Origin of the sequence: Komagataeibacter medellinensis NBRC 3288 (assembly GCF_000182745.2) — a bacterium.
In the GTDB taxonomy this organism is placed as follows: domain Bacteria; phylum Pseudomonadota; class Alphaproteobacteria; order Acetobacterales; family Acetobacteraceae; genus Komagataeibacter; species Komagataeibacter medellinensis.
In genome coordinates this window covers 980,600-1,038,270 of the sequence record NC_016027.1, presented here as the reverse complement: position 1 = coordinate 1,038,270, position 57,671 = coordinate 980,600, and the positions used below count along the sequence as shown (strand labels likewise).

At 61.0% G+C, this 57,671-nt stretch carries 49 protein-coding genes and 4 tRNA genes (2 of these 53 running past the window's edge); 41 read left to right on the top strand and 12 right to left on the bottom strand.

Annotated elements, in window-relative coordinates:
- The 5 genes in view from sufD to GLX_RS04670 are tightly spaced (at most 20 nt apart) and all read left to right on the top strand, a layout consistent with a single transcriptional unit that may run on beyond the window.
- Positions 1 to 117: the final stretch of a Fe-S cluster assembly protein SufD gene (sufD, locus tag GLX_RS04690; protein ID WP_014104867.1), read on the top strand. The gene continues 1,155 nt to the left of window position 1, outside the view; 117 of the gene's 1,272 nt are visible here — the last part of the coding sequence; the start codon falls outside the window, past its left edge; it ends in the stop codon at positions 115 to 117.
- Positions 114 to 1,367, top strand: coding sequence for an aminotransferase class V-fold PLP-dependent enzyme (locus GLX_RS04685; protein ID WP_014104866.1), 1,254 nt, complete (start codon positions 114 to 116; stop codon positions 1,365 to 1,367). The genes sufD and GLX_RS04685 overlap by 4 nt, the downstream gene beginning before the upstream one ends.
- Before the next feature lie 7 nt (positions 1,368 to 1,374).
- Positions 1,375 to 1,803 (top strand): Fe-S cluster assembly sulfur transfer protein SufU, encoded by a 429-nt coding sequence (gene sufU / locus GLX_RS04680; RefSeq protein WP_014104865.1) that lies wholly within the window; start codon positions 1,375 to 1,377, stop codon positions 1,801 to 1,803.
- A gap of 7 nt (positions 1,804 to 1,810) precedes the next feature.
- Positions 1,811 to 2,272 (top strand): SUF system Fe-S cluster assembly protein, encoded by a 462-nt coding sequence (locus GLX_RS04675; protein WP_014104864.1) that lies wholly within the window; start codon positions 1,811 to 1,813, stop codon positions 2,270 to 2,272.
- 20 nt (positions 2,273 to 2,292) lie between these two features.
- Complete coding sequence (locus tag GLX_RS04670; protein WP_014104863.1) at positions 2,293 to 2,673, top strand: HesB/IscA family protein; 381 nt, start codon at positions 2,293 to 2,295, stop codon at positions 2,671 to 2,673.
- A gap of 119 nt (positions 2,674 to 2,792) precedes the next feature.
- On the opposite strand, the gene GLX_RS04665 is transcribed toward GLX_RS04670, so the two are convergent.
- The 3 genes from GLX_RS04665 to GLX_RS04655 form a co-directional block, all read right to left on the bottom strand.
- Positions 2,793 to 4,061: a class I SAM-dependent RNA methyltransferase gene (locus GLX_RS04665; RefSeq protein WP_041247184.1), complete on the bottom strand. Its 1,269-nt coding sequence runs from the start codon at positions 4,059 to 4,061 to the stop codon at positions 2,793 to 2,795.
- Positions 4,062 to 4,251: 190 nt separating this feature from the next.
- Positions 4,252 to 5,811, bottom strand: coding sequence for a DEAD/DEAH box helicase (locus GLX_RS04660; protein ID WP_041247183.1), 1,560 nt, complete (start codon positions 5,809 to 5,811; stop codon positions 4,252 to 4,254).
- A gap of 210 nt (positions 5,812 to 6,021) precedes the next feature.
- Complete coding sequence (locus GLX_RS04655; RefSeq protein WP_014104860.1) at positions 6,022 to 6,474, bottom strand: CopD family protein; 453 nt, start codon at positions 6,472 to 6,474, stop codon at positions 6,022 to 6,024.
- Positions 6,475 to 6,610: 136 nt separating this feature from the next.
- On the opposite strand from GLX_RS04655, the gene GLX_RS04650 reads away from it, so the two are divergent.
- The 33 genes from GLX_RS04650 (at position 6,611) to pglX (ending at position 50,834) form a co-directional block, all read left to right on the top strand.
- On the top strand, positions 6,611 to 8,071 hold the full coding sequence (locus tag GLX_RS04650; RefSeq protein ID WP_014104859.1) for a bifunctional ADP-dependent NAD(P)H-hydrate dehydratase/NAD(P)H-hydrate epimerase: 1,461 nt from the start codon (positions 6,611 to 6,613) through the stop codon (positions 8,069 to 8,071).
- Positions 8,072 to 8,148: 77 nt separating this feature from the next.
- Positions 8,149 to 8,233: transfer RNA gene (locus GLX_RS04645), tRNA-Leu, on the top strand.
- A 95-nt stretch (positions 8,234 to 8,328) separates the two neighbouring features.
- Positions 8,329 to 9,666 carry a trigger factor gene (gene tig, locus GLX_RS04640; protein WP_014104858.1) on the top strand — a complete coding sequence of 446 codons (1,338 nt, stop codon included), beginning with the start codon at positions 8,329 to 8,331 and terminating at the stop codon, positions 9,664 to 9,666.
- A 267-nt stretch (positions 9,667 to 9,933) separates the two neighbouring features.
- A complete protein-coding gene (gene clpP / locus GLX_RS04635; RefSeq protein ID WP_034932932.1) occupies positions 9,934 to 10,569 on the top strand; it encodes an ATP-dependent Clp endopeptidase proteolytic subunit ClpP in 636 nt (211 codons plus the stop codon).
- A gap of 131 nt (positions 10,570 to 10,700) precedes the next feature.
- Positions 10,701 to 11,960: an ATP-dependent Clp protease ATP-binding subunit ClpX gene (gene clpX / locus GLX_RS04630; protein ID WP_041247182.1), complete on the top strand. Its 1,260-nt coding sequence runs from the start codon at positions 10,701 to 10,703 to the stop codon at positions 11,958 to 11,960.
- A 158-nt stretch (positions 11,961 to 12,118) separates the two neighbouring features.
- Complete coding sequence (lon, locus tag GLX_RS04625; RefSeq protein ID WP_014104856.1) at positions 12,119 to 14,605, top strand: endopeptidase La; 2,487 nt, start codon at positions 12,119 to 12,121, stop codon at positions 14,603 to 14,605.
- A gap of 182 nt (positions 14,606 to 14,787) precedes the next feature.
- Entirely contained in the window at positions 14,788 to 15,075 is a 288-nt protein-coding gene (locus tag GLX_RS04620; protein ID WP_007399823.1) for an HU family DNA-binding protein, read from the top strand.
- Between the two features lie 82 nt (positions 15,076 to 15,157).
- Positions 15,158 to 15,232: transfer RNA gene (locus GLX_RS04615), tRNA-Val, on the top strand.
- A 41-nt stretch (positions 15,233 to 15,273) separates the two neighbouring features.
- Positions 15,274 to 15,350: transfer RNA gene (locus GLX_RS04610), tRNA-Asp, on the top strand.
- Between the two features lie 285 nt (positions 15,351 to 15,635).
- Positions 15,636 to 16,001 carry an NADH-quinone oxidoreductase subunit A gene (locus GLX_RS04605; RefSeq protein WP_007399825.1) on the top strand — a complete coding sequence of 122 codons (366 nt, stop codon included), beginning with the start codon at positions 15,636 to 15,638 and terminating at the stop codon, positions 15,999 to 16,001.
- 24 nt (positions 16,002 to 16,025) lie between these two features.
- Entirely contained in the window at positions 16,026 to 16,604 is a 579-nt protein-coding gene (locus tag GLX_RS04600) for a NuoB/complex I 20 kDa subunit family protein (protein ID WP_014104855.1), read from the top strand.
- 64 nt (positions 16,605 to 16,668) lie between these two features.
- Positions 16,669 to 17,271: an NADH-quinone oxidoreductase subunit C gene (locus GLX_RS04595; protein ID WP_407927263.1), complete on the top strand. Its 603-nt coding sequence runs from the start codon at positions 16,669 to 16,671 to the stop codon at positions 17,269 to 17,271.
- Between the two features lie 7 nt (positions 17,272 to 17,278).
- On the top strand, positions 17,279 to 18,535 hold the full coding sequence (locus GLX_RS04590) for an NADH-quinone oxidoreductase subunit D (RefSeq protein WP_014104853.1): 1,257 nt from the start codon (positions 17,279 to 17,281) through the stop codon (positions 18,533 to 18,535).
- Between the two features lie 5 nt (positions 18,536 to 18,540).
- On the top strand, positions 18,541 to 19,191 hold the full coding sequence (locus GLX_RS04585) for a complex I 24 kDa subunit family protein (RefSeq protein ID WP_014104852.1): 651 nt from the start codon (positions 18,541 to 18,543) through the stop codon (positions 19,189 to 19,191).
- A gap of 5 nt (positions 19,192 to 19,196) precedes the next feature.
- The gene (gene nuoF, locus GLX_RS04580) at positions 19,197 to 20,522 is read left to right on the top strand and encodes an NADH-quinone oxidoreductase subunit NuoF (protein WP_014104851.1); all 1,326 of its coding nucleotides are present in this window, start codon (positions 19,197 to 19,199) and stop codon (positions 20,520 to 20,522) included.
- A 5-nt stretch (positions 20,523 to 20,527) separates the two neighbouring features.
- Positions 20,528 to 22,594: an NADH-quinone oxidoreductase subunit NuoG gene (gene nuoG / locus GLX_RS04575; protein WP_014104850.1), complete on the top strand. Its 2,067-nt coding sequence runs from the start codon at positions 20,528 to 20,530 to the stop codon at positions 22,592 to 22,594.
- 4 nt (positions 22,595 to 22,598) lie between these two features.
- Positions 22,599 to 23,621, top strand: coding sequence for an NADH-quinone oxidoreductase subunit NuoH (gene nuoH / locus GLX_RS04570; protein WP_014104849.1), 1,023 nt, complete (start codon positions 22,599 to 22,601; stop codon positions 23,619 to 23,621).
- Positions 23,621 to 24,109 (top strand): NADH-quinone oxidoreductase subunit NuoI, encoded by a 489-nt coding sequence (nuoI, locus tag GLX_RS04565; RefSeq protein ID WP_014104848.1) that lies wholly within the window; start codon positions 23,621 to 23,623, stop codon positions 24,107 to 24,109. The genes nuoH and nuoI overlap by 1 nt, the downstream gene beginning before the upstream one ends.
- A gap of 78 nt (positions 24,110 to 24,187) precedes the next feature.
- The gene (locus GLX_RS04560; RefSeq protein WP_041247180.1) at positions 24,188 to 24,961 is read left to right on the top strand and encodes an NADH-quinone oxidoreductase subunit J; all 774 of its coding nucleotides are present in this window, start codon (positions 24,188 to 24,190) and stop codon (positions 24,959 to 24,961) included.
- A complete protein-coding gene (gene nuoK / locus GLX_RS04555; protein WP_007399835.1) occupies positions 24,954 to 25,277 on the top strand; it encodes an NADH-quinone oxidoreductase subunit NuoK in 324 nt (107 codons plus the stop codon). The genes GLX_RS04560 and nuoK overlap by 8 nt, the downstream gene beginning before the upstream one ends.
- Positions 25,278 to 25,282: 5 nt before the next feature.
- Entirely contained in the window at positions 25,283 to 27,220 is a 1,938-nt protein-coding gene (gene nuoL / locus GLX_RS04550) for an NADH-quinone oxidoreductase subunit L (RefSeq protein ID WP_014104846.1), read from the top strand.
- A 25-nt stretch (positions 27,221 to 27,245) separates the two neighbouring features.
- Positions 27,246 to 28,670 (top strand): NADH-quinone oxidoreductase subunit NuoN, encoded by a 1,425-nt coding sequence (nuoN, locus tag GLX_RS04545; protein WP_014104845.1) that lies wholly within the window; start codon positions 27,246 to 27,248, stop codon positions 28,668 to 28,670.
- 3 nt (positions 28,671 to 28,673) lie between these two features.
- On the top strand, positions 28,674 to 29,465 hold the full coding sequence (locus tag GLX_RS04540; RefSeq protein WP_014104844.1) for a biotin--[acetyl-CoA-carboxylase] ligase: 792 nt from the start codon (positions 28,674 to 28,676) through the stop codon (positions 29,463 to 29,465).
- A gap of 325 nt (positions 29,466 to 29,790) precedes the next feature.
- On the top strand, positions 29,791 to 31,434 hold the full coding sequence (locus GLX_RS04535) for a ribonuclease J (RefSeq protein ID WP_041247179.1): 1,644 nt from the start codon (positions 29,791 to 29,793) through the stop codon (positions 31,432 to 31,434).
- A 385-nt stretch (positions 31,435 to 31,819) separates the two neighbouring features.
- Positions 31,820 to 33,142: a proline--tRNA ligase gene (gene proS, locus GLX_RS04530; RefSeq protein ID WP_014104842.1), complete on the top strand. Its 1,323-nt coding sequence runs from the start codon at positions 31,820 to 31,822 to the stop codon at positions 33,140 to 33,142.
- Complete coding sequence (locus GLX_RS04525; protein WP_014104841.1) at positions 33,142 to 34,386, top strand: lipoprotein-releasing ABC transporter permease subunit; 1,245 nt, start codon at positions 33,142 to 33,144, stop codon at positions 34,384 to 34,386. The genes proS and GLX_RS04525 overlap by 1 nt, the downstream gene beginning before the upstream one ends.
- Complete coding sequence (locus tag GLX_RS04520; RefSeq protein WP_014104840.1) at positions 34,379 to 35,083, top strand: ABC transporter ATP-binding protein; 705 nt, start codon at positions 34,379 to 34,381, stop codon at positions 35,081 to 35,083. The genes GLX_RS04525 and GLX_RS04520 overlap by 8 nt, the downstream gene beginning before the upstream one ends.
- 163 nt (positions 35,084 to 35,246) lie before the next feature.
- Positions 35,247 to 38,681 (top strand): DNA polymerase III subunit alpha, encoded by a 3,435-nt coding sequence (dnaE, locus tag GLX_RS04515; RefSeq protein ID WP_014104839.1) that lies wholly within the window; start codon positions 35,247 to 35,249, stop codon positions 38,679 to 38,681.
- Between the two features lie 108 nt (positions 38,682 to 38,789).
- The gene (metX, locus tag GLX_RS04510; RefSeq protein ID WP_014104838.1) at positions 38,790 to 39,959 is read left to right on the top strand and encodes a homoserine O-acetyltransferase MetX; all 1,170 of its coding nucleotides are present in this window, start codon (positions 38,790 to 38,792) and stop codon (positions 39,957 to 39,959) included.
- Positions 39,960 to 39,961: 2 nt separating this feature from the next.
- Positions 39,962 to 40,567, top strand: a complete 606-nt coding sequence (gene metW / locus GLX_RS04505; RefSeq protein WP_014104837.1) for a methionine biosynthesis protein MetW — start codon at positions 39,962 to 39,964, stop codon at positions 40,565 to 40,567.
- Positions 40,568 to 40,867: 300 nt separating this feature from the next.
- Positions 40,868 to 42,205 (top strand): DEAD/DEAH box helicase, encoded by a 1,338-nt coding sequence (locus GLX_RS04500; protein WP_014104836.1) that lies wholly within the window; start codon positions 40,868 to 40,870, stop codon positions 42,203 to 42,205.
- A 460-nt stretch (positions 42,206 to 42,665) separates the two neighbouring features.
- Positions 42,666 to 47,237 (top strand): UDP-forming cellulose synthase catalytic subunit, encoded by a 4,572-nt coding sequence (gene bcsA, locus GLX_RS04495; protein WP_014104835.1) that lies wholly within the window; start codon positions 42,666 to 42,668, stop codon positions 47,235 to 47,237.
- Positions 47,238 to 47,270: 33 nt separating this feature from the next.
- The gene (gene pglX / locus GLX_RS04490) at positions 47,271 to 50,834 is read left to right on the top strand and encodes a BREX-1 system adenine-specific DNA-methyltransferase PglX (RefSeq protein ID WP_014104834.1); all 3,564 of its coding nucleotides are present in this window, start codon (positions 47,271 to 47,273) and stop codon (positions 50,832 to 50,834) included.
- Positions 50,835 to 51,084: 250 nt separating this feature from the next.
- Here pglX and GLX_RS04485 read toward each other — a convergent pair.
- From GLX_RS04485 to GLX_RS04475, 3 genes are all read right to left on the bottom strand, one after another.
- Positions 51,085 to 51,174 (bottom strand) — tRNA-Ser (locus tag GLX_RS04485).
- Positions 51,175 to 51,241: 67 nt separating this feature from the next.
- Positions 51,242 to 51,430: a site-specific integrase gene (locus GLX_RS18915; RefSeq protein WP_231850405.1), complete on the bottom strand. Its 189-nt coding sequence runs from the start codon at positions 51,428 to 51,430 to the stop codon at positions 51,242 to 51,244.
- Positions 51,431 to 51,904: 474 nt separating this feature from the next.
- Complete coding sequence (locus GLX_RS04475) at positions 51,905 to 52,126, bottom strand: hypothetical protein (RefSeq protein ID WP_041247178.1); 222 nt, start codon at positions 52,124 to 52,126, stop codon at positions 51,905 to 51,907.
- 45 nt (positions 52,127 to 52,171) lie between these two features.
- Between GLX_RS04475 and GLX_RS18405 the strand changes: the two genes are divergently transcribed.
- A complete protein-coding gene (locus GLX_RS18405) occupies positions 52,172 to 52,348 on the top strand; it encodes a hypothetical protein (RefSeq protein WP_158309221.1) in 177 nt (58 codons plus the stop codon).
- A 3-nt stretch (positions 52,349 to 52,351) separates the two neighbouring features.
- Positions 52,352 to 52,576, top strand: a complete 225-nt coding sequence (locus GLX_RS04470; protein WP_014104832.1) for a hypothetical protein — start codon at positions 52,352 to 52,354, stop codon at positions 52,574 to 52,576.
- Between the two features lie 386 nt (positions 52,577 to 52,962).
- On the opposite strand, the gene GLX_RS18400 is transcribed toward GLX_RS04470, so the two are convergent.
- From GLX_RS18400 to GLX_RS04450, 6 genes are all read right to left on the bottom strand, one after another.
- Positions 52,963 to 53,124 carry a hypothetical protein gene (locus tag GLX_RS18400; RefSeq protein ID WP_158309220.1) on the bottom strand — a complete coding sequence of 54 codons (162 nt, stop codon included), beginning with the start codon at positions 53,122 to 53,124 and terminating at the stop codon, positions 52,963 to 52,965.
- 691 nt (positions 53,125 to 53,815) lie between these two features.
- Positions 53,816 to 53,998, bottom strand: a complete 183-nt coding sequence (locus tag GLX_RS17005; RefSeq protein WP_081477872.1) for a hypothetical protein — start codon at positions 53,996 to 53,998, stop codon at positions 53,816 to 53,818.
- Between the two features lie 71 nt (positions 53,999 to 54,069).
- Complete coding sequence (locus GLX_RS19200) at positions 54,070 to 54,204, bottom strand: hypothetical protein (RefSeq protein WP_269448794.1); 135 nt, start codon at positions 54,202 to 54,204, stop codon at positions 54,070 to 54,072.
- 40 nt (positions 54,205 to 54,244) lie between these two features.
- Positions 54,245 to 54,376, bottom strand: coding sequence for a hypothetical protein (locus GLX_RS19195; RefSeq protein WP_269448791.1), 132 nt, complete (start codon positions 54,374 to 54,376; stop codon positions 54,245 to 54,247).
- A 189-nt stretch (positions 54,377 to 54,565) separates the two neighbouring features.
- A complete protein-coding gene (locus tag GLX_RS18010; RefSeq protein ID WP_148268539.1) occupies positions 54,566 to 54,718 on the bottom strand; it encodes a fungal specific transcription factor domain-containing protein in 153 nt (50 codons plus the stop codon).
- A gap of 331 nt (positions 54,719 to 55,049) precedes the next feature.
- Positions 55,050 to 56,204, bottom strand: coding sequence for a transglycosylase SLT domain-containing protein (locus GLX_RS04450; protein WP_014104830.1), 1,155 nt, complete (start codon positions 56,202 to 56,204; stop codon positions 55,050 to 55,052).
- Between the two features lie 247 nt (positions 56,205 to 56,451).
- Here GLX_RS04450 and GLX_RS04445 point away from each other — a divergent pair, with 247 nt between their 5' ends.
- Positions 56,452 to 57,671 carry the 5' portion of an O-antigen ligase family protein gene (locus GLX_RS04445; RefSeq protein WP_014104829.1) on the top strand. The gene runs 49 nt beyond the window's last position, so the window shows 1,220 of its 1,269 coding nt (coding positions 1–1,220); the start codon lies at positions 56,452 to 56,454; its stop codon lies beyond the right edge, outside the window.

Below are 57,671 nucleotides of genomic sequence, written 5' to 3'. Positions count from 1 at the left end.
CGTTCCATCCTGATCCGCGCCTTTCTGCATGATGTGGTGGACCAGATTACAGACCAGCGCCTGAAGGACAGCCTCAACCTGACGGTCGAGTCCTGGTGGAAGCGGGGGCACGCATGATGGGCCAGACAGTAATCCGGCCCGGTAGGGTAGCGGACAGCCTGCGCCATGTGCGTGACGACTTTCCCATCCTGTCGGAAAAGGTGCATGGCAAGGATCTCGTGTTCCTTGATAGCGCCGCTTCCGCCCAGAAGCCCCGGCAGGTGATCGACAGCATGGCCGAGACCATGCGCACCCAGTATGCCAACATCCATCGTGGCCTGTACTGGATGAGTGAACGTACGACGGAAGCCTATGAGCGCGTGCGCGATCAGGTGGCGGCATTTCTGGGTGCGGGGGCGCGGGAGGAAATCGTTTTCACCCGTAACAGCACCGAGGCCATCAACCTTGTTGCCCATTCCTACGGCTCCCTGCTTAAACCGGGGCAGGCAGTCGTGGTGTCGGAAATGGAGCATCATGCCAACCTCGTGCCATGGCAGATGCTGCGCGACCGCACCGGTATCGAACTGCGCGTGACACCCATCACCGATGATGGCGCGCTGGATATGGAAGCACTGGCGCGCACCCTGTCCGATGGCAGGGTGGGACTGGTGGCCATTACCCATATGTCCAACGTTCTGGGCACCATTACCGATGCCAGGGCCATTGCCGACATGGCGCATGCGGCTGGGGCCAAGGTGCTGTTTGATGGCAGCCAGCTTGCCGTGCACCGCCGGGTGGACGTGCGCGCACTTGATGCCGATTTCTATGTCGTGACCGGGCATAAGCTGTACGGGCCGACCGGCATTGGCGTGCTATGGGCGCGGCGCGAGATACTGGAAGCCATGCCGCCTTTCCTTGGCGGGGGAGACATGATCTCTACCGTATCGTTCGAGCGCTCCACCTGGGCGCATGTGCCGCATAAATTCGAGGCAGGCACCCCGGCCATCATCGAGACCATCGGACTGGGTGCTGCGCTCGCCTATATCGAATCCATAGGGTTCGATGCAATCGGAGCGCATGAGGATGCCCTGACCGCCCACGCCCTGAAAGCGCTGGGCAGTGTGCCCGGCCTGAAGGTGATCGGCACAGCCCCGCAGCGTGGCGGCGTCATTTCGTTCACCATGGCCGATGTCCACCCGCATGATATTGCGACCCTGCTGGATCGCAATGGCATTGCGGTGCGCGCGGGCCACCACTGTGCCGAGCCACTGATGCGCCGGATGGGGGTTACCGCTACCGCGCGGGCCAGTTTTGGCATCTACACCACGCCGGAGGAAATCGACATCCTCGCCACCACGCTGGAACAGATACGCGGCTTTTTTGTCTGATGGTGTGATGGCACAGGATGATCTGTACCGCTCCGTGGTGCTGGAGCGGGCGAAAAGCCCCCGCCATGCGGGTGATTTGCCAGATGCGGCCCTGCATGGTCAGGGCAGTAACCCGTTATGCGGGGACCGGGTAAAATTACATGCCATGGTTGATGCGCAGGGACGAATCGCTACATTGCGGCATGAGACACGTGGGTGCGCGATCTGTACTGCTTCCGCGGACCTTATGGCCGAGCGGGTCATGGGGCTTGGGTGCATGCAGGTCAGTCGGTTGCAGGCGGACCTGACAGCAGCGGTCGAAACGGGAGTGGCCCCGGCGGGGCTGGGTGAACTATCGGTTTTTGCGCCACTTCACCAGCATCGGTCGCGTATTCGCTGCGCGATGCTGCCGTGGTCGGCACTGACCGAGATGCTTAATGATGAAAAAGACAGGTGAAAGTCTCATGGATGAGAAAAATCAGGTAGCGCCTGCCAGCGGCATGGCGAAGGGGGCCGGGCATTTCTCCCTTGAGGCTGAAGGCGACCCGGTTGGGAAGTCTCCGCCCGTATCTGCCTGGACCCCTGATGGCGAGACACAGGCAGAGGAGGTGGAAACGCCTACCACCTCCGATGAAGAAATGATCATCGCGGCCATCGCCACTGTGTATGACCCGGAAATTCCCGTCAATATCTACGAACTCGGCCTGATTTACGCCATTGATCTGCATGATGATGGCACGGTCAAGGTTGAGATGACCCTGACAGCCCCCAATTGCCCCAGTGCGCAGGAACTGCCTGCGCAGGTGAAGGAAGCGGTGGAAAAGCTCGATACGGTCACCTCCGCCACGGTCGAGATCGTGTGGGAACCACCATGGGACATGTCGCGCATGAGCGAGGACGCCCGCCTTTCCCTGAACATGTTCTGAACCCGATAGGGGAACGTACCATGACTGCACACAACACGCCTGCCACCACCACAGCCGCACCGCGCCGCGCGTTGCCGCCGCTCCTGACCATGACCGACCGGGCGGCGCAGCGGCTGGAAAAGCTGTACCAGACCAACCACGCGGGCCATCTGCTGCGCATTGCCATCTCCACCAAAGGCTGCTCGGGCCATGCCTATGACATGAGCTTTGTCGAGCAGGCCGGTCCGACAGATGAAGTCGTGGTGGATAAGGGGGTTACCCTGCTGGTCGATCGCAAGGCCACACTGTTCCTAATCGGCTCGGTGATGGATTATGAGGTCAAGCAGCTTGAATCGGGCTTTACCTTCAGCAACCCTAACGAGAAGGGACGCTGTGGCTGCGGAGAGAGCTTCCACGTCTGACAGAAAAATAGAGGAAGTTTTTTTTGGAAGGTTTTTTCAAAATTCTTCCACGACTGCCGCCTTTTTTAAAAAAGATGACACCCCCAAATTCCTATCAATAAGTTATGGTGACTCAGCCTTTAACGACGGGGCCGGGTAGTAGGAAGTGTTAGCACGCACACAGCTTCAACTTCGGCTGACCATAAAAACTGGTCGATGACCGTCAGGTTGTCCAGCCGGTATCCGGCCTGCGCTAGCGGTGTCAGGTCGCGCTGGAGCGCTACGGGGTTACAGCTTACATAAATGACGCAACGCGGCTTGCCTGTAATAATCTGCGCCATCTGTGCACCGGCCCCAGCATGGGGCGGGTCCAGCACCACGGCAGCGCTCTTTGCCAGTTCATTGGCCATGACCGGTTGACGGTTCAGGTCACGCAGGGCGGGCAGCACACGGGTGCCGCCGCTGGCCTGCTTCAGGCATGCAAGCGCCGCCCGATCCCCTTCATAGGCATGGACCTTCGCATGTGTTGCCAGCGCGAAGGATAGCGTGCCGCAACCTGCATACAGTTCAATAATCCCGGCCTTTAGCCCCTTGCGCGGCAGACCGGCCACGACGGCATTCCTGATGGCCTCTTCCCCTTCCCGCGCGGGCTGGAGGAAAGCGCCGGGGGGCGGTACGATCCGCACACCGTCAAAATGATGGAAAACCGGCCCGGCCTGGGCCAGCGTTTCGGGTGGCCTCGCATGCAGTGATATCCGTGCAATGCCGTGTGTCTTGCTGAATTCGGCCAGGATACGCCGGTCGTTGGTATCCGGTGTGCCGTCCATGGCAATCAGCAGGTCCGGCCCGCTATCGAGCAGGTTGATCTGTATGTCCCCTCCCGCATGCACGGCAGGCAGGGAGTGCAGCATGGCGCGTAGGGGCGCAAGCAGGGCCAGCAGGGCGGGGTCCAGCAGTGTGCATTCCGTCATGTCCACCACTGCGCCCCGGCGGCGATGCAGGCCCAGCACGATTTCTTTTCCCGCCCGGCGGAAGGCCAGATCGACCCGGCGCCTGCCATGGGGGCTGACCTGTCGGGTCACGGGGGTGGGAACGGTGTCAAACCCGGCATGGCGCAGTGTTTCGACCACCCGCCCGGCTTTCCATTCCAGTATGGCGGGGCGTGCCATGTGTTGCAGGCGACATCCACCACAGGTGCCGAACAGGGAGCATGGCGGCGTGACGCGGGTGGAGCCGGGGGAGACAACCCGTTCCAGCGTGCCGTGTGTATCCGTCTGGCTGGCCAGCAGGATCTCGTCACCTGGCACGGTGCCGGGTACGAACACCCTTCCTGCCGTGGTCTGGGCCAGACCATCCCCATCATTGCCGAGCGCCACCACGGGGATGGGGTCGACTGCTGCATTTTCCATGACTGTAATTGCCTGAAAGACCAAGAGAGGCGTTTGAAAACAACTCATTGGTAAAAAATAAAAGCCTTCAGATGCCACCTTTTCCAAAAAGGTGACATGACCGTCAGGCTTTCTGGAAAAAAGCCACCCAAAAATGTCCGCATGACTGCACGACGTGTTCCGGGCTGGCTTTCCTGGCGGCTTTCAGGATTTATTCGTCTGCCGCGATAACGGGCTTCTCTCGCCGGGGCAGGCGCATGAAGGCAGGAATTTCGTCCCCGAATCCGGTAATCGCATGGTCGGGGGCCGCGGGCAGCAGGCCAGAATCGCGCTCACGCCGTGTGGGCGCGCCAGTGCCCGGAGCCGATGTTGCTGCCGCCTGCCTGCGGGGCTTGCGGGGCGGTTCCTCTGCTATCGGGGCAGGAGTGGGGGCAGCAGGTGCCGCTTCCACATTACCCTTGCGCGATTTGCGGCGGCCATTCGCGGCACGCGGCTCATTCGACCATTCCAGATTATCCACGCCTTTGACCTCGATTCTCGGGATGGGCTTACCCGTCAGTTTCTCGATCGCCTGGGCCAGCGCTTCCTCATCGGGGGTAGCAAGGCTGTAGGCATGGCCGGTGCGGCCTGCACGGCCAGTCCGGCCAATCCGGTGGACATAGTCCTCGGCATGGAACGGCAGGTCGAAATTGAACACATGCGACAGGCCGCCAATATCGATTCCACGGGCTGCGATGTCCGAACAGACCAGGATTTTCAGTTCCCCGCTCTTGAAAGCCTCAAGGGTGGAGAAGCGGACCGACTGCGCCAGGTCACCATGCAGCGCACCTACGGAAAAACCATGCTTGAGCAGGGATTTGCACAGCACATCCACATCGCGCTTGCGGTTACAGAACACGATGGCATTCTGCATGTCCGACTCGCGCAGGAGCTTGCGCAGGGCACGGCGCTTGTCCTTGCCATCGACAATAGCCAGGCCGGTCTCGATGGTGGAGGCAACGGAGGAGGGACGGCTGACCGTGATCTCCTTGGGGTTGCGCAGGAACGCATCGGCCAGGCGGCGGATCTCGGGTGCCATGGTGGCAGAGAAGAACAGCGTCTGGCGCAATGGCGAGAGCATGCTCACAATCTTCTCGATATCGGGGATGAATCCCATGTCGAGCATGCGGTCGGCTTCGTCGATTACCAACAGTTTGGTCTGGGTCAGTAGCAGGCCGCCGCGTTCAAACAGGTCGATCAGGCGGCCCGGGGTTGCGATCAGCACGTCCACGCCCCGGTTGAGCACCTCTTTCTGTTCGGCCATGCTCTCGCCACCGATCAGCAGCGCGTGGGTCAGTTTGAGGTGCTTGCCATAATTGACGAAGTTCTCGGCCACCTGCAATGCCAGTTCGCGCGTCGGCTCAAGGATCAGCGAACGCGGCATGCGCGCACGGGCACGCGAACCCTGCAGGATTTCAAGCATCGGCAGGGTGAAGGAGGCGGTCTTGCCGGTGCCCGTCTGGGCAACCCCCAACACGTCACGCCCCATCAGAACGTAAGGAATGGCCTGTGCCTGAATGGGGGTGGGATGACGGTATCCCATCTCATCAATGGCACGCTGGATGGGTTCGGACAGGCCGAGTTCAGAAAACAGGGGCTGGGGCTGTTCAGGTTCCGCCGCCGGGGCCGGCGCGTCAGGGGGCAGTACCCCGTCCGTGCTGGGGGCGGTAGGAGTTGCCACCGCCTTTTTTGCGGGACGGGCCGGGGCGGAGGAAGTTTTTTTGGCGCTCAAATTACTCTCGAACGTATCAGCAGATGAATATGGCCCCGTCCGATTGCTACCGTGTCGCGCTGTATCAGGCTGCCGTCCCTGATGTACCTGCAGCAATGCAGGGAAGGGGAGTGTGACACGCGGGGACAGGCCCCTCAAGCGCCACATTCCCTGTGCCTATCCATCTTTGCAATGGAAATCAAGGGGGCGTGAGGCATCACGCCCGCAATTTCAGAATGGATGCGCCAGGCAGGCGGTCACGATGGTCAATACGCCCAGTCCGCTGTTGAGCAGCACCAGCGAGCGGATCGAGTCGAACACGCCCTGCTTGGGGCGTAGCGCGCGGCGGGCCGCCTGATAGGGGCCGAAATAGATGCGCGCGAATACACCAGCCATGATCAGGCCGAAAAGCTGCATGAGGTTGATCGGCCAGGGCACGACGGCAAACCCGCCATCGTGGTATATCAGTAGCCACCCGGTCACCAGCACCATGGGCATGGTATGCCATACAATGCGAAAGAAGCGGTTCAGCGTCTGAAGATGGACCGAAGCGCGCTGGGTCGGGTCCAGCAGCCCCAGGCTGGGCTTGAGCACGAAGGCTGCATAGATCATGCCGCCTACCCAGGCTGCCATGGCGGTAATGTGAAGGGCGAGCACAAGGCTCCAGACTATGGATGAGGACATGAAGCCTCCTTGCGGGGATGAGTGATAAGGAAAAGGGTCATAGTGTTACAGGCAAGATACGGGGTGCTTGTTTCCCCATTCTTGTATCACGTGCAAGGGCACCCACGCAGCCAAAGTTGCCACAAGGGGGGCGGATATGCCTGACAATCAACACCATTGCGCCACTGCGCGCCATCTGCTTTTGCCCACGCCTGCCGAGATGGCACGGATAGACCGGGCCGCCAGTGCGCATGTGCCGGTGACCACATTGATGGAAAATGCAGGCCGTGCCGTGGCCCGCGCCATACGCCAGCATACTGGTGCGTGTCGGGTGCTGGTGCTGTGTGGTCCGGGCAACAATGGCGGGGATGGCTATGTTGCCGCGCGCAGGTTGGCCGAGCAGGGCTGGCCGGTTGCCATTGCCATGCTGGCATCGCCCCATCCCGGCGGGGATGCGGCCGCTGCCGCGGCACTGTGGCATGGCCCTGTGGTACCCTTTGCGCCCGCCAGCGCCGCGCGCTTCGACCTTGTGGTCGATGCCGTGTTCGGTGCGGGACTGAGTCGGGATGTGGGGGCGGACGTGGCCGACGTGCTTGCGGCAGCCCCCCGACTGGTCGCCATCGACATGCCAACCGGTGTGGACGGGGCGACGGGTGAGGTCCGGGGGCATGCGACAGGTGCGGAACTGACGGTCACGTTCTGTCGCCTCAAGCCCGGCCACCTGCTGCTGCCCGGACGTACGCTGTGTGGCCGGGTGATGCTGGCGGATATTGGCATACCGGAGGCGGCGGTGGAGTCCGTGCCGATTCGGGCCTGGCGCAACGAGCCCGGCCTGTGGCGTACGCCAGCATGCGGGGTAAGCAGCTATAAATACAGTCGTGGGGTCGTGAGCATCTGCGGCGGGGCGGAAATGCCCGGTGCCGCCCGCCTTTCCGCAGCGGGTGCACGGGCCGCCGGGGCCGGGCTTGTACGGCTGGCGGTGGGGGAGAGTGCCGGGATCTACCGCATGACCGCGCCGGCCGGGCTGATTGTGGATTCCGACCCGCTGGCCACGTTGCTGGCGGATTCGCGCCGCCATGTATGGGTGTGTGGTCCCGGCCTGTCGGTGGCGGAGGTCGCGGCCACCTTTCCCGCACTGGTCGGGGCGGGGCGGGATGTGATTGCCGATGCCGGGGCTTTCAGCATGGCGGCCGGTGCGCCGGAGCGGCTGGCGGGCGCTGCCATCATTACGCCCCATATAGGCGAATTTTCGCGCGTGTTCGGCAGGCCGGGGCCGGACCGGGTGGCCGCGGCCCGCGCGGCCGCCACACGTACCGGGGCGGTGACCGTGCTGAAGGGACCGGATACCATCATCGCCAGCCCCGATGGCCGTGTTGCCATAAACGACCATGCCACCCCCATGCTGGGCACGGCGGGCTCGGGCGATACGCTGACGGGTATAATCGCCGCCCTGCTGGCCGCTGGCATGCCACGGTGGGAGGCAGCTTGCGCAGGCGTATGGCTGCATGGTGACGCGGCGCTGCATGCCGGGGCGTGGCCGGTCGCCGAGGACTTTGACCGCCACGTGGGCGCGGCCCGTGTGCGGGCAGAGACCATGGCGCAAAAAGTTACGGGCTAAAGCCGCCTTTCCGGTCTGGGGGCTTGCCGCATGGCAAATGGTGCGCTAAAGCCGCGCGCTTACAGCCTGGGCACTGTGCGGGCGTGGTGGAATTGGCAGACACGCCAGATTTAGGTTCTGGTGACGCAAGTCGTGGGGGTTCAAGTCCCTCCGCCCGTACCAAGATCCCGGCAAGTCGCGTAATGCGAACAGACGTGGTGGCCCAAGCGGCCTCTTGCGTTCTTTGATACGTTCTGACCGAGAGGATGGCCTGGCAGATGCAGGTTACTGAAACGCTTTCCGATGGCCTGAAGCGCGGGTTCACCGTTACGGTGCCTGCCACAGAAATCGAGAGCAAGCGCACTGCGCGCCTGAAAGAAGTTGGACAGTCCATGAAGCTGCCGGGCTTCCGCCCCGGCAAGGTGCCGATGAGCATCCTGCAGCAGCGTTTTGGCGAATCTGTCCAGGGCGAAGTCCTGGAGCAGGTGGTGAGCGATGCAACCCGCGACCTGCTCAGCGAGCGTGGCCTGCGTCCTGCCATGCAGCCCCAGGTGGACCTGGTATCGGGCAGCGAGCCAGGCAGTAAGGAAGATCTGGTCTTCAAGGTTGAGTTCGAGCTCCTGCCCGAAATCACCATTCCCGACCTGTCCACCCTGTCGCTCGTGCGCCTCAAGTCCGAGGTGAATGCCGAGACGGTGGATAAGGCTCTGCAGGAAATCGCAGGCCGCCAGCGTGAGTTCGAGAAGATTGAGGAAGACCGCCCCGCCGCCAATGGCGACGTAGCCGTGGTGGACTTCGTGGGCAAGATCGATGGTACCGCGTTCGAAGGCGGTTCTGCCGATGACGTGAGCGTCGAACTGGGTGGCGCGGGCTTCATCCCCGGTTTTGCCGAGCAGATCGAGGGCATGAAGGTCGGTGACGAAAAGATGATCACCGTGACCTTCCCCGCCGATTACGGCGCGGAGCACCTGGCAGGCAAGGAAGCCAACTTCGACATCAAGCTCAAGGAGCTCAAGAGCCCGGTTGAGGCCAAGATTGATGACGAACTGGCCAAGAAGCTCGGCTTTGACGGGCTGGAGCAGGTGCGTGAGCTGATCAGCAAGCAGGTTGGCCAGGAATACGAACAGCTTTCCCGCCTGCGCCTGAAGCGCGAACTGCTGGACAAGCTGGCGGAAAAGACCGACTTTGAGGCCCCTCCGGGCATGGTCGATGCCGAGTTCAGTCAGATATGGAACCGCATTGAGGAAGACCGTAAGGCCGGTCGCCTGGATGACGAGGACAAGGACAAGGACGAGGACACCCTGCGCGCCGACTATCGCAAGATTGCCGAGCGCCGCGTGAAGCTGGGCCTGCTGCTGGCCGAGATCGGACGGGTGAACAACATCACCGTAACGCAGGATGAGATCGTGCACGCCGTGCGCGCCGAAGCCTCGCGCTATCCCGGTCAGGAACAGGCCGTGTTCGAGTACTTCTCCAAGAACCCGCAGGCGGTTGACGGCCTGCGCGGCCCGATCTTCGAAAACAAGGTCATCGACTACATCGTCGAGCTGGCCAAGGTCGAGGACAAGGACGTGACGCCGGAAGAGCTGGCCGAAATGCCGGAAGCTGACGTCTGATCCGCTTTTCGGACATAGGTAGCGCATGCGGCGCGCGGGAGGCTCCCCTTCCGTGCGCCGTATGTGTTTGCGGGCAGGCGTGCAGGCATGGTTTGTCACCCCGTTCATGGCAAAATGACAGGGGTGGGGTGGTATCTGGCGAGTTTGTCTCTATTTTGTCATAAGTAACCGGGAAGGGCCCGGCTGCGTTGTGGCTGTCCGTGCCTCCTGCACCGGGCTGGCCGGGCGTGGTATGTGCCCTTGCCTTTCAGGATCGGGAATATGGCTATGAGGGATCGGGATCCCGTGGAGATCTTCAATAACGCTCTGGTGCCCATGGTGGTTGAACAGACCTCCCGCGGGGAACGGGCATTCGACATCTATTCCCGCCTTCTGCAGGAACGGATCATTTTTCTGACTGGGCCGGTCTATGATCAGGTTGCAGCAGTGGTGTCGGCACAGCTGCTCTATCTGGAAAGCGTGAACCCGACGAAGGAAATCTCGTTCTACATCAACAGCCCCGGTGGGGTGGTGTCAGCCGGGCTCGCGATTTACGATACCATGCAGTACATCCGCTCCCCCGTCAGCACGGTGTGCATCGGGCAGGCGGCTTCCATGGGGTCGTTGCTGCTGGCCGGTGGGGAAAAAGGGCGGCGCTTCGCCCTGCCCAATTCGCGCGTGATGGTGCATCAGCCTTCGGGTGGGGCGCAGGGTCAGGCCAGTGACATCGAGATCCAGGCCCAGGAAATCCTGACCATCCGCAAGCGTCTGAACGAAATCTACAACGAGCACACCGGCCGTACGCTTGAGGAAATCGAGCGGAAGCTGGAGCGCGACAGCTACATGTCGGCGGAAGAAGCGCAGGCATTTGGTATTGTGGATGAAGTGGTCCGTCGTAACGTTGCGTCAAAGCCTGCTGAATAATCTGCACAGGGGGCGCGTGCGCAGGTGCGCCCCCACACCCCTGCGGGTGGTGGTCATCTGCGGCGTGCCGGGGTCTGGCTATCCGGTCGCAAGGTATGGAGAAGTTCCCCCTGGTGGGAATAGGAGCGGTTATGAATAACAAATCCGGCGATTCCAAAAATACGCTTTACTGCTCGTTCTGCGGCAAGTCGCAGCATGAGGTCCGCAAACTGATCGCCGGTCCCACCGTGTTCATTTGCGATGAATGCGTCGAGTTGTGCATGGATATCATCCGTGAGGAACACAAGACGCATCTGGTCAAATCCCGCGATGGCGTGCCTACCCCGCGTGAGATCTGCAAGATCCTGGATGATTATGTGATCGGCCAGGCGCATGCGAAGAAGGTGCTGTCGGTTGCCGTGCACAACCACTACAAGCGCCTGGCGCACGCCCAGAAGAACAATGATGTCGAGATTGCAAAATCCAACATCATGCTGCTTGGTCCTACGGGGTCAGGCAAGACGCTTCTGGCCCAGACCCTTGCCCGCATCCTTGACGTGCCCTTCACCATGGCTGATGCCACCACGCTGACCGAAGCCGGCTACGTGGGCGAGGACGTGGAGAACATCATCCTCAAGCTGCTGCAGGCTGCCGATTACAATGTGGAGAAGGCCCAGCGTGGCATTGTCTACATTGATGAGATCGACAAGATTTCCCGCAAGTCGGACAACCCCTCCATCACCCGTGACGTAAGCGGTGAGGGCGTGCAGCAGGCGCTGCTGAAGATCATGGAAGGTACCGTGGCCTCCGTGCCGCCGCAGGGTGGGCGCAAACACCCGCAGCAGGAATTCCTGCAGGTCGATACCACCAATATGCTGTTCATCTGCGGTGGTGCGTTTGCTGGGTTGGACAAGATCATCAGCGCGCGTGGCAAGGGGTCGGGTATCGGTTTTGGTGCGGATGTACAGTCGCCTGACGAGCGGCGCATGGGTGCCGTGCTGCGCGATGTCGAGCCTGAAGACCTGCTGAAATTCGGTCTGATCCCCGAGTTCATCGGGCGTCTGCCCGTTGTCGCGACGCTTGAGGACCTGGACGAGGCTGCCCTGATCGAGATCCTGACCAAGCCCAAGAATGCGCTGGTCAAGCAGTATGCCCGCCTGTTCCAGATGGAGGAGGTGCAGCTTACCTTTACCGAGGACGCGCTGCGCCAGATCGCCCAGCGGGCGATTGCCCGTCGTACCGGCGCGCGTGGCCTGCGCGCCATCCTGGAGAGCATCCTGCTTACGACCATGTTCGACCTGCCGGGTCTGAAGAATGTCGAGGAAGTGGTGGTCAACAAGGAAGTGGCGGAAGGCAGGGCCCAGCCCGTCTATGTTTACGGCAAGAATGAACCGGCCGAGCAGTCTGCCTGAGTAACGGGCCGGGTTCACGCCGAATTATTACCACCGGACTTGTGATGGTGGGGCGTCGTGACAACATGAAGTGAAGTTGTCGCATATGCGGCGCAACGGATGGGCAGGCCACATGTGGGTGCCCGTCCGGGATCGTCCATCAGGAGGTCAAAAACAACATGTCAAAAACTGACAGACTGAATCCCGTGCCGGAAGGCAGCGACATGGATAACACCAAGGCGGCAGCCCCGGTCGCGGCCACGCACGGGACGGAGGAAACCGGCAGCGGACAGGATACCATTGCTGTTCTGCCGCTGCGCGACATCGTGGTTTTCCCGCATATGATCGTGCCGCTGTTCGTGGGGCGCGAAAAATCCGTCCGCGCACTGGAAGCTGTAACCCGCAGTGACAAGCAGATCCTGCTGGTGGCACAGAAGAACGCGGCGCAGGATGACCCAGCACCCGGCGATATTTACCGTTATGGTACGGTTTCCACCATCCTGCAGTTGCTCAAGCTGCCCGACGGTACGGTCAAGGTGCTGGTTGAAGGGGGGCGTCGTGCCCACATCACCGCGCTGCATGAGGTTGACGGCCATTTCGAGGCCGAGATCGAGGATGTGCCGGAGCAGGAAACCGACGGGAAGGAAGCCGAGGCCATTGGCCGCACGCTGATTGGCCAGTTCGAGCAATACATCAAGCTGAACAAGAAGATCGCGCCCGAGGTGCTGGTCTCGCTCAACCAGATTGATGACCTGTCGAAGCTTGCGGACACCATCGCCAGCCATCTGAACCTGAAAATTCCCGAAAAGCAGGAAATCCTTGAAATCCAGGACGTGAATGCGCGTCTGGAGCGGGTTTTTGCTCATATGGAAGCCGAGATCGGCGTGCTGCAGGTGGAAAAGCGCATCCGTAACCGCGTGAAGCGGCAGATGGAAAAGACGCAGCGCGAGTACTACCTCAACGAACAGCTCAAGGCGATCCAGAAGGAACTGGGCGAAGGCGAAGACGGCAAGGACGAGACCGCGGAGCTTGAAGAAAAGATTGCCAAGACCAAACTGAGCAAGGAAGCGCGCGACAAGGCGGTGACCGAGCTGAAAAAGCTGCGGACCATGAGCCCGATGTCGGCCGAGTCGACGGTGGTGCGCAACTACCTTGACTGGATTCTGGGCATTCCGTGGAAAAAGCGCTCCAAGGTGCGCCATGATCTGACCGAGGCCCAGAAGGTGCTCGATACCGACCATTATGGTCTGGAGAAGGTCAAGGAACGCATCATCGAATATCTGGCGGTACAGAGTCGCGCGCAGAAGCTGAAGGGGCCGATCCTGTGCTTGGTGGGACCGCCGGGTGTGGGCAAGACCTCGCTGGCCAAGTCCATCGCCAAGGCGACGGGGCGGCAGTATGTCCGCATGTCGCTTGGTGGCATGCGTGACGAGGCCGAGATCCGTGGCCATCGCCGCACCTATATCGGCTCCATGCCCGGCAAGATCATTCAGGGGATGAAGAAGGCCAAGACCTCAAATCCGCTGTTCCTGCTTGATGAGATCGACAAGCTGGGCGCTGACTGGCGGGGCGATCCGTCCTCCGCGCTGCTTGAGGTGCTGGATCCCGAACAGAATTCGACCTTTGGCGATCATTATCTGGAAGTCGATTACGACCTGTCGGATGTGATGTTCATCACCACGGCAAACAGCCTGAACATGCCCCAGCCGCTGCTGGACCGTATGGAGATCATCCGCCTGTCCGGCTACACCGAAGACGAGAAGGTCGAGATTGCCAAGCGCCACCTGCTGACCAAGCAGACGGAAGCCAACAACCTCAAGCCGGGTGAGTGGTCGGTATCGGATGATGCGCTGCGCGAACTGATCCGCAGCTACACGCGTGAAGCGGGCGTGCGTAACCTGGAGCGTGAAATCGCGACACTGGCCCGCAAGGCTGTGACCGAGATCGTGACAGGCAAGGCAAAGAGCGTGGCGATCACGGCTGAAAACCTTGAAAAATATGCAGGCGTGAAGCGCTTCCGCCATGGCGAGACCGAGTCGGAAGATATGGTCGGAGTCGTGACCGGGCTGGCATGGACCGAGGTGGGTGGAGAAATCCTGACCATCGAAAGCGTGATGGTGCCTGGCAAGGGCAACATCAAGCTGACCGGCAAGCTGGGGGATGTGATGAAGGAAAGTGTCGCTGCCGCCCTGTCCTATGTCCGCAGTCGTGCCGTGACGTTTGGCATCAGTCCCGACCTGTTTGAAAAGCGTGACCTGCATGTGCATGTGCCTGAAGGGGCCACGCCCAAGGATGGGCCATCTGCCGGCATTGCCATGGCGACTTCCATCGTGAGCGTGATGACGGGCATTCCGGTGCGCCGTGAAGTGGGCATGACGGGCGAAATCACGCTGCGTGGCCGCGTGCTGCCGATTGGTGGGTTGAAGGAAAAGCTTCTGGCGGCGCATCGTGCGGGACTCACCACCATCTTTATTCCCAAGGACAACGAGAAAGACCTGGTGGATATTCCCGATGTAGTGACATCGGCACTGACCATCCTGCCTGTTGCCCATGTGGATGAGGTGATCGGGCAGGCGCTGGTGCACAAGCCCGAGCCGATTGAATGGACGGAGTCCGTTGCACCGGCCACACCAGAAGGCAAGGCGGCACCCGTACTGACCCATTGACCGCCCTGCGGGGCAGGTGCTGGGTCGCAAAATTGTCATGATGAAGGGGAATGACGGATTTTCTCGGTCATTCCCCGAATTCTGTCGGTTGACGTGAGAAAAAACAGCGGCATAGTGCGTGCAGAAATGCGGCGCGACTTTTGAACGATTGCGTAGGCGCACAGTATAAAGAAAGGCGTAAAATGGAGAAGCCACTTAACAAGCAGGAACTCGTCGCTGCTGTAGCCGAGGAAGCCGATCTGGCCAAGGCGAAGGCTGGCGAAGTGGTTGATGCGGTTTTCGGTGCGATTGAAAAGGCGCTGGCCAGCAAGCAGGAAGTCCGTCTGGTTGGTTTCGGCACGTTCGTGACTGCAACCCGCAAGGCAGCCAAGGGGCGTAATCCCCGCACGGGTGAACCGCTGGATATTCCGGCATCCACGTCCGTGCGTTTCAAGCCGGGCAAGAACCTGAAGGAAGCGGTCAGTAAGTAAGACCATTTCCTGTCAGGAAAAAAAGAGGGGGCAATCCATTTTTTGGGTTGCCCCCTTTTTTACAATCGCTTACTACGGGCGCGGGCGATTAGCTTAGCGGTAGAGCATCTCGTTTACACCGAGAGGGTCGGCGGTTCGATCCCGTCATCGCCCACCATATTATCCTGATGCTGTCATAGTAGCAGGAACATGCACCACGCGGGTGTAGCTCAGTTGGTTAGAGCGCCGGCCTGTCACGCCGGAGGTCGCGGGTTCGAGCCCCGTCACTCGCGCCATATGGCATAGATCTATGCCAAAGTCGGTAACGCCAGATGCATCAGCACTGGCGTTTTTTTGTGCCTGGTTCACACGAAAAAATGAGAACAACAAACTGTGGCGTGTAAGTAATGGTCACGTAATATTGACGAATTTGGTCCTGTACGGCCTCCTCACAGTAATGTTCCTGCAGGAACGCCGTTAAGTAACTGTTCCCTGCCCAATGTTGGGGCTAGCATCCTGAAAGCCACGGACAAGTCGATAACGACGGCGGATGGCTGATTAACAGGTTGGGAACACGGAAGATGCATTCCGTTATCGCTGATTATTTGCCCGTTCTCATATTCGGGTGCATTGCTGTGGTGATCGCGGGGGCCATGCTGGGCAGTTCGTTGCTGTTTGGTCACCAGAAACCCTATGCGGAGAAAACGTCCGCCTATGAATGTGGTTTCGAGGCGTTTGATGATGCGCGTCATCGCTTTGACGTGCGCTTTTATCTGGTTGCGATCCTGTTCATCATTTTCGACCTGGAGGTCGCCTTCCTGTTTCCGTGGGCATTGAGCCTGTCACGGATCGGGTGGTTCGGCTTTGCGTCCATGATGGGTTTCCTCGGCGTTCTGGTCGTCGGCTTCATTTACGAATGGAGCAAGGGCGCGCTGGACTGGGATTGAGCATGACAAGGGAAGGGCGCAGCAATGGCCAATGACACACCCGGCACGGGGCGGCCGGCGGACAGTATCGCCTGGAACCGGGAAATGCTGCCCCCGGGCGCAGAGCAGGATGCCGTGATCAAGGGCGTGACCGGCGAGATTACCGAAAAGGGCTTTGTCGTCGCGAACCTGGACAAGCTGGTCAACTGGGGCCGCACGGGTAGCCTGTGGCCCATGTCCTTCGGGCTGGCGTGCTGCGCGGTCGAGATGATCCACGCCTACATGCCGCGCTATGATCTGGACCGCATGGGCATCATCCCGCGCGGTTCGCCGCGGCAGTCGGATGTGATGATCGTGGCGGGCACGCTGACCAACAAGATGGCACCCGCCCTGCGCCGGGTTTACGACCAGATGGCTGAGCCGCGCTGGGTCATTTCCATGGGGTCATGTGCCAATGGCGGCGGGTATTACCACTATTCCTATTCTGTCGTGCGCGGGTGTGATCGCATTGTGCCAGTGGATGTATATGTGCCCGGCTGCCCCCCCACGGCGGAGGCGTTGATATACGGCATTCTGCAACTGCAGAAGAAAATCCGCAGGACAGGGACCATCCGTCGTGGCTGAGTCAGCAAACACACCCCCGGGTGCCGGGGAACTTTCGCGCGCGGTGCCGGGCGGCCTGGGGGTCATTGCCTTCCGTCTTTCCGCTTCCGTGCCCGGTGTCATTTCCGCCAGTATCGAGAAGGGGGAACTGGTAGTGCGGACTACGCGCGACCGGCTCCTGCCGCTCATGTCCATGTTGCGCGATGACCCGCGTTATGCCTGCCAGCAGGTGATGGACATATGCGGCGTGGATTTCCCCGAACGCGCTGAGCGGTTTGATGTGGTCTACAACCTGTTATCCGTTACCCATAACCACCGCATTCGTGTGATCGTGACCACGGACGAGACGGCGCCTGTCCCGTCGGTGCACCAGCTCTGGCCCGCAGCCACATGGTGGGAGCGTGAAGCCTACGATCTGTTCGGTATTCTGTTTACCGACCAGCCGGACCTGCGTCGTATCCTGACCGACTACGGGTTCGAGGGCCACCCGCTGCGCAAGGACTTCCCACTGACCGGCTATGTCGAACTGCGATACGACGAGGAACGGCGGCAGGTTGTCTATGGCCCGGTCAACCTGGTGCAGGATTTCCGCAATTTCGATTTTGAATCCCCATGGGAAGGCATCCTGACCCTGCCGGGCGATGAAAAGGCACATGCCGCCCGCCAGGACATGAAACGACAGGGATAGGCGACAGATGAGCGACGTAACCCTTCGTAGCGATACGGACATACCTGACAGCCTGCTGCCCGAGGAGACGGATGGCGAGGTCAAGCGCCATGTGGTGGAAATTGACTCCCACGCGCTGAACTTCGGTCCCCAGCATCCTTCCGCCCACGGGGTGCTGCGCTTGGTGTTGGAAATGGAGGGCGAGGTCGTCGCCCGTGCCATTCCCCATGTCGGCCTGCTGCATCGCGGCACGGAAAAACTGATCGAGTACAAGACGTATCCCAAGGCGCTACCGTATTTTGACCGCCTCGATTACGTCTCGCCCATGTGCGAGGAGCAGGCATTCGCGCTGGCGGTGGAAAAGCTGCTGGGCATTGAGGCCCCGGAACGCGCGAAGTGGATCCGGGTCATGTTTGCCGAGATCACGCGCATCTTGAACCATATCCTCAACCTGACATCATTCGGGCTGGACTGCGGGGCGCTGACACCCGCGCTATGGGGGTATGAGGAACGCGAAAAGCTGATCGAGTTCTACGAGGCCGCATCCGGCGCGCGCTTCCATGCCAATTACGTCCGCCCCGGCGGGGTGGCGCGGGACCTGCCCGCCGGGTTGGAGGAACGCATTGCTGACTGGGCACACACCTTCCCCAAATGGATTGATGACCTTGAATCCCTGCTGACCAATAACCGCATCTGGAAACAGCGTACGGTGGGCATTGGTGTTTTCACGACTGAACAGGCGCTGGCCTGGGGCTTCAGCGGTCCGTGCCTGCGGGCATCGGGCGTGCCATGGGACCTGCGGCGCAGCCAGCCCTATGACAATTACCACAAGGTGGAATTCAACGTGCCAGTGGGTCGTCAGGGTGACTGTTATGACCGCTACCTGATCCGCGTTGCCGAGATGCGCGAGAGCGTAAAGATCGTCAACCAGTGCCTTGAACAGATCCGCCCTGGCCCGGTGAAGGTGCAGGATCACAAGATCACGCCGCCGCCGCGCCGGGAAATGAAGCGCTCGATGGAAGCGCTGATCCATCACTTCAAGCTGTTTACCGAAGGCTATCACGTGCCGCCGGGCGCAACTTACACCGTGACCGAAACGCCCAAGGGGGAGTTCGGTGTGTACCTGGTGGCCGATGGCAGCAACCGGCCGTATCGCTGCAAGATCCGGCCTACGGGTTTTTCCCATCTCCAGGCAATCGACGAGATGTCGCGCCGGCACATGCTGGCGGATGCCGTGGCCATTATCGGGTCGCTCGATCTGGTATTTGGCGAGATTGACAGGTGACCGACATGTCCGTCCAACCCAACGCGCCTGATGGCGTGGAACCCACCCATTTCGCATTCGATGACGAGAGCGAGCAGCAGATCGCGACCATCCTTGCCAAATATCCGCCCGAGCGTAAGGCCAGTGGCGTGCTGCCCCTGCTTTATGTGGTGCAGAAGCAGATGGGCCGCCAGACCGGCAGCGCCTGGATCCCCCGCGTGGCCATGGATGTAGTGGCGGCACGTCTGGAAATGGCCCCGATCCGGGTATACGAAGTCGCGACCTTTTACCTGATGTTCAACACCAAGCCGATTGGCCGCTACCACCTGCAGGTCTGCACCACCACATCGTGCTGGCTGCGCGGTTCGGATGATGTGACGGCGGCATGCAAAGCGGCGACGGGTATCAGGGCATTTGGCGAGACCAGTGCAGATGGCCTGTTCACCCTGACGGAGGTCGAATGCCTTGGCGCCTGTGCCAATGCCCCGATCCTGCAGGTGGATGATGATTACTACGAGGATCTGGACGGCCCGCGTACGGAGGCGTTGATCGCGGCCCTTAAACGCGGCGAACGCCCCGCGCCCGGTCCCACCATCGACCGCCTGAACTCTGCCCCCGCAGGCGGGCGCAAGGTGCTGGTGGAAGACGCGACACAGAAGCCGCAGGGACAGGGGTAGGGAACATGTTGCAGGACAAGGACCGCATCTTCACCAACCTGTATGGCCAGAATGACTGGATGCTGGCCGGTGCCCGCGCCCGTGGCGACTGGGACGGTACGGCGGACATACTGGCGCGCGGGCGCGATGCCATCATTAATGAGATGAAGGCATCCGGCCTGCGTGGGCGCGGTGGTGCGGGCTTCCCCACCGGCGTCAAATGGTCGTTCATGCCAAAAAAGAACGACGGGCGGCCGCACTACCTCGTTATCAATGGCGATGAATCAGAACCTGGCACCTGCAAGGACCGCGAGATCCTGCGCCATGATCCGCACAAGCTGGTGGAAAGCGCGCTGATCGCCTCCTTCGCCATGGGGGCGCATGCGGCCTATATCTACATCCGTGGCGAGTTCTATAACGAGGCGATGCACCTCCAGCACGCCATTGACGAGGCTTACGCGGCGGGTCTGATCGGCAAGAACGCCTGCGGCTCAGGCTGGGATTTCGATTTCTACATCCACCGGGGCGCTGGAGCTTACATATGCGGCGAGGAAACCGCCCTGCTGGAAAGCCTTGAAGGTAAAAAGGGCCAGCCGCGCATGAAGCCGCCTTTCCCGGCGGCGATGGGGCTGTATGGTTGCCCCACCACGGTCAATAATGTGGAAAGTATTGCCGTATCCGCCACCATCCTGCGCCGGGGTGCTGCATGGTTTTCGGGGCTGGGACGCCCCAATAACGCAGGCACCAAGCTTATGGCCATATCGGGCCACGTCAACACGCCATGCGTGTTTGAAGAAGAGCTTGGCGTGCCGATGCGCGAACTGATTGAAAAGCATGGCGGTGGTGTGCGTGGCGGGTGGGACAATCTGCTGGCTGTCATTCCCGGTGGCTGTTCGGTGCCCATGCTGCCGCGCGATGTGTGCGAGAGCGTATTGATGGATTACGACAGCCTGCGCGCCGAAGGGTCGGGCCTTGGCACCGGTTGCATGATCGTGATGGACAAATCCACCGACATTATCGCGGCGATCGCCCGGTTCTCGAAATTCTTCAAGCATGAAAGCTGTGGTCAGTGCACGCCGTGTCGCGAGGGGACGGGCTGGATGATGCGCATCATGGACCGGATGGTGCAGGGGCGGGCGGAAATCGAGGAAATCGACATGCTCGAACAGGTGACCCGGCAGGTGGAAGGCCACACGATCTGCGCGCTGGGCGATGCGGCGGCATGGCCGATACAGGGGCTGATCCGCCGTTTCCGCCCGGTTATGGAAGAACGCATCCGCGCCTACAAGGCAGCGCATGGGGGCAGCCGTACCGTGCAGGTGCCGGCGGGCCTGGTTGAAGCGGCGGAGTAGGAACAGTGGTAAAAGTAACCGTTGACGGTATTCCGGTAGACGTCGCAGCCGGTTCGTCCGCGCTACAGGCGTGTGAGGCGGCGGGCAAGGAAATACCGCGTTTCTGTTATCATGAACGCCTGTCGGTGGCGGGCAACTGCCGGATGTGCCTGGTCGAGGTCTCGGGCGGGCGCAAGCCGGTGGCATCCTGCGGCTTCCCGATCGGGGAGGGGATGCAGATCTTCACCGATACCGAGGTCGTGCGCCGTGCGCGCCGTGCGGTGATGGAGTTCCTGCTCATCAATCATCCGCTGGACTGCCCCATCTGTGACCAGGGTGGTGAGTGCGACCTGCAGGACCAGGCCTTTGGCTACGGCGCGGACCATTCCCGCTACCACGAGAACAAGCGCGCGGTGACCGACAAGTATCTTGGCCCGCTGGTCAAGACGGTCATGACGCGCTGCATCCAGTGCACGCGCTGCATCCGATTTTCTACCGAGGTGGCGGGTGTGCCCGAACTGGGTGGCGTCTCACGCGGTGAAAACCTTGAAATCACCAATTATGTCGAAAAGGCGCTGACATCCGAACTGTCGGGCAACCTGATCGATATCTGCCCCGTGGGGGCGCTGACATCGCAGCCCTACGCCTTCAGCGCCCGGCCATGGGAACTCAAGCGCACGGACTCGATTGATGTATGCGACGCGGTGGGCACCAACATCGTCATGCAGGCCCGTGGCGCCTCCGTGCTGCGCATTACGCCGCGCATCAATGACGAGGTGAACGAGGAATGGCTGGCCGACAAGGGGCGCTTTGTGGTCGATGGCTTCCGTCGTCGCCGCCTTGACCGTCCCTGGATCCGGGTGGATGGCAAGCTGCAACCCGCAAGCTGGCAGGATGCGTTTGCAACCATCGCAACCCGTTTCAAAGGCATGCCGGGCGACCGGATCGGCGCGATTGCGGGTGATATGTGCGATGCCGAGAGCATGATGGCGCTGAAGGACCTGATGGCGGCACTCGGCTCATCCAACATCGACTGCCGGCAGGATGGGGCGCAGTACGATGTTTCGCGGCGTGATTTCTACACCTTCAATACCGGCATTACCGGTATTGAAGATGCGGATGCCCTGCTGATCGTAGGCTCCATTCCCCGGCAGGAAGCGCCGGTGCTCAATGCGCGTATCCGCAAGCGTTTTGTGGGGGCGGGGCGCGGTGGCTTTCCCATCGCCATGATCGGTGCCCCCAATGCCGACCCCACTTACGCTGCCGAAATGTTGGGCGAGGGGCCGGATGTGTTGGCAAGGCTTGCCGCAGGTGACCTGCCTTTTGCGGAAGTGCTGAAGAACGCGAAGAAGCCTATGGTCATTGTCGGTCATGGCGCGCTGACCCGGCCGGATGGTCTGGCCATTGCGCGCGCGTGCTGGGATCTGGCTGTTCAGGTCGGCGCGATTGGCACGGACTGGCATGGCTTTAATGTGCTGCATACGGCAGCAAGTCGCGTGGCCGGGCTGGACCTTGGCCTGGTGCCGGGCGCCGGGGGGCGTGACGTTGCCGGCATGCTGGATGGCGGGGTGGACGTGCTGTGGCTGCTGGGGGCGGATGAGTTTCCCACCGGGCGCATTGGACAGGAAACCTTTGTGGTTTACCAGGGCCATCATGGCGATGCGGGGGCCGCGCGGGCCGATGTGATCCTGCCTGGTACGCTCTATGCCGAAAAGCCGGGCACCTACACCAATACCGAAGGCCGTGTGCAGCAGGCTTTCCGCGCGGTCATGCCTCCCGGCGATGCGCGGGAGGACTGGCGTATCCTACGTGCCTTCTCCGAAGTGGTGGGCCACAAGCTGCCTTATGATACAATTGATGCGCTGCGCGCGCGCATGGTGCGTGCCAACCCCGTATTCGGTCAGGTACGGTGGACGCGCCTTGGCACATCCGACACCACGGGACCGCAGGCGGGTGCCACGCCGGTGGCGGCAGATGCGTTCCAGCCGGTCATTGCCGATTATTACCTGACCCATGCGGTGTGTCGCGCAAGTCCCACAATGGAAACCTGTTCGGGGATTTACGTGCACCCCGCAAACCAGGCGGCGGAGTAGGACCATGGCGGATTTCTTCTTTCATACCACGCTGGGTCAGATCCTGCTGATCGTGCTGGAATCACTGGCGGTACTGGTGCCGCTGCTGCTGGGGGTAGCATATCTGACGCTGGCCGAGCGCAAGGTGATGGCCGCCATGCAGTTGCGCAAGGGGCCGAACGTGAACGGCCCGTTCGGCGTGCTGCAGGCTTTTGCCGATGCGATCAAGATGCTGACCAAGGAGACGGTCATCCCGGCGGGTGCAAACCGGATGCTGTTCCTGTTCGCTCCGTTCCTGACCTTCTCGCTCGCCATGATCGCATGGGCAGTTATTCCCACCGGTAACGGGCTGGCCATTGCCAACATCAATGTGGGCATCCTGTACCTGCTGGCCATCTCGTCACTTGGTGTTTACGGCATGCTGATCGCGGGGTGGGCGTCCAATTCCAAATATGCCTTCCTTGGTGGCCTGCGGTCGGCCGCGCAGATGGTGTCGTACGAGGTCTCGATCGGGCTGGTGATCGTGTCGGTGCTGTTGGCGGTGGGCAGTCTCAACCTCAATGACATCGTGCTGGCGCAGCGCCACGTGTGGTTCTGCCTGCCCATGTTCCCGATGTTCATCGTGTTTTTCATCTCCGCACTGGCCGAGACCAATCGTGCTCCTTTCGATCTGCCAGAAGGCGAGAGCGAACTGGTGGCGGGCTTCTTTGTCGAATATTCGGCCCTTGCGTTCGGCCTGTTCTTTTTGGGTGAATACGCGAACATGTTCCTGATGTCGGGCATGGTCAGTATCCTGTTCCTGGGTGGGTGGTTGCCCCCGCTGGGGATCGCGCCCTTTACATGGATACCGGGGCCTTTGTGGCTGATCGCCAAGATCCTGTTCTGCCTGTTCGTGTTTATCTGGGTGCGCGCGACATTTCCCCGCTACCGCTACGACCAGCTCATGCGGCTGGGCTGGAAAGTATTCCTGCCGTTCTCGCTGGCATGGATGGTGTTGAGCGCGGGTTTCCTGATGGTAACGGGCCTTCTGCCCGGAGGAGCAGGCTGATGAACAGTTTAGGCAAGGCCGCCCGCTCCATGCTGCTGACCGAACTGGTGGCAGGCATGAGTGTGACACTGAAGGCATTCTTCAAACCAAAGGCCACGATCAACTACCCTTACGAGAAGGGCGTGCTCTCGCCACGCTTCAGGGGCGAGCATGCGCTGCGCCGTTACCCCAATGGAGAGGAACGTTGCATTGCCTGCAAGCTGTGCGAGGCGACATGTCCCGCCGAGGCAATCACGATTGAGGCCGAACCGCGCGATGACGGCTCACGTCGCACCACGCGCTACGACATTGACATGACCAAGTGCATCTACTGTGGCCTGTGCGAGGAAGCCTGCCCGGTCGATGCCATTGTCGAAGGTCCAAATTACGAGTTCGCGACCGAAACCCGCGAAGAACTGATGTACAACAAGGACAAGCTTCTGGCCAACGGCGACCGCTGGGAAAGCGTGCTTGCCCGCAGGCTTGAACTTGATGCCCCGTACCGCTGACACTGCACGGCAGGTGCGGCCCACGGCGCACCTGCCATGCCAGCCGGAGGAAAGATCCATGCGGCAGGAAGTCCACCCATGATGACCCAGATTGTCTTCTACGTTTTCGCGGCGGTGCTGGTTCTGTCCGCCACCATGGTGGTATGCGCGCGTAATCCCGTGCATTCGGTGCTGTTTCTTATCCTTGCGTTCTTCAACGCGTCGGGGCTGTTCCTGATCGCGGGGGCCGAGTTCCTGGCGATGACGCTGGTCATTGTCTATGTCGGCGCGGTCGCGGTGCTGTTCCTGTTCGTGGTCATGATGCTGGATGTCAATTTCACCCGCATGCGTGAAGGCGTGCAGCGCTACGCGCCCATTGGCGGGCTGGTGGGCGGCGTACTGCTGTTGGAACTGGTCATGGCGTTTGCGCGCTGGCGCAGTGCCTCCAACATCGACCAGATCCCGCATCTGGTGCCTTCATCACCCACGCGCACCAACACGGCGGCGCTGGGGGATGTGATCTATACCCACTACATTTTCCTGTTCCAGTCCTGTGCGCTGGTGCTGCTGGTGGCCATGATTGGCGCAATCGTGCTGACCCTGCGCGACCGGCCAACCGGTCGCCGACAGAATATTGACCGTCAGCACGACCGCGTGGTGCAGGACTCGCTTGAGATGTTGCAGGTGCCCCTTGGCGCAGGTGTGGCGGCCCAGGGCGGCTTCCTGCGCCCGCATGAGAGTTACGACGTGGCCGCCGTGCCCGGCACCTACGGTACCGAAGCCTGGCGTGTGCGCGAGGTAGCGGAGGAAGCGCAGGCCGTACTTGTGGTTACGCCACCGACCGAAAGCACGAAAGGACAAGGCGATGCATAGCCCGATTGAGGCGATAGGCCTTGCACCCTATCTGAGCGTAGGCGCGATCCTGCTGGTTCTGGGGGTGTTCGGCATCTTCCTCAACCGCAAGAACGTCATCATCATCCTGATGTCGATCGAACTGATCCTGCTTTCGGCCAACATCAATTTCGTGGCGTTCTCGGCCGCGACCGGCGACCTGTCGGGCCAGGTGATGACGCTGTTCGTGCTGACCATTGCCGCAGCCGAGTCCGCCATCGGGCTGGCCATTGTCACGGTCTATTTCCGCAATCGCGGGTCGATCGAGGTCGACGATATTACGATGATGAAGGGGTAGGGGACATGCAGACGGCATCCTTCCTGTTTGAAGTGGCGGTGTTCGCGCCCCTTGTCGGCTTTCTGCTTGCCGGTGGCTTCGGCCACCTTATGGGGGATACGGCGGCGCGTGCGCTGACCATAGCCCTCATGGCGTGCGCCGCACTTGCCGCCATTGGCGTGCTAGGCTTCGAGATGGGCGATGTGGGCACATTTGTCGTGCCGGTGGCCGACTGGGTGCATGCGGCAGGTTTCCGGGCTGACTGGCAACTGCGTATGGACATGCTTTCGGTCAGTGTGGTGGCCATGGTCACCGTGGTCTCGCTGCTGGTGCATGTATATAGCGTGGGCTACATGGCGCATGAGGCACGGCCGGTTTACCGTTTCTTCTCCTATCTGTCGCTATTCACCTTCGCCATGCTGATGCTGGTGACATCAGACAATCTGCTTCAGCTTTTCTTTGGCTGGGAAGGGGTGGGGCTCGCCAGTTATCTGCTGATCGGCTACTGGTACGACCGGCCTTCCGCCTGTGCCGCCGCCATCAAGGCGTTTGTGGTCAATCGCGTGGCCGACCTGTTCTTCCTGCTGGGCATCTCGCTCATCTTCATCCGGCTGGGCAGCGTGTCGTATGACGATATTTTCGCGGCTATCCCTTACCATGTGAATGATACGTTCGCGCTGTTCGGCACGCATCCGCTGTATGAGGTGATCGCGACGCTGCTGTTCATTGGTGCCATGGGCAAGTCAGCGCAGCTGTTCCTGCACACCTGGCTTCCCGATGCGATGGAAGGGCCGACCCCGGTTTCCGCCCTGATCCATGCAGCTACCATGGTTACGGCAGGCATCTTCCTTATGGTGCGCATGTCGCCGCTGGTGGAACTGGCACCCGTAACCCGCGACCTGATCATTCTTGTTGGTGGCACTACCAGTTTCTTTGCCGCCACTGTGGGGCTGGTGCAGCCCGACATCAAGCGCACCATCGCCTATTCCACCTGCTCGCAGTTGGGCTACATGTTCGTGGCCGTTGGCGTGGGGGCGTATCAGGCGTCGATGTTCCACCTGACCACGCATGCGTTTTTCAAGGCACTCCTGTTCCTTGGCGCGGGCTGCGTGATCCACGCCGTGCATGATGAGCAGGACATGTTCCGCATGGGCGGACTATGGCGGAAAATCCCGCTCACTTACGCTGCCATGTGGATCGGTAGCCTCGCACTGGCCGGTATCTTCCCCTTTGCCGGTTACTGGTCGAAGGATGCGATTCTGGAGGCTGCGTGGATGTCGGGCTCTGCCATGGGGCATTATGGCTGGGTCATGGGGTGTATCACCGCGTTCCTGACCGCGTTGTACAGCTGGCGGCTGATTTTCCTGGTCTTTCATGGCGCGCCGCGTGATGCACACCTGAATGAAGGCGCGCATGAAAGCCCGCCTTCCATGCTCATGCCGCTGGCTGTGCTGTCCTTTGGCGCGGTGGTGGCGGGAGTTGTGCTTGCACCCTTCTATATCGGTGTCCATCAGGTAGCGTTCTGGAACGGAGCGATTACGTCCATGCCCGGCCACGACATCATGGCAAGACTGGAGGAGACGCCGGGCTTCATTGCGCTGGTGCCGACCATAGCTGCGGTGGCGGGCATTGCGGTGGCGTATGTGTGTTACATCGCAAGTCCCGGTATCCCGGCGTCCATGGCGCGTGGCCTGCGTCCGCTTTATCTGTTCCTGCTCAACAAATGGTATTTTGACGAGTTGTACGCCTTCATCTTCGTTCGGCCCTATCGCGCACTCGCGCGCTTCCTGTGGAAGGGTGTGGATGAGGATGTGGTCGAAGGCATACCCGAAGGTCTGGCCCGCCTGGCCGCAGGCAGCGCCGGGCAGGCCGTGCGCGTGCAGACCGGGTCGATTGCCGTCTATGCCTTTTCCATGCTGATCGGGCTGGTGGTACTACTATCCACCATGCTGTTCGCCCGCTAACCCCAACGATGTCAGGGCCACACCAATGAACTGGACACTTGCTCTGCCCGAAATCGTGCTGGCCCTGTCGGGGCTGGTCATCCTGCTGGCCGGGGTGATGCAGAAGCGCGGGCAGGCCTTCTTCTCCTGTACCATGATGACGCTGCTGGCGTTGGTGGTCACCGGCATCCTTGTGGTGTTCACGCCTGATGGCACCGGCTACGGACATGTCTTTGTCAATGACGGATTTGCCCGCTTCATGAAGGTGCTCAGCCTGACCGGGGCCGCACTCTCGCTGGTGCTGAGCGTGGGTTATGCGCGGGAGATGGAAATCGATAAGTTCGAGTTCCCTGTCCTGATCGCGTTTTCCACGCTGGGTACGATGATTATGGCGTCCTCGGGCAATCTCATGACGCTGTTCGTGGGGCTAGAGCTTTCGTCGCTGGCTATCTACATCCTGTGCGCCTTCGCGCGTGATCGGGTTACGGCGGCGGAAGCGGGGCTGAAGTATTTCGTGCTCGGCTCGCTGGCGTCGGGGTTACTGCTTTATGGTATCTCGCTGGCCTATGGCTTTGGCGGCACGCTGGAATATGCGGGGCTGCAGCAGGCGGTACGTGGCAGTGCGGTACTGCCGGCCGGGCTTATGGTGGGTATTGTGTTCGTGCTGGTGGGGCTGTGCTTCAAGCTGTCCATGGTGCCGTTCCATATGTGGACACCGGATGTGTACCAGGGTGCCCCCAGTTCAGTCACCGCCTATATGGCGGGGGCACCCAAGGTTGCGGCGTTTGCGGTGCTGCTGCGGGTCATGGCCGGTCCTTTTGGCAGCATGACGCCGCAATGGCAGCTGCTGATTGAAGTGGTGTCCGCAGCTTCCATGCTGTTCGGTTCGCTTGCGGCCATTCCGCAGGTCAATATCAAGCGGCTCATGGCCTATTCCTCCATCGGGCATATGGGTTATGCCATGATCGGCCTGGCCGCTGGCACGGCGGAGGGCACGCGTGGCACGCTGGTCTACCTTGTGACCTACCTGTTCATGAATGTGGGTGCCTTTGCCGGCATCGTGGCCATGCGGCGCAAGGGCCATGCGGTCAGCCGCATCAGTGATCTGGCGGGGCTGGGGCGCAGCGACCCGGGTCTGGCGCTGGCCATGGCGGTATTCATGTTCTCGATGGCGGGCGCGCCGCCGCTGGCCGGTTTCTTTGGCAAGCTGATGGTGTTTTACGCCGCCATCAATGCACAGCTTTACGGGCTGGCAGCAATTGGTATCATCAGCAGTGTGATCGGGGCCTATTACTACGTGCGCGTGGTCAAGGTCATGTTCTTCGATGCACCAGCCCCGGCGCTGGATCGCACGCCGGTTTCCGTATCGTTCGTATCGGTCGGGATGGGACTGGTGACCGTTTTCTTCATCGTGGCACTTGGCCCGGTCGCAACAGCGGCACAGGCGGCCGCAGGTGCATTGTTCAGGTAGCGCATGACCTCCATCCCGGCCTCCCTCTCCCATCGGCGCATCCCCCGCAGCGATGGCAGGGCCTGGCAGATGGAAATATACGGCACGCTGGGATCGACATCCGATACGTGCAAGGCCCGGCTTGATGCGGGGAAGGGGGTGGATGGCCTTGCCATCCTTGCCCTGAGCCAGACCGCCGGGCGGGGCAGCAGGGGGCGGCAATGGGCCGATCCGGGAGGCAACCTCGCACTTTCCGTTATGCTGGTGGGACAGGGGACGGAGGTGCCGGTGGGTCTGTGGCCGTTCATTGCGGGGCTGGCGATGCATGATGCGATGGCCGACTACCTGCCTGCCAACCATGCACTGCAACTGAAATGGCCCAATGACCTGTTGCTCGCGGGCCGCAAGATGGCGGGCATCCTGATCGAGGCCGGAACCTGCGCCACGGGTGCGCGCTGGCAGGTGATCGGCATGGGGGCCAACCTGCGGCATGCCCCGGCCATTGCAGGGCGTGAACTGGCCTGCCTGGCTGATGCGACCCCAGATGTGCCAGGTGCGCCAGATATGGCATGCGCGGTGCTGCGCCATCTGGACCGCTGGCTTGGCTGTTATGTCAGTTATGGCTTTGGCGCGGTGCGCGCAGCATGGCTGGAGCGCGGACACCCGGTTGGCACAGCCGTGAACGTAACGGCGGGGAACCGGCAGTTTTCTGGCACGTTTGCAGGTCTGGCAGATGATGGCACCCTGCTGCTGCAGACCCCCCACGGCCTGTGTCACGTCGTGACCGGCGAGGTCATGGTGGCACGCACGGGTTGAGAATAATCCGAATTCGGGCAAGGAAAGAGATTTAAGTCAAGCGGATTACATGGTAACCCGTAGCTGGATTTCATGGTGTGTGGCGTATGTGCCCGCGCCGGTGTCGAGCGGCTTCTCCCGCAAGCAGGCCCCATATAGGGGGCGGGAGAAAAGACAGCGCTCCACCGTGCAGGCAGCCCACATGCCCCAGCATCAGGCTGGAAGAACGCGGAATTTTGGCCCCGATCGGGCTGACATCCAGGCAGACGAACCGGTACGGAACAGGCGTTCCGGGCCCTTTTTTAAAACGCATCCAAACCTTGGTAACTGGAAACAGGTTTTATTTATGAATGATGTAACAGGCGTTTCATTTCTTCCACTAGGCGGAACCGGCGAAATTGGCATGAATCTCAACCTGTACCGGCAGGGCGAGACATGGCTTGCGGTGGATTGCGGTATTGGCTTCAGCGGCAACGACACGCCGGAAGCCGAGATTATCCTGCCCGACCCGGTGTTCATTGCCGAACGCCGCAAGGCGCTGGCGGGCCTTGTGGTCACCCATGCGCATGAGGACCATCTGGGGGCGATCGCCCACCTGTGGCCGCAGCTTGGCTGCCCGGTCTATGTCACCCCGTTTGCCGCCGCCGTGCTGCGCCGCAAACTGGGGGAGGCAGGACTGGTCCAGCAGGTGCCGATCCACGTCGTGGCGCCGGGCAGCGCCTTTACGGTTGGGCCATTCGACCTGCGCTTCGTGTCCGTGACCCATTCGGTGCCCGAATCCCAGTCGCTGGTGCTGCGCACGCCGCAGGGCATTATCGTCCACACCGGTGATTGGAAGATTGATCCCGACCCGCAGGTCGGCCCCCCCACTGATCTTGAAACCTTTGCCGCACTGGGGCGCGAAGGCGTGCTGGCCATGGTGTGCGACAGCACCAATGTGCGCACTGAAGGCCCTTCCGCATCCGAAGCCGACGTACGGCGCGAGATGACCCGCCTAATCGCCTCCCTTGAGGGGCGGATCGCGGTCACCTGCTTTGCCAGTAACGTCGCCCGCGTGGAAACGCTGGCCAAGGCAGCACAGGCCGCTGGCCGCCGGGTGGCCGTGGTGGGGCGCAGCCTGCGCAATCTGGAAGTCGCGGCGCGTGAGTGTGGCTACCTGTCCGATGTGCCGCAGTTCCTGTCCGAGCAGGACGCCAATTCCGTGCCCGATGGCCAGATTCTGCTGATCGTGACCGGAAGCCAGGGGGAGCCGCGCTCCGCTCTGTCACGCATTGCATCCGACACCCACCCCAACATCTCGCTGGGGGAAGGCGATACGGTCATCTACAGCAGTCGCATGATCCCCGGTAACGAGCAGGCCGTGATTCAGGTGCAGGACAACCTGACCCGGCGCGGCGTGCGCGTGATTACCGACAAGGACCACCTTGTGCATGTGTCGGGCCACGCCACGGGGGGCGACGTGCGTAAGCTGTATGACCTTGTGCGTCCGCGTTTCCTGATCCCGGTGCATGGCGAGTGGCGTCACCTGACCGCCAATGCCGCCATTGCGCAGGAACTCGATATCGAGCCAGTGCTGCTGGAAGATGGCGATATCCTTGATATCCGTTCCGATGGCGTGGAAATTGGCGATACCGCACCCACCGGGCGGCTGGTGCTTGATGGCGGGCGTATCCTGCCCATGAATGGCGGCGTGCTGGCTGCGCGCCGGCGCATGCTGTTCAACGGCATGGTGCTGGGCAGCTTTGCGGTAGATGATGAAGGCTACCTGATCGGTGACCCCAAGGTCAGCGCGCCGGGCCTGCTGGATATGGAAGACCCCGAGACGCAGCGGGTTACGGAAGAATTTGGCAACGCGCTGGATGAAATTCCTGATGAACTGCGCGCCAATGACGCCACCTTCCGCGAGGCGGCAAAAACCGCCCTGCGCCGCGCCCTGGGCCGCAAGCTGCAGAAGCGCCCGCAGGTGGATGTGCACTTGCTGCGCGTCTGAAGCGGGTAACGGATAAAAGTTTTCGGGTACCGCCTTTTTAAAAAAGGCGGCGTTCCATGAAGCGTTTCCGCAAAAGATTCACCGGAAAGCTCTTTGAAAAATAATTATGGCAGGGAACGGTTGATCCGTTTCCTGCCATTTTTTTTGGTACGTTTTCCCTAAACCCGGCATCGTTCATGTGGCCAGATCGGCCTGTGCACCATAGGTCCGGCCGGGGAGGAAGGCCATGCCTCCTCACGCGGATGTTTACGCAGTAGCGGGCTTCGGGCATCACGCTTCGGTGTTGCGTGCGGATGGAGAGTAAACATGACCATTCCACGGGCGTCGGGATTGGTTTAGGGTCCGCAGCGTTATCGGCTCCCTTATACTCAAGGTTCATACGGCTATGCGTCTGTCCCGCAGCTTTCTCCCCACTCTCAAGGAAAACCCGAGTGAAGCCCAGATCACCTCGCACCGGCTCATGCTGCGTGCGGGTATGATCCGGCAGACAGCGGCGGGAATTTATGCCTGGCTGCCAACGGGGCTGCGGGTCCTGCGCAATATCGCCAATATCGTCCGCCAGGAGCAGGATGCCATCGGCGCCCAGGAACTGCTCATGCCCACCATGCAGTCGGCTGATCTGTGGAAGCGTTCGGGCCGGTACGATGCCTATGGCCCCGAAATGCTGCGTATCCAGGACCGTCACGAGCGCGACATGCTGTTCGGCCCCACCAACGAGGAAATGGTGACCGACCTGTTTGGCCAGGCCATCAAGTCCTACAAGGAACTGCCGCAGGTGCTCTACCAGATCCAGTGGAAGTTCCGTGACGAGGTCCGCCCCCGCTTTGGCGTGATGCGCGGGCGCGAGTTCTACATGAAGGACGCCTACAGCTTCGATCTGGACCACGCGGCGGCGGTCGATACCTACCGGCGCATGATGCTGTCCTACCTGCGCACCTTCCAGCGCCTGGGCGTGCGCGCGATCCCCATGCGGGCCGATACCGGACCGATCGGTGGCGAGCTGAGCCATGAATTCCTGATCCTCGCCCCCACGGGGGAGAGCGGCGTGTTCTTTGACAGCGCGCTGGAGGAACAGGACTGGGTGGGCGAAAACATTGATGTGAATGACCGCGACGCGCTGGGGGCGTTCTTTACCCACCTGACCTCCTTCTACGCAGCAACAGACGAAATGCATGACGAGGCAGCATGGGCCAGCGTGCCAGCCGAACGCCGGCGCGAGGGCAGGGGCATCGAAGTCGGGCATATCTTCAACTTCGGGCGTAAATATACCCAGTCGATGGACATCGCGGTCAGCGGCCCCGATGGCGCGCCGCTGCACCCGGAGATGGGGTCGTATGGCATTGGTGTCTCCCGCCTTGTCGCGGCCATCATCGAGGCCAGCCATGATGAGAACGGCATCATCTGGCCGGAATCGGTAGCCCCCTTCCGCGCCGTCATCATCAACCTCAAAAATGGTGATACGCAGTGCGATGCCATCTGTGAGCAGCTTTATGCCGCAGCCCCCGGCCACCTGCTGTATGATGACCGTGCCGAGCGCGCGGGTGCCAAGTTTGCCGATGCCGACCTGCTGGGCCATCCGTGGCAGTTGATTGTCGGCCCGCGTGGTGCCAAGGAAGGCAAGGTCGAGGTCAAGAACCGCCGTACTGGCGAACGCACCGAAGAGACGGTGGAAGGGGCGTTAGCCCTTATCCAGAAAACGGGCTGCTGATGTTCGGTCCCTTCGAGCGGATGGTCGCCGGGCGTTACCTGCATGCCCGGCGCGGGGAGCGGTTCGTGTCCGTCATCGCGATCTTCTCGCTTGTGGGGATCGCGCTGGGGGTTGCGACCTTGATTATCGTGATGTCGGTCATGAACGGGTTCAAGGCCGACCTGCTGGGGCGCATCCTTGGCCTGAATGGTGATCTGAGCGTGTATGGCCTGACCCGCACCCTCACCGATTACGATGATGTGGCGGGCCGGGTGCGCAGGGTGCCCGGCGTGGTCTCGGCGGCCCCTCTGGTGGAATCGCAGGTACTGCTCAATTCTGGCAGCTACAACGCGGGCGGCCTTGTGCGCGGCATGACGCGCACCGACCTGCTCGACCTGCATGAGATCAGCACCAACCTTGTTGCGGGTTCGCTGGATGATTTTGGCGCCGATGACACCATAGTCGTTGGCACCACGCTGGCCGAGCGTGCGGGCCTGACCGTGGGGGGCAGGCTTACGCTCGTCTCGCCGCAGGGGGCGGCCACCGCGTTTGGCACCATGCCGCGCGTGCGGGCCTACCGCGTGGTGGCGATCTTTGATGCGGGCATGAATGAATACAATGCCAGCTATGTTTTCCTGCCGCTGCATGCAGCCCAGGTCTATTTCCAGATGCCGGGGCAGGTGACGCAGGTGCAGGTCATGACCCGCGATGCGGAAAATGTGATCCCGGTCCGTCAGGGGATCGAGAAGGCCATGGATGGCGAAGTCCGGGTCATGGACTGGACCCAGAGCAACAACGCCTTCTTTGGCGCGGTGCAGGTGGAACAGAACGTGATGTTCCTGATCCTGACGCTCATCATCCTTGTCGCCGCGTTCAACGTGATCTCATCGCTGATCATGATGGTGAAGGACAAGAGCGCCGATATTGCCGTGCTGCGTACGCTGGGGGCAACGCGCGGGGCGATCATGCGCATCTTCCTCATGTGCGGGGCCTCGGTGGGGGTGACGGGCACATTCGTGGGTACGGGGCTGGGCATCGTATTCTGCCTGAATATCGAGCATATCCGTCAGTTGCTTCAGCGCATTACCGGCACCGATCTGTTCAATTCCGAGGTCTATTACCTTGAACATCTGCCCTCCAAGCTGATCTGGTCGCAGGTCATTGAAGTGATTGTGATGGCGCTGGTGCTGTCGCTGCTCGCAACGCTCTATCCTTCATGGCGGGCAGCGAAAACCGATCCGGTGGAGGCCCTGCGCCATGAATGAGACCCAGAGTGCCGCACCGCTGCGCATGGATGGCGTGGCACGCCGCTACATAAGTGGCGAGGAAACGCTTGATGTGCTGCGCGGTGCTGACCTGACGCTCCACCCAGGCGAGATCGTGGCTCTTGTCGCCCCTTCGGGCACGGGCAAGTCCACGCTGCTGCATCTGGCGGGGCTGCTGGAAAAGCCCGATGCGGGCTGTGTCATGCTGGCGGGGCAGGATGCCGGTGCGCTGACGGATGCCCAGCGCACCCAGATCAGGCGTGAGCGGATCGGGTTTGTCTACCAGTTCCATCATCTGCTGGCCGAATTCACGGCGCGCGAGAATGTCATGCTGCCACAGATGATCGCGGGCGTCGCGCGCAAGGCGGCCCGTACGCGGGCGGATGAACTGCTGGCGACCTTTGGCCTTGCACACCGGCTGGATCACCTGCCGGGCAAGCTTTCGGGTGGGGAGAAGCAGCGCGTGGCCATTGCGCGCGCACTGGCCAACCGCCCGCAGGTGCTGCTGGCCGATGAACCGACGGGCAACCTGGATGTGCATACATCGGATGCCGTGTTCGACGCCCTGCTGCAAACCGTGCGCGCCCATGGCGTGGCCGCCCTGATCGCCACCCACAACATGGACCTTGCCCGTCGCATGGACCGCATTGTTACCCTGCGCGATGGGCTTGTGGTGGCACTGGCACCGGCTACCTGAAAAAACGACAGGAAGTTTTTGGTAAAGCTTTCTGCCAAAAAGCTTCGAAAGGTGCTGCCTTTTTAAAAAAAGACAGCACCCGGAAACTTTTATTGTTTTTCAGGGCTGGCAGGGTCTGCGCGGGGGCGTGCGAATCAGGTGCGGTGTGGGGTAGGATGCCCCCATGTCCCATGCCGATTTTGTCCACCTTCGGGTTCACTCCGCCTATTCCCTGAGCCAGGGGGCCATTCGCGTGCCCGAACTGGTGGCGCTAGCGCATGACATGCGCATGCCCGCCGTGGCCATAACCGATACCGGCAACATGTTCGGTGCGCTGGAGTTCTCGCAATACTGCGCCAAGAAGGGCGTGCAGCCCATCATTGGCTGCCAGCTTGGCCTGCCCGCGCGTAGCGACAAGCCCGGTATGCCCGCCGAACATGTAGCGCTGTTGGCGCGCAATGCGGAGGGACTGGCCAACCTGCAGTTCCTCTCTTCGGCCGGGTTCCTGCAGAACGTGACCGATGAGCCGACTGTCACGCTGGACCTTTTGTGCGAGCGTGCGGGCGGTCTGTTCCTGCTGACCGGCGGCAGCCGTGGCCCACTGTTCCACATGCTGGCGGAAGGGCAGGAGCGCGAGGCCACCCGCTTCATGGAGCGCCTGCACGAAGCCTATGGTCGCTACATGGCAGTCGAACTGCACCGCCACGGCCAGGCGGCCGAGCGCGCGGTGGAACCGGGCATGATTGCCATGGCCGACCGCATGGGCCTGCCGCTGGTGGCCACCAATGAATGTTTCTTCCCAAAACCGGATATGTACGAGGCGCATGACGCGCTGCTGTGCATAGCGCAGGGCCGGACCATGGCCGAGCGTGACCGCTGGCGCGTCACGCCGGAGCACTGGTTCAAGCCCGCCGAGGTCATGCGCGAACTGTTTGCCGACCTGCCCGAAGCCTGTGACAACACGCTGGAGATCGCGCGCCTGTGCGCGATCAAGGTCGAGACATGCAAGCCGCTGCTGCCCATGTGCCCCAAGGTACAGCCCGGCAAGACGGAAGATGAGACCCTGCGCAACATGGCGCAGACCGGCTTGGCCCACCGCCTGTCGCGCATGACAGTGGATGATGAGACGCGCCGGAAATACGAGGAACGACTGGCGTTTGAACTCGATATCATCGCGAACATGGGCTTTCCCGGCTATTTCATGATCGTGGCCGACTTCATCCAGTGGGCCAAGGAACATGATATCCCCGTAGGGCCGGGCCGTGGCTCGGGTGCGGGCTCGCTGGCGGCGTGGGCGCTGACCATTACCGATATCGACCCCATTCCCTTCAACCTGCTGTTCGAGCGGTTCTTGAACCCCGAACGCGTGTCAATGCCCGATTTCGACATCGATTTCTGTCAGGACCGGCGCGATGAGGTGATCCGCTACGTCCGCAATGAATATGGTGCGGACCGGGTGGCCCAGATCATCACGTTCGGTAAGCTGCAGGCGCGTGCCGCAGTGCGTGACGTGGGGCGCGTGCTGGGCCTGCCATTTGGCATGGTCAACCGCGTGGCCGAACTGATCCCCAACAACCCCGCTCAGCCCGTCACCTTGAAACAGGCGATCGAGGGGGAGCCGCGCCTGCAGGAAATGCGCGATGAGGATGAGGCCATCCGTCGGCTGATGGAAATCGGCCAGCAGCTTGAGGGGCTGTTCCGCCACGCCAGTACCCACGCCGCAGGTGTTGTGATCGGGGACCGCGAACTGGTGGAACTGGTGCCGCTGTACCGTGACCCCAAGAGCGACATGCTGGTTACGCAGTACAATATGAAGTTTGTGGAGCAGGCGGGGCTGGTCAAGTTCGACTTCCTTGGTCTGACCACGCTGACCATCCTGCAGCGCGCGGTGCAGTTCCTGCACGGCATGGGGGTGGAGGTGGACCTGTCCGTCCTGCCGCTGGATGACGCGCTGACCTACGAGATGCTGGCCCGCGGCGACACAGGCGGCGTGTTCCAGTTTGAAGGTGCGGGCATGCGCGACGTGCTCAAGCAGATGCGCCCGACCCGGCTGGAAGACCTGATTGCCGCCGTGGCGCTGTACCGCCCCGGCCCCATGGCCAACATTCCCGATTATTGCCGCCGTAAGCATGGCGAGGCATGGGAGCCGCCGCACGAGGAAATTCGCGATATCCTGGAAGAGACCTACGGCATCATGGTCTATCAGGAACAGGTCATGCAGATTGCCCAGAAAATGGCGGGCTACAGCCTGGGTGGGGCCGACCTGCTGCGGCGTGCCATGGGCAAGAAGATCCGTGCCGAGATGGACCGCCAGCGCGAAATCTTTACCGAAGGGGCAATGAAGCGCGGGATCGAGCGTGAAAAGGCTGCCGAGGTGTTCGACCTCATGGCCAAGTTTGCCGATTACGGGTTCAACAAATCCCATGCCGCAGCCTACGCGCTGGTTTCGTACCAGACGGCGTGGATGAAGGCGAACCACCCGGTGCCCTTTATTGCCGCGTGCATGTCGCTTGCGCGTGAAAAGACCGACAAGCTGGCCGGCCTGCGGCAGGAGGCCGACCGGCTGGGCATTCCTCTGCTGCCGCCCGACATCAATGCATCGGGTGCTGATTTTACCGTGGAAAAGATGCCCGATGGCAAGACCTACGGCATCCGTTACGCGCTGGCGGCGGTAAAAAAGGTGGGGCTGGGGGCCATGCAATCGCTGGTGGCGGTGCGCGGCGACCGGCCCTTTACCGACCTTGAGGACCTGGCCGCCCGTCTTGACCCCCGGCAGGTCAACAAGATGCAGCTTGAAAATCTGGCGCGCGCGGGTGCGTTCGACACCATTCTGCCCAACCGTGCCCGTGCCTGCGCCGCGGCCGAGACGGTTATGCGCCGTGCACAGGCCAATGCCCAGCAGGCGGCCAGTGGCCAGATCGGCCTGTTTGGCGGCGGTGGCGACGGGCCCGCCCAGCGCGAGCCGCTGCGCCTGCCGCGCGTGGCCGACTGGCCGGAGTTCGAGCGCCTGAACATGGAGGCTGACGCCATAGGCTTCCACCTGACCGGTCACCCGCTGGATTCCTACGGCCCGCTCATGCGCAGGCTGGGTGCGGTGCGGGCCACGGGGCTGGAGGCGGCGGCACAGGCGGGGATCGTGCGCGTCAAGATCGCGGGTTGCGTGGTGGATCGCAAGGAACGCCCCACGCGCACGGGCAACAAGATGGCGTGGGTGCGGCTGTCCGATGCATCGGGCGGGTGCGAGATCACGTTCTTTTCCGAAGTGCTGTCGCGGGCGCGTGAAATACTGGTGGCGGGTAATGCCGTGGTGGTAACGGCGGACCTGAAGCTGGAGGGCGAGGCCCTGCGCATTACCGCATCCGACGTGATGGAACTGGAACAGGCGGCCGCCGAGGCCGCAGCCGAGATGCGCATATGGTTCGACCGCGCGGAAGCACTGGAGCCGATCCGTGATGTGCTGCACGGCCACGGGGCAGGGCGGGGGCGGGTCATCTTGTTGCCGTCGGTTACGGAAACGCGGGATGTGGAACTGACTTTGGCCGAGCGCTACCGCGTGACCCCGCGCGTGGCCCAGATGATCAAGGCGATCGAAGGTGTTGGCAAGGTGGAGCAGTTCTGAGCACAGACACGCGCCCGTTGTTGCATGAAGCTTGCAAGTCCATGGCTGGGGTGTCATACGCATGGCCTGCGTTTTTTTCGTCCCTGTCTACGCCATGCCGGATACAGAATGGACCAGACCAAGCCCGAGACCAGCCTGTCGCACCAGACTGTCACCTTTCCCGATGGATTGCGCCTTGACTGCGGCTTCCACCTGGCGCCGGTGGATGTGGCGTACCGTACGTATGGTACCCTCTCACCCGCGCGCGATAACGCCATTGTGGTCTGTCATGCCCTGACGGGCGACCAGTATGTGGCCGACACCCACCCGCTGACTGGCAAGCCCGGTTGGTGGAGCCGCATGGTCGGGCCCGGCCTGCCTATTGATACGGATCGCTTTTTCGTAATCTGCGTCAACGTGCTGGGTGGCTGCATGGGTACGACCGGCCCGCGCAGCCTGCGTGTGCGCGAAGACGGGGCGACCGAGCCATGGGGCACCGACTTCCCCCCCATCACCATCCGCGACATGGTCCGTACCCAGAAACTGCTGGTGGAACACATGGGCATCGAACGCCTGCTGGCGGTGGTTGGCGGCTCCATGGGGGGCATGCAGGTGTTGGAATGGACCGCGACTTACCCCCAATGCGTGTTCGCGGCCATGCCGATCGCCACATCGCCCTTCCATTCCGCCCAGAACATCGCGTTCAATGAAGTCAGCCGGCAGGCCATCTTCGCCGATCCGCAATGGCATGGTGGCCGCTACTGGGAATGTAACGAGATCCCGGCCCGGGGCCTCGCGGTCGCGCGCATGATGGCGCACATCACCTATCTGTCCGAGGCCGCGCTGACCCGCAAGTTCGGCCGTCGCGTGCGTCATGCCGCCGGGCGCAGCGCAGCAGGGGAGCCGGGATCGCTGTTTGGTGAGATGTTCGAGGTGGAAAGCTACCTGCGCCACCAGGGTTCGACCTTTGTGCGGCGCTTTGATGCCAATTCCTACCTGACCATCACCCGTGCCATGGATTATTTCGACCTCGGTGCCGAGCATGAGGGGGACATGTCGCGCCCGTTCGCGGGCACGCGCACGCGGTTCTGCATTGTCTCGTTCTCGTCCGACTGGCTGTTCCCCACATCGCAGGCGCGCCTTGTGGCGCGCGCGCTCAACCGGGTGGCGGCCAACGTGTCCTTTGTCGAGATTGATAGCGACAAGGGTCATGACGCTTTCCTGCTCGATGAGCCGGATTTTGACCGAACCATCCGCGGTTTCCTGTGCGGGGCCGCCGAACATGCCGGGATTGCCTGACCATGCGGCTTGACCAGCGCCTGATTGCCGGGATGATCCGCCCCCGTACCCGCGTGCTCGATGTTGGCAGCGGGGATGGCGCGCTGCTGGACTACCTGTTCCGTACCAGTGGCTGCGATGCCCGTGGCATCGAGATCGACATGCGCGAGGTCACGCGCTCCGTCGCCCACGGCCTGCCGGTCATGCATGGCGATGCGGACCATGACCTGGTGCATTACCCCGACAATGCCTTTGATTACGTGGTCCTCCAGCGCACGTTGCAGGCGGTCGAGCGCCCGCGTGAGGTGCTGCGCCAGATGCTGCGCATCGGGCGGTATGCCATCGTGTCCTTCCCCAATTTCGGCCACTGGCGCCTGCGTGTGCAGATGCTCCTGCGCGGGCGCATGCCCATGACCAGCGTGTGGAGCACGCCGTGGTATGACACGCCCAACATCCACCCGTGCACCATCCTTGACTTCCTGACCCTGTGCCGTGACGAGGGGTACGTGGTCGAACAATGGATGGCCGTGGATGAGGACGGTGAGCGCGCACCGTGGCGGCGTTCGATCCGGCTGGCCAACCTGTTTGGCGAACAGGCGCTGTTCCTGCTGCGGCGCAAGGGAACGTAGCGTGGCGTGTTATAAAAGGCTTGCGGCCCCCCCGATAACGCGATAAAGCATCAGGCTCGGGAACGGACCGCGCCTGTTTCCTTGTGCTGGTTTGATTGCACGTGTCCTTGACGCGGGGGACACGACTGAAAGCAGACTGGACCGGCCTTTTATCCCTTACATCATATCCTTGCGACGACAGAACACGTGCCCCTGTGCATATAAGGGCCGGTTTCGGGTATGTCTGTCGGTTCGCTCTTTGGGCATGCAGTAAGCTGCAGGCCCCGCGGCCCTGTTTTTTCGCGCCAGGAGGCGCCATTCATGACAACGTTTGCCGATCTTCATCTTGCAGAGCCGCTGCTGCGTGCACTGGACGAGGAAGGCTACACCCAGCCCACCCCCATTCAGGCTGGCGCCATTCCCTACCTGCTGGAAGGGCGTGACCTGCTGGGTCTGGCACAGACCGGCACGGGCAAGACCGCGGCCTTCGCGCTGCCCATCCTTGACCGTCTTTTCCGTGAAAAGGGTCGTGCCCACCCCAAGGGCGCGCGCGCCCTGGTGCTCGCCCCCACCCGTGAACTGGCTTCCCAGATCGGGGAAAGCTTTGCATCCTATGCCCGTCACATGCGCTTCAGCCATGCCGTGGTGTTCGGTGGTGTGGGGCAGGGGCGCCAGATCGAGGCCCTGCGCCGTGGCGTGGACGTTCTGGTCGCAGCCCCCGGCCGCCTGCTGGACCTGATGGGTCAGGGGCATGTCGACCTGTCCGGGCTTGAGGTGCTGGTGCTTGATGAAGCCGACCGCATGCTCGACATGGGCTTCGTGCGCGATATCCGCAAAATTGTGGCAGCCCTGCCGACCGACCGGCAGACGCTGCTGTTCTCGGCCACCATGCCCAAGAGCATTTCCGACCTGGCGCATGGCCTGCTGCGTGACCCGGCTACCGTGCAGGTCACACCGCCATCCAGCACGGTGGACCGTATCCGCCAGGCAGTGATGTTTGTCGATACCGCCAACAAGCGCGAAGCCCTGAAGCTGCTGGTTGACTCCCCCAAGGTCGAGCGCGCCGTGGTGTTCACGCTGATGAAGCATGAAGCCAACAAGGTTGCTGCCTTCCTGAGTGAGCACGGCATTACGGCTGAAGCGATTCACGGCAACAAGTCACAGGGTGCGCGCGAGCGGGCCATGTCCGGCTTTCGCTCGGGTAATGTAAAGGTGCTGGTGGCGACTGATATCGCGGCCCGTGGCATTGACGTGGATGATGTGACCCACGTGTTTAACTACGATCTGCCCAACGTGCCCGAGAGCTACGTGCACCGCATTGGCCGTACCGCGCGTGCGGGGCGCGAGGGTTGGGCCGTATCGCTGTGCGATGCGGAACAGCGCGCCTGGCTGCGTGATATCGAGAAGAATATTGGCAAGGCCATCCCTGTGGTGTCCGAGCACCCGTATCATTCCGAAGCGGCAGAAAACTCCACCATGCGCCCGCCTGTGCTGGGTGGCGGTGGTCGGGGCCGTGGCGGCGGCGGTGGTCGGCCCGGTGGCGGCAGGCCCGGTGGTGGCGGTCGCCCGGCGGGTGGCGGTCGTCCGCCCGGCGGTGGCCGGGGTGGCCGCCCCGGTGGTGGCAGCCGCTCGGGCGGTGCGGGCCGTCGCGCGGTCTGATCTCCGCATGAATGCCTGCTCGCATCTGGCGAGCCGGATCTGACAGACAGAAGGCACCCGGGCGATGGCTCGGGTGCCTTTGTGTTTTCCTGGGCATGGTGCGCGGTTTAGCCTGCATCTCTTGCGACACCGGTCCGCTACATGGGGAGGGGTCTTATCTGCTGCATATTCCGCCGTGGTAAAAGGGCGATAAAGGGTATGTGGATACCCCTTTTTGCGCCCCGGTCTGAAAATGGATCGACCCGCCTGATAATGCCTTGCGGTTGGAGCATTCGCTCATCTAGTGTCGGCATCCATCAGGAAGGCAAGGGGGATAAAGGGCGTTCGGTCATACCGTTCATGATAGGGAACGAAAAACCATCCATGCGGCAGGCCCCACGGTACAAAGCCGCTGGTGTCACTGCCTGTATGCCTGTACGTATTGACGGGTTTTGATTCAGGTCAGTCTGGTTGTAGAAAAATGCTCAGGGAATTGTGGCTGAAGTGGGGCGGGAATGCGCTTGATACCACGCCGCGGCGGCAGGGCTGGCTTATCGCGCTGCTGATGATCGGGGGGGCCATACTCTGCCTGTCGGTGGGCAACATTACCCTTGCACCGGGCGAGCAGGCCTATATCTCGATCGGTACTGTCACGCTTTTCTTCATCCTCAACCGCAGGCCGGGGCGGCATGTCACCTGCATCCTCATGATGCTGTCGCTCTTTGTCTCTTTTCGCTACCTGATATGGCGGCTGGGCCGCACGGTGGAGTTCCATGGCCCGCTGCAGGTCGCCATGTCGCTTGCCCTGCTTGCAGCGGAAGGTTATGCGCTCTCCACCCTGTGCCTGAGCTATTTCCAGATGTCATGGCCGCTGGGCCGCAAGCCGCACTGCCTGCCCGACAACCCCGATGACTGGCCGGTTGTCGATGTGTATGTGCCCTCCTACAACGAGGATCTGGAACTGGTCCGCTCAACCGTGCTCGGCGCGATGGACCTGCACTGGCCGGCTGACAAGCTCAATGTCTATATCCTTGATGATGGGCGACGGAAGGCCTTCCGGGACTTTGCGGTCGAATCCGGTGCCGGCTACATCATCCGCGATGAAAACAATCACGCGAAGGCGGGTAACCTCAACCATGCCATGCGGATTACCAAGGGGGAGTTCGTGGTCATCTTTGACTGTGACCATGTGCCCACGCGCTCCTTTCTGATCAAGACCATTGGCTGGTTATGGGCCGATCCCAAGTTGGCCTTGTTGCAGACACCCCACCATTTCTATTCCCCCGATCCGTTCCAGCGCAATCTGGCCGCAGGCTACGATGTACCGCCTGAGGGCAACATGTTCTATGGCCTGGTGCAGGATGGGAATGATTTCTGGGATGCAACCTTCTTCTGCGGTTCGTGTGCCGCCATCCGCCGCTCCGCCCTGCTCAGCGTTGGCGGCTTTGCGACCGAAACGGTTACGGAAGATGCGCATACCGCGCTCAAGATGCAGCGCAAGGGCTGGGGCACTGCCTATCTGTGCCAGCCGCTGGCAGCAGGTCTTGCGACCGAACGGCTGATCCTGCATATCGGCCAGCGCGTGCGCTGGGCACGTGGTATGTTGCAGATCATGCGGGTGGACAACCCGTTGCTGGGGCGCGGGCTGCGCTGGGAGCAGCGGCTGTGCTACCTGTCGGCCATGTCGCATTTCCTGTTCGCCATCCCGCGCGTGACCTTTCTTGTCTCGCCGTTGGGGTTTCTGTTTTTCGGGCAGAACATCATCGCGGCCTCGCCCTTCGCCATCATGGTCTATGCGCTGCCCCACATCTTCCATTCCATCATGACCCTCTCGCGCATTGAGGGGCGGTGGCGCTATTCCTTCTGGAGCGAGATCTACGAGACATCGCTGGCGCTGTTTCTTATCCGCATCACCATCGTCACCCTGCTCCAGCCGCACAAGGGCAAGTTCAACGTGACCGACAAGGGCGGATTGCTGGCGCGGGGTTATTTTGATTTCAGCGCCGTCTACCCCAATGCAATCATGGCCCTGGTCCTGTTCGGGGGGCTGGTGCGCGGTTTGTGGGGCATGGTTTTCCAGTATCACCAGAAACTGGCGTTCCAGTCCTTTGCGCTCAATACGGTGTGGATTGCCATAAGTCTGATCGTGGTGCTGGCATCCATTGCTGTCGGGCGCGAGACGCGGCAGATCCGCCACAAGCCCCGCGTCCGGGTCCGGTTGCCCGTTGAGGTGTGCTTTGAGGATGGCAGGGTGTTCCAGGCCCATACCACCGATATTTCGCTTGGCGGTGCGGGCATCAATCTGCACCTGCCAGAACAGGTCGAGACCCCGGTGGATATCATCCTGCGCTACAGCAAGCCCGATGACGGGATTGAGGTGGCGGTGCCCGCGCGCATTCTTGGACAGCAGCGCGGTTCATGGCTGCACCTGCAATGGAAGCTTGATACCATGGAAGAGGAACGGGAGGTCGTCAGCCTGGTATTTGGGCGCAGCGATGCCTGGAATAACTGGTCGGATTTCAAGAATGACCGGCCATTGAACAGTATATATCAGGTAATTAAAAGTATAGGTGGCCTGTTTTCGCCGCCTTATCTGTGGAGCCTCCCGTCAAAGGGGCAGGAAGAAAGTGGCGAAAGCGTGCACGAGGAAGAAACGCTGGAAAAGAAAAGCCTGGTCATTCCACCCGTGCCCCGCAGGGTCGGGACTGGCCTCGTCATGCTGGTGGTGGGGGCAATGCTGGCGGTCTTTCCAGCGCGGGCGCAGATGCCCGCTGGTTACAGCCATACCGGCGTTTCGCATCTGACCCCGCTGGGGGATACGAATAGCGGGGACATTCCGCCCGCCACCGATATCCTGGACCAGAAACTGGCCGACCGGGTGGCCGATACCGAAATTACGCGCACCATCGCGTTCCGTGACCTCAACCCTTATCCGGGGCCGCTTACGTTGCGCGGCTTTTCTCCGTTGCAGGGTGTGGATGTGGTCGTGCCGGCCAATCGCGTAGTCACTCATGCCACGCTGAGTCTGGCTGGGGCGATTTCGCCCTCGCTCCTGCCTGAAGCCACGGCCATTACTGTCACGCTTAACGAGCAGTATGTGGGCACGATCCGCATAGACCCGGCCCATCCCACGTTCGGACCGCTGGAATTTACCATCGACCCCCTTTATTTTACTGGAGACAGCAAGCTCAACTTCCGCTTTGCCGGTGAATACAGGCGCGACTGCAACGACCTGTATAATGATGTAATGTGGGCGCAGATATCTGACCAGTCCACCATAACCTTGACCACAGCCCGCATTGAACCAGTACGGAGCCTGAGCAGGCTACCCACGCCCTTTTTCGATCCCAACCTGAAGGTTGCGATGCGGGTGCCCGTGGTGCTGCCTGGCAGTGCGATGGTGCCCGAGATCATGAGGGCGGGGGGGCTTGTGGCCTCCTGGTTTGGCAGGCTGGCCGATACGCGGCAGCTCACCTTTCCGGTTTCGCGCACGCTTCCCGATACGGGCAATGCGATCGAGATTGGAACCGGGCTTGCGCTGGATGATCACGGCACCCAGCCATCAGGCCCCACCTTGTCCGAGATTGCGAACCCGAACGACAAGTGGGGTACCATCCTGGTAGTAACCGGTCGCAACCCGGCCGAGGTGGAAGTCGCGGCCCGCAGGCTGGTTTTTTCTTCCGATACGTTGGGTGATCTGTCCAGCATGAAGGTGGAGGATGTGAGCCTGCGCCCGCGCGTGCCCTATGATGCGCCTTCCTTCATTCCGACGGATCGCCCCGTCCGCTTTGGTGAACTGGTCACGGCAGGGGACCTGCAGGCGGGCGGGTTCGCGTCCGATACGCTGCACCTGCCGTTTCATCTGGCACCGGACCTGTACACATGGCACAGGCTGCCATTCCTTATGGACCTGTGGGTAAGAGCGCCGGGCAACCCGGTCGTGGATATCGCGGCCTCGCGTCTTGATGTCAGTGTCAACAATACTTATGTCCAGAGCTATTCCCTGCTGAACAACAGCCTGTGGCACACCTGGTCCGAACGGATGGTAACCCAGCATGCGGGCGCGGTTGGTCATGTCACGGCCATCCCGCCATGGCTCCTGTTCGGACAGAACGAGTTGCAGTTCCAGTTCGATACCCGGCCTGTTGACCGCGGTGCGTGCCGCCGCACGCCCAGTTCCCTGCATCTGGAAATCGATTCCGATTCCGTGCTGGATTTCCGTCGTGGGGTGCATTTTACCGAACTGCCCAACCTGTCCTATTTTGCTGAAATCGGTTTTCCATTCTCCCGTATGGCGGATCTGGGGGAGACGACGATTGTACTGCCGCCCACCCCCGATACCGATACAATCGGGGCCTATCTTGATCTCATGGGTTTTTTCGGGTCGGTTACATGGTATCCGGTCTCAGGTATCCATTTTGCCACGACGGAAGACATTGCCCATGCCCCGCCGGAGGGCGACGTGATCCTGCTGGCACCAGTGGGACAATTGGGGGCGGGGGCCGCCCTGCTTTCGCGCTCGGCTTACCAGATTGACGACGGACATATCCGTGTTGGGCAGGAGACGGGCCTGCAGGGGATCTGGTACATATTTCAGGATCGTGACGGTGGTGGCCTGCGTAATGGTGTAAGCGCCAACCTGGATGCGCCGGTGCATAACGCGGCGCTGATGATCGGAAGCCAGTCCCCTTATGCAAACCACCGTTCCGTACTGGCCTTGCTGGGGGAGAATGGGGGTCGCATTCACGAACTGGTCGCCAGCCTGCATGATACCAAGGTGCTGCCCACCATACAGGGCGATCTTGTAATCAAGAATGGCGAGCGTTTTACCACCTATCGTACCGCACCCACCTATACCGTGGGGCACCTGCCATGGTGGATGTGGCTGGATTGGTTCCTGTCGCGGCATCCGTTGGTGATGTACATCCTGGGTGTCATAGGAGCCGCCATGATGGGTACCGGTGCGTGGCTATGGCTGCGTGCGCGTGCGCACCGCCGTGTAAAGGCCCAGGAGAAGCTGGATGAGGAAACGGCGCGGGAGGAAAAGCACTGACCCCCGCAGGCACAGGTCCCGTACCATGATCAGATGACAGACCCTGCCGGCCGGGCACGATGCGGGCGGGAAAGTGATGACCTGATGGATACCAGTGCGCTGCAGAGATTTGCCTATGCTGCGCGCATTGTGCTGATTGACCAGGTGGCTGTTCGGTTGGACAGGGTGCTGGCCGAAGGGGCTACGGCCCGGCGTGACCATCCTGGCGCGATTGCCCGGCTGGAGGCCGCTGTGACGAAAGACCGCAGGCAGGTCGTCGGGCAGGTGGCGTGCACGTGGTTCAACCGTTTTACCGCACTGCGTTTCATGGATGTAACGGGGCTGACCCACCCCCGTGTGGTATCCCCCGCTGATGGTGGCATCTGGCCAGAAATTCTGGAACAGGCCATGGCCGGTCACTTGCCGGATGCCACCTGTCCTGACATTGCCCGATATCTGAACGGCACCCAATCCCCCCATGACGGGCGGGCAGAGGCATATCGGCGGTTACTGATCCATGCCTGCACGCAGTGGCATGCCCTGATGCCTTATCTGTTTGCATCTGCACACGACCCCAACCGGGCAGATGACTATACTGATTTGTTGATGCCCGATGACCTGCTGTTACCTGACAGCATTCTCGGCCGCCTGCGTGCGGTCATGACGGAAGAGGCGTGTCAGGATGTCGAGATCATTGGCTGGCTCTATCAGTTTTATATCAGGGAAAAGAAAGACCAGGTCTTTGCGGGGCTGAAACGGAATATCAGGATCACGGCGCAGGATATTCCCGCTGCAACGCAACTGTTCACGCCGCGCTGGATTGTACGCTACCTTGTAGAAAATGCGCTGGGACGGTTGTGGATGCTCAATCACCCGCACGCGCAACTGGCCACGCGGATGGCATATTACATCGCACCCGATGGCCCCCGGATTCCTTTCCCGCGCATTGAGCGGCCCGAGCAGATACGCCTGTGTGATCCAGCCTGTGGCGCGGGCCACATGCTGACCTATGCGTTTGACCTGCTCCATGCAATTTATGAGGAAGCGGGGTATGAAGCCACGGCCATCCCGGCGCTGATCCTGACGCATAACCTGACCGGAATCGAAATTGACGGGCGTGCTGGCGCTTTGGCGATGTTTGCCCTGTCGATGAAGGCGGCAACACGGCTTGGGCGGCAGCGTTTCATGCACATGAAGGTAAAACCCGATATTGTCGTTTTGCAGGACGTGACCTTCAGTCCGGCCGAGATGCACGATATTGCCACCATGGTCGGGCGCGACCTGTTTACTGACGCGCTGCGCGGGACGCTGGCGCAGTTCGGGCAGGCAAAGAATTTCGGCTCGCTGGTCGTGCCGGAACTGTGCAACGTGGGCAGGGTGCAGCAGGTGGTGGCGGCATGGGATTGTGGCGGCAACCCGGTGCGCAATGACCTGCAGGTCCGTGTCATGACTGTGCTGCGTATGGTTCAGGTCCTGTCGCCGCATTATCATGTTGTGGTGGCTAACCCGCCTTATATGGGCGGGAAGGGGATGAACGAAACACTGGGCGCTTTCGTCAAGGCGCACTACCCAGATAGCCGGTCCGATCTGTTTGCCGTGTTCATGGAACGCGCACTTGGGCTGTGTGTCGAACATGGACTGATGGCCATGATCAACATGCAGTCATGGATGTTCCTGTCATCATATGAAAAGCTACGGGACAGGTTATTTGCGAATTCCGTGATCCTGTCCATGGCCCATCTGGGAGAGCGGGCGTTTGACAATATTGGTGGTGCGGTAGTCTCCACCACGGCATTCGTGATCGGGAAAGTCCGTGGCGTAAACCTTGAAGGCACCTTCATCCGCCTTGTCGATGGCGGTTCGGAGTTTGAAAAACGAACCCGATTGCGCATGGCTATCGAGAACGGCGCGTGCTCCTGGGTGTATCGTGCATCGGCGGAGGATTTCAGAAAAATCCCGGGCAGTCCGATCGCATACTGGCTGTCCGAGGATTTCCGGCGCTGCTTCTCCCGCTTTCCGCTGATAGGGGATACGGCAGCAGTCCTGTGTGGAATGACGACGGGTAGAAACGCGCGGTTCGTCAGGAAATGGCATGAGATCAGCCGCGAACGTTTCCTGCCTCATGCCGCATCGCCTGAACAGGCCATTCTGTCTGGACAGAAGTGGTTCCCATACGCCAAGGGCGGCGCATTCAGGAAATGGTATGGTAATGCGGAGCATGTCGTAAACTGGGAAGCGGGGGGGCGTGATATCCTCGCATCCGGGCGGGCATATCCGCGGGCAAGGAATCGCTATTTCAGCCCATCGGTAAGTTGGTCGTTCCTATCATCTTCCTATTTTGGCGTACGTCAGCAGCCGCAAGGCTTTATTTTTGATATGGCAGGCTGCTCGCTGTTCCCTGATGCGCCTGCGCATCTGCCAATTTATACGGGCGCATTGTGCGCAAGAACTGCCCGGCTTTTCCTGAAGGCCATGAACCCGACCCTGAATTTTCAGGTCAACAACGTGGCGGCAATTCCCCTGCCTGACACATTGGCAGTTGATGCGATTGACCGAACGGTCCGTGCTGCCGTGGAAATCGGAAAATCAGATTGGGATGCCAGCGAAACCTCCTGGGATTTTACCATACTACCACTGCTCTCGCCCGCGCACAGAGCGGGGTCGGTGCAGGGTAGTTATGACCGACTGCGCTCGTGCTGGCAGGGTATGACGGACAGGATGCAGCAACTGGAGCAGGAGAATAACCGTCTGTTCATCAACGCCTATGGCCTGCATGGCGAAGTGGCCCCCGAAGTGCCGGTTGAGGACATTACGCTGACCTGCAACCCGGCCTATCGCTATGGTGGCAAGGTACGTATGGTGGAGCGGGAGAGGCTTCTGCTGTATGATACCGTGGCCGAACTTCTCCATTATGCCGTGGGCTGCATGTTTGGCCGGTATAGCCCTGATGTGCCCGGCCTGATCCTTGCCAGTCAGGGGGAAGGAATGGATGCGTACCTGGCGCGCGTGCCAGAACCCCGTTTTGTCCCCGACCGCGACAATGTCATTCCCGTAATGGATCGCAACTGGTTTGCCAGTGATATCGTGACCTATGCCCATGATTTCCTGCGCGTGACCTTTGGCGCGGCGGGTTTTCACGAAAACCTTGCATTTATTGAAAAAGCGCTGGGCAAGGACCTGCGCAACTGGTTCATCAGGGATTTCTACGACTATCATGTTTGTCGTTACAGGAAGCGCCCGATTTACTGGATGTTTTCCAGCCCCGGAGGCAGCTTCAATGCACTGATCTACATGCATCGCTACCGGCCTGACACCGTATCGGTCATGCTGGACCGGTACGTGCACGAATTCATGATCAGGCTGGACGCTGAACGTGGTCTGCTGGAAAGGTTGGTCGATAACCCGACTGCCACATACAGCAAGCGTGCCCGGATACAGAAAGCCGTTGGCGTGGTGGACAGGCAGATTGAAGAACTGACCCGATGGGTAAGGGAGGTGGTTGTTCCGATGGCGCAGCAGAAGATCGCCATTGATCTGGATGATGGGGTAAGGCGCAACTACCCTCTATTTGCAGGCGCGCTGAAACCGATCAAAGGACTGGAAGCGCCAGATGGCTGAGTGTATTCCGCGACGGACATTGGGGTGACAGTAGAAGTGATGTGAAAACGTCAACCACTTCCATACCTTATAGGCTATTTGGAAAGTCAGGCTCAATAATATCCTGAAATTATAAAAGTTGTTGGTGAATTTTTCTAAAAAGCTCCACAAGACGCTACCTTTTAAAAAAAGGCGACACCCAAGAACTTTTCTTATTTTTTATCAATGATTTGTTGTTCAAACAATCTTTTATAGGAATTTCTGGAATGACTGGCGGAGAGGGTGGGATTCGAACCCACGGAACGCTTACACGTTCGGCGGTTTTCAAGACCGCTGCCTTCAACCGCTCGGCCACCTCTCCATAGGGGTTATTTAGCTAGGTATTCCGCCGCCGTCTAGGGGTTGGGGCGCACAAAAAATCGCTGCCTTCATGGGGCTTCTGTGCCGACTTTTGTGCCGACATGCAGCACATGGTCCAGTTCATCCGCCGTCAGGGCGGACAGGTAGCTCTCGGTCGTCTTGACCGATGTGTGGCCCAGATGGCGGCTCAGCCGGTAGATGTCCCCACCGGCCTTGAGCCACCGGATGGCGAAGGTCGTGGATGCGAAAGCGGGCAAACGGAATGCCCACGGCTTCACACCGTGCGGCCACCCGGCGCATGATCTGCCCGTAATTCGAGGCTGCGTTGCGGTAGGGATTGCCGCCAAGGTTGAGGAACAGGAAGCCGGTACGGGGCGCCTGCTCCAGTAATGCCGTGGCATCCTCTGTCTGGTGTGACCCATGCGATCATGCGGGGCAGGCTTGTCTTGGTACGGAGCAGCTTCATGGTCCACATTGTCAACCGTTAGGCTGATAGCTTCGTTTTCCCGCATGCCCGTCTGTTCCAGCAGATCAAGAATTGCGCCCATGGTGGGCGGCTTTGACCAGTGCCACCGAATCGGGACAGGGCGGGGTGATCGGGTCGCGCCGTTCACAGATGATCGTTTGGTCAAAAAATCAGGGCAGAGTTGCTGGTGATCCAGCTCCACGCCACGCAGGCTGACAGCAGGCGGGACAGGGCGCTCTGGTCACGACGGAGGGTGTCCATGCCCCTATCGCCCCGCAATTTCTGTAGCCACGAGTGCTGCGCGGTATTGCCGTTCCTCAATGGTGGCGTTTGGGTTCAGCATGGCCCAGGTTTGGATCAGCAGACGGAGCGATTGCGAGATCGTTGGCTCTCTCAAAGGGATGTTGCGCACCTTGCGATCACAGGCATGCGGCTCAGGGTTAAATCGGGAGCGGGAGACTTCATCGCCCATGCTGGTGTCGGTCACGATGTTTTCTCCTTCTGGAGCACGACGGGCAGCAGGCCCTCGCGCGTGCGCCAGACGTTGATGTGGGTCAGCGTGCTACGCAGGGGGCTGGTAGTTTGTCGGTGCAGGCCCATGCTGCTTAACAATCTGGCCAACAGCCGCTATCAGGCGCCGGACCTGAAGTTCAGTGCGCCGGTGTGGGATGCTCTGGCTAATGATCTTTATCAGCAGAAGCACGCGTAGGCCGTGCGACAGGCCACCATGGCCCGCGGGTCGGGTGATATACTTGGCAGGACGGCCCGCATTGGCGGCGGCCTGCTGCCACAGTTCCTTGATCCGCTGAACGTCGCCCCGACCTTCATGCCGGGCATGGGGGCGGTCCGTACGGCATCCATTCTTGGTCGGTTCAACGTCGAAAGCGGACTTGCAACCCGCGCTTTGGCCGGGGCCACGCAGGGCATGGCCGGATAGGCGGCGCTGGAACCGCTGAATGACGGCATTTCGCAGGGCGAGCATAACGACTGGACCATGGGGCAGGCGCTAACCAATGTTGCGTTTGGCGGCCTGAATGTACACGCTCACCGGTCGTATCTGGTTGCAATACGTTGCCAGTTTCGGGGCATCGCGCACATGTTTTCGATGCGGCATGCCATGCGCCTGGGAAAAAAGCGGCTCAATCCGGATCATCCGGTTTTCAGGAAATAAAAATAGGATAACTATAGGTTTTATTTTATGAAAACCTGTAAGCTGACAGTCATTGCGTAGTTCAATACATTAATGCCTCCTTCTCCACTGGGGGTATGAACAAAAATCGTGATATGCAGTACACGGCCCGGTTTATCCGTTGTCATATGACATCAGTGATCGGTATGGGGGCCACGGCTCCAGTGCTGGTACGAATTGCGGTACTGGCTATCATGTTCGTGCCAGTAGGTCGGACGGTCGTGCCCTGCGCCGTGGCATCCGGCCAGAAGCATGAGCAGTATAAAGGGCGCGTATACTCTGATCAGGTGTGACATGTCGGCCTCCCGCAGGTGTGATTACAACGGCAGCACGAGGCTGGCGTTCCGGGATTGGATCAGTTTTTTCTGTCCTGCTGCAAGGTGCCGCTCTGGAGCATGCAGTTGGCATAGAAATTGCGCCGTGTCGTCTGGCTTACGCCCACCGTTACAGATTGCGAAGATACATTGCCCAACCCCTGTGCTGCGCATTTTTAATCGATATTGCGGTAGGTCGCGCTGTTTTCGTCCATGACTGGCGTATAGTCGCGTGTGTGCCTCATTTCCGTATTGATGTGTGCAGGCGCATGCTGATGTGTAGTGATTTTATACAATGCGTTCCGTCCGGCTTTGGGCAATGGAAGGGTTAATGATGGCCTCCAGCATGTATAGGGCAAGGAAGAGGCTTATCCTGGACATGATTTTTTCCATGATATTGGAAGCATGAACCGGCTTTATGCAGGGGCGGAACACTATTTCTGGTCAAAAAGGGACCGCTTCATGCTGTGCGTGGCGAGCCGTGCTTATGGTGGGGTAATTCACGGGCATGACTGCCAGGAGGGCCAGACTCAGGAAAACGATTTGCTTCATCATGCCTCCCTCATCTTGAATGGGTGGCACTATAGTTGCTGCCAAGTAGCACAGAGATGTCTGCCAGCTAACAATTTGTATCAGCCAGATGAGCAATTGTTCAGGCAGGTCAGACAACTGGCTACCACCCCATCGTGCCGGGACCACTCCATCCGCCGCCCAGACTGCCCCAGTCGCCCTGTGGGCCGCCACCATGGTCATAGGCGGCGCGTGCATTGCGATCAGTGCGGGGATCACGATCAGCGCAGGCGGCCAGTGCGGTGGTCAGGCAGAGGAGAGCAAGCAGGGCAAGGAATGGGCGCATAAACACCTTTATGATGCATCGTACCGCTCAGGGGCAAATGCGGGTGGGGAAAAACGTGCCTTTCCGCAGGTTTACAAAAAGAAGATAAGCGCCGTTGCCAGGGCAAAGGCTGCGGCAATCAGGCCAACACCCATAATGTTCCAGCTTTGCGGCTCGCTTTCACGATAGGCACCGGCATGGGGGCTACGCTGCATTACAGTGTTCATGAACATCTGATCCTCCTCTAACGGAGTGAACAAACAGCTTTTACCAGAAAGCGAGTGAAAGCCACAGCACCAGTGTCAGAAGAACTATGCCGATACAGACAAGGTCCATTGCCCTGATGGTTGAAGGCCGGTCCAGACCGGAAGATGTGCGGTAACGTGTTCCCATAACCATGACAACCTCCTGCCCGGCAGTCAGGATCCACCGGGTCTGCCAGATATGGGTGGGGCGGGGACAGGGGAAAGGAAGGATAGAAAAAACCATTTCCTTCCTTTTTTCGATCACAAAACCGGCATGATAGAAAAGCCGGATTATGCCATCAGTGCCTGGCCGGTCCACCCATACCGTCCGGGCCACCATATCTCAGCCATAATCATCGCTACCCGGTCCGACGGCATATCTGCTTCCCATTGCGACCGCCGCCCGGACCGCCATGCCCATGCGGCGGTGGTTCCATGCAGGCCGCTCGTTGGTCATCTGGGACAGGACAGCCAGAGTCTGTACGGTTTTTTTCATGCTGGTTTCTTCTTTTTGTGTCCAACTCAGGAAGAGCGGGGATACGGTTGGAAGGTTGCGAAAAAAACACGCAGCATCATCCCGTGCGTCAGGCGCAGGGCGCGTTTTCTGATAGCGGGAATGCACACGGCAACGACAGGGATGGCGGACCTGAATGCTGGTGTAACCCGCATTACTGTGGTCACCCATGTCATGGGTATGACAGGAGCATACCCGATGGACCGGGTCTGTGCCCTGTTTCCCGATAAAGTTGCGGTATCCTGCGATGGGTGTCCGGTTGTCTACTGGCCCACCCATGCGGGTCAGTGGATTGCAGAAGCGGTGTATCGGGTCAGGTATGGGCCGGAACGGTAAAGCAGGCCATGGCATGGGCGTGCAGGGTCTGGCAGGTATCTGATGCATCCGATGCACCAAAGCCGATCAGGCGGGCACGATACAGGACACCCGTGCCCGACGGGACTGGCATGACCACGGCTGCCAGGGGCGCCTGCCGGGCACCGATCAGGGTGCGGGTCATGTCCAGCGCCTGCCGGGCTTCGGCATTGGTGGAAAAGGCTCCGACCTGCACCCCCCATGCCCCACTCACGCGCGGGCTGTAGCCCACCGTCTGGATGACAGCGGCTTGTGCCGCGGTATCAGGCAGCGGAGGAGGCACAGCCCTGTCGGGCAGCACAGTATCCAGTGCCATAGCGCCATCCGCATTGGCAGGCGGGGCCTGCGGCATGCCATCCCCGGTGCCCTCATGGGGGGTGTCGCGGTCCATCAGGCATGGCGCGCCGGGGTCATAGGCGGCATCGGCATTACGCAGGCAGCCATCCGCCGTGCGCGACAGGGTAGGGGTAACCACGGGCGGGACATAGGCCGCGTTCATGCTCACGCCATCAGCTTGGGCCAGCATGGTGGCTCCAGTACCGCCGCTCAGGCCGGGCGGCAGGTCAGGGCCAAGGCCGGGGCTGATGGCGGCCACATATTGTATGGTCTCGGCGGGCAGAGGATTACCATTCTGGTGCCATTCCTGCACACGCTCGGGGCCAGCATTGTAGGCAGCCAGGAAATCCGGTGTGCCAAAACGCTCGTACATCAGGCGGATATAGGCCGTGCCGGCCATGATGTTGTCATGTGGGTCATAGGGATCACCGCCCAGCCCGTACCGCGCCTGCATGTCGGCATAGGTTTCGGGCATCAGTTGCATCAGGCCCATGGCACCGGCACCCGATGTGGTGAGTTGGCCGTCCAGATATTGCTGGCCGCCGGATTCCTGATGCATCACCGCGCGGATCCATGCGGCCGGGACCGAAAAGCGGGTCGCGGCTTCCTGTATGTAGGGCCCCCATGGGTCACTCGCCGTGCCGGGGGCAGCATAGATGCGCTGTGCCCCCGTTACGGTCGGCCCGCGGATGACGGTGGTGGAGGGCGTTGCCGCACAACCGACAAGCGCAAGTAAGGTCAGGGCTGCCAGTCCCGGTCTATAATCCAGTTGCCGCACGTCTGTGTCATCCTGCTGTGGGGGCGCCTGCCGCTCCCTGGGTGGCCAAGAATGTTTTCATATAAACGGAGCGGTAGCGCGGGGCCGAGCAAATTCGCATGCCCAGGGTTGCACCGCGGTACGATCCTGATGGCAGCATCCGGGGCTTGCCAAGCGCCCCGTATGGCTGGCACGAGGGACGGCAGCCATGCGTTGTAGGCCAGTGGCCAGCAGGACCGGAGCGGGCGCGCGGGGGAGGGGAGAATGGATGCGGCAGGTTGAGTGGTGGATGCTGCGGGTTGCAACCGCCCTTGTGCTCCCCATGCCGCTTCTGTTGCTTTATGCCCTTGCACCCGCTGAAATCGTGATGACGGCGGTGGCCATCATGTTCATGGCCCATTGCGTGCTGTGCCGCCACTGGTGCTGGCTGCGGCAGGCATGGGTGGTGGTGGCGGCGTTGCTATGGGGCGATATCGTGTTGTGCGCCGGATTGGCCGAAGGCATGCGCGGGGTCATGCATGCGGTGGGTTTCGGGCGGTATTTCGTGTTTGTGGCAGGGTTGCAGGTCTGGGTCCTGCCGCAGGCCATCGTGCGCCAGCAGCTTGCACGTGCCTATGGCTGGGTAGCGTTGTGGCTGGTTGCGGGGTGCTGGCAGCAGTACCTGTGCGGGCGCAATTTCATGGGGTATGGCCGGTGGGCCGATGGTGCGTTGCTGGGGCCGCTATGGGCCCCACGCGCGGGGTATGCACTGGTCATGACCGCGCTGCCGGGGCTGTTCCCCCATTTCATCAGGCTTTCGGGACAGTCGGGCGCGCGCGGGCGACCCATGGTGGTGGCCATGCTGCTGGGGCTGGCGCTGACCATGGTGCTGGTGGCCCAGCGCATGCCGCTTGTGCACATGCTGGCCGCCATGGGCGTGGTGGGGCTGGTGGTGCCACGACTGCGTGCGGGCGTGCTGGCGGTTATGGTAATGGGGGCGGGGGAGATTGCCCTGCTGCCTGTGCTGTCGCCCCAAGCCTATGACAAACTGGTCGTGAACCTTGTCGCGCACATGCACGCCTTTGCCGATAGCCCGTATGGCATGCTGTTCATCCGCGCGGGTGTGATGATTGCGCGCCACCCGTGGTTCGGGCTGGGGTTTGACGGTTTCCGCCATGCTTGCCCAGACCCAGCCTATTTTCATGGCCTGCCGTGGCTGGGGGTAGCCGAAGGCGCGTATGGTGGTGCCGCGGGGTGCAACCTGCACCCGCATAATTTCTACCTGCTTGTCGGGACGATGGGGGGACTGCCCGCAATGGGGCTGTTCGGTGTGCTGGTTGTATGCCTGCTGGCCCCCATCTGGCGCGGACTGGCGGCGGCGCATGACCCGCAGCGGCTGATGCTGGCCGTTACGGTCACGCTGGAGCTGTGGCCGGTGCAGTCCACCAGTTCGCTACTGACCCAGCCCACGGCGGGGTGGCTGTTCATGGCTGTGGGGTGGGCGCTGGC

What these genes read in the sequence shown, in the direction of transcription:
- GLX_RS04685 (WP_014104866.1), top strand. Translation starts at nt 114, where the DNA reads ATGATGGGCCAGACAGTAATCCGGCCCGGTAGGGTAGCGGACAGCCTG.
- sufU (WP_014104865.1), top strand. Translation starts at nt 1,375, where the DNA reads ATGGCACAGGATGATCTGTACCGCTCCGTGGTGCTGGAGCGGGCGAAA.
- GLX_RS04675 (WP_014104864.1), top strand. Translation starts at nt 1,811, where the DNA reads ATGGATGAGAAAAATCAGGTAGCGCCTGCCAGCGGCATGGCGAAGGGG.
- GLX_RS04670 (WP_014104863.1), top strand. Translation starts at nt 2,293, where the DNA reads ATGACTGCACACAACACGCCTGCCACCACCACAGCCGCACCGCGCCGC.
- GLX_RS04665 (WP_041247184.1), bottom strand. Translation starts at nt 4,061, where the DNA reads ATGGAAAATGCAGCAGTCGACCCCATCCCCGTGGTGGCGCTCGGCAAT.
- GLX_RS04655 (WP_014104860.1), bottom strand. Translation starts at nt 6,474, where the DNA reads ATGTCCTCATCCATAGTCTGGAGCCTTGTGCTCGCCCTTCACATTACC.
- GLX_RS04650 (WP_014104859.1), top strand. Translation starts at nt 6,611, where the DNA reads ATGCCTGACAATCAACACCATTGCGCCACTGCGCGCCATCTGCTTTTG.
- tig (WP_014104858.1), top strand. Translation starts at nt 8,329, where the DNA reads ATGCAGGTTACTGAAACGCTTTCCGATGGCCTGAAGCGCGGGTTCACC.
- clpP (WP_034932932.1), top strand. Translation starts at nt 9,934, where the DNA reads ATGAGGGATCGGGATCCCGTGGAGATCTTCAATAACGCTCTGGTGCCC.
- clpX (WP_041247182.1), top strand. Translation starts at nt 10,701, where the DNA reads ATGAATAACAAATCCGGCGATTCCAAAAATACGCTTTACTGCTCGTTC.
- lon (WP_014104856.1), top strand. Translation starts at nt 12,119, where the DNA reads ATGTCAAAAACTGACAGACTGAATCCCGTGCCGGAAGGCAGCGACATG.
- GLX_RS04620 (WP_007399823.1), top strand. Translation starts at nt 14,788, where the DNA reads ATGGAGAAGCCACTTAACAAGCAGGAACTCGTCGCTGCTGTAGCCGAG.
- GLX_RS04605 (WP_007399825.1), top strand. Translation starts at nt 15,636, where the DNA reads ATGCATTCCGTTATCGCTGATTATTTGCCCGTTCTCATATTCGGGTGC.
- GLX_RS04600 (WP_014104855.1), top strand. Translation starts at nt 16,026, where the DNA reads ATGGCCAATGACACACCCGGCACGGGGCGGCCGGCGGACAGTATCGCC.
- GLX_RS04590 (WP_014104853.1), top strand. Translation starts at nt 17,279, where the DNA reads ATGAGCGACGTAACCCTTCGTAGCGATACGGACATACCTGACAGCCTG.
- GLX_RS04585 (WP_014104852.1), top strand. Translation starts at nt 18,541, where the DNA reads ATGTCCGTCCAACCCAACGCGCCTGATGGCGTGGAACCCACCCATTTC.
- nuoF (WP_014104851.1), top strand. Translation starts at nt 19,197, where the DNA reads ATGTTGCAGGACAAGGACCGCATCTTCACCAACCTGTATGGCCAGAAT.
- nuoH (WP_014104849.1), top strand. Translation starts at nt 22,599, where the DNA reads ATGGCGGATTTCTTCTTTCATACCACGCTGGGTCAGATCCTGCTGATC.
- nuoI (WP_014104848.1), top strand. Translation starts at nt 23,621, where the DNA reads ATGAACAGTTTAGGCAAGGCCGCCCGCTCCATGCTGCTGACCGAACTG.
- GLX_RS04560 (WP_041247180.1), top strand. Translation starts at nt 24,188, where the DNA reads ATGATGACCCAGATTGTCTTCTACGTTTTCGCGGCGGTGCTGGTTCTG.
- nuoK (WP_007399835.1), top strand. Translation starts at nt 24,954, where the DNA reads ATGCATAGCCCGATTGAGGCGATAGGCCTTGCACCCTATCTGAGCGTA.
- nuoL (WP_014104846.1), top strand. Translation starts at nt 25,283, where the DNA reads ATGCAGACGGCATCCTTCCTGTTTGAAGTGGCGGTGTTCGCGCCCCTT.
- nuoN (WP_014104845.1), top strand. Translation starts at nt 27,246, where the DNA reads ATGAACTGGACACTTGCTCTGCCCGAAATCGTGCTGGCCCTGTCGGGG.
- GLX_RS04540 (WP_014104844.1), top strand. Translation starts at nt 28,674, where the DNA reads ATGACCTCCATCCCGGCCTCCCTCTCCCATCGGCGCATCCCCCGCAGC.
- GLX_RS04535 (WP_041247179.1), top strand. Translation starts at nt 29,791, where the DNA reads ATGAATGATGTAACAGGCGTTTCATTTCTTCCACTAGGCGGAACCGGC.
- proS (WP_014104842.1), top strand. Translation starts at nt 31,820, where the DNA reads ATGCGTCTGTCCCGCAGCTTTCTCCCCACTCTCAAGGAAAACCCGAGT.
- GLX_RS04525 (WP_014104841.1), top strand. Translation starts at nt 33,142, where the DNA reads ATGTTCGGTCCCTTCGAGCGGATGGTCGCCGGGCGTTACCTGCATGCC.
- GLX_RS04520 (WP_014104840.1), top strand. Translation starts at nt 34,379, where the DNA reads ATGAATGAGACCCAGAGTGCCGCACCGCTGCGCATGGATGGCGTGGCA.
- dnaE (WP_014104839.1), top strand. Translation starts at nt 35,247, where the DNA reads ATGTCCCATGCCGATTTTGTCCACCTTCGGGTTCACTCCGCCTATTCC.
- metX (WP_014104838.1), top strand. Translation starts at nt 38,790, where the DNA reads ATGGACCAGACCAAGCCCGAGACCAGCCTGTCGCACCAGACTGTCACC.
- metW (WP_014104837.1), top strand. Translation starts at nt 39,962, where the DNA reads ATGCGGCTTGACCAGCGCCTGATTGCCGGGATGATCCGCCCCCGTACC.
- GLX_RS04500 (WP_014104836.1), top strand. Translation starts at nt 40,868, where the DNA reads ATGACAACGTTTGCCGATCTTCATCTTGCAGAGCCGCTGCTGCGTGCA.
- bcsA (WP_014104835.1), top strand. Translation starts at nt 42,666, where the DNA reads ATGCTCAGGGAATTGTGGCTGAAGTGGGGCGGGAATGCGCTTGATACC.
- pglX (WP_014104834.1), top strand. Translation starts at nt 47,271, where the DNA reads ATGACAGACCCTGCCGGCCGGGCACGATGCGGGCGGGAAAGTGATGAC.
- GLX_RS18400 (WP_158309220.1), bottom strand. Translation starts at nt 53,124, where the DNA reads ATGTCACACCTGATCAGAGTATACGCGCCCTTTATACTGCTCATGCTT.
- GLX_RS17005 (WP_081477872.1), bottom strand. Translation starts at nt 53,998, where the DNA reads ATGCGCCCATTCCTTGCCCTGCTTGCTCTCCTCTGCCTGACCACCGCA.
- GLX_RS19200 (WP_269448794.1), bottom strand. Translation starts at nt 54,204, where the DNA reads ATGAACACTGTAATGCAGCGTAGCCCCCATGCCGGTGCCTATCGTGAA.
- GLX_RS19195 (WP_269448791.1), bottom strand. Translation starts at nt 54,376, where the DNA reads ATGGTTATGGGAACACGTTACCGCACATCTTCCGGTCTGGACCGGCCT.
- GLX_RS18010 (WP_148268539.1), bottom strand. Translation starts at nt 54,718, where the DNA reads ATGAAAAAAACCGTACAGACTCTGGCTGTCCTGTCCCAGATGACCAAC.